This window comes from Methylobacterium sp. J-030 (genome assembly GCF_022829545.1).
Taxonomy (GTDB): Bacteria; Pseudomonadota; Alphaproteobacteria; order Rhizobiales; family Beijerinckiaceae; genus Methylobacterium.
In genome coordinates this window covers 1-56,889 of sequence record NZ_JAKSYM010000043.1, presented here as the reverse complement: position 1 = coordinate 56,889, position 56,889 = coordinate 1, and the positions used below count along the sequence as shown (strand labels likewise).

At 71.6% G+C, this 56,889-nt stretch carries 49 protein-coding genes; 23 read left to right on the top strand and 26 right to left on the bottom strand.

Going from position 1 to position 56,889, the window contains the following annotated elements:
- The first annotated feature begins 196 nt into the window (after positions 1 to 196).
- The 7 genes from MKK75_RS01820 (at position 197) to MKK75_RS01790 (ending at position 8,659) form a co-directional block, all read left to right on the top strand.
- Positions 197 to 1,117: a branched-chain amino acid ABC transporter permease gene (locus tag MKK75_RS01820; RefSeq protein ID WP_244040921.1), complete on the top strand. Its 921-nt coding sequence runs from the start codon at positions 197 to 199 to the stop codon at positions 1,115 to 1,117.
- Complete coding sequence (locus MKK75_RS01815) at positions 1,114 to 2,619, top strand: ATP-binding cassette domain-containing protein (RefSeq protein ID WP_244040920.1); 1,506 nt, start codon at positions 1,114 to 1,116, stop codon at positions 2,617 to 2,619. Before MKK75_RS01820 ends, MKK75_RS01815 begins: the two co-directional genes overlap by 4 nt.
- A gap of 288 nt (positions 2,620 to 2,907) precedes the next feature.
- Entirely contained in the window at positions 2,908 to 4,149 is a 1,242-nt protein-coding gene (locus MKK75_RS01810; RefSeq protein WP_244040919.1) for an acyl-CoA dehydrogenase family protein, read from the top strand.
- The gene (locus tag MKK75_RS01805; RefSeq protein WP_244040918.1) at positions 4,146 to 5,204 is read left to right on the top strand and encodes a phosphotransferase family protein; all 1,059 of its coding nucleotides are present in this window, start codon (positions 4,146 to 4,148) and stop codon (positions 5,202 to 5,204) included. Before MKK75_RS01810 ends, MKK75_RS01805 begins: the two co-directional genes overlap by 4 nt.
- A gap of 26 nt (positions 5,205 to 5,230) precedes the next feature.
- Positions 5,231 to 6,004, top strand: a complete 774-nt coding sequence (locus tag MKK75_RS01800; protein WP_244040928.1) for an SDR family NAD(P)-dependent oxidoreductase — start codon at positions 5,231 to 5,233, stop codon at positions 6,002 to 6,004.
- A 118-nt stretch (positions 6,005 to 6,122) separates the two neighbouring features.
- Positions 6,123 to 6,893, top strand: coding sequence for an SDR family NAD(P)-dependent oxidoreductase (locus MKK75_RS01795; protein ID WP_244040917.1), 771 nt, complete (start codon positions 6,123 to 6,125; stop codon positions 6,891 to 6,893).
- The gene (locus tag MKK75_RS01790; RefSeq protein WP_244040916.1) at positions 6,890 to 8,659 is read left to right on the top strand and encodes a class I adenylate-forming enzyme family protein; all 1,770 of its coding nucleotides are present in this window, start codon (positions 6,890 to 6,892) and stop codon (positions 8,657 to 8,659) included. The genes MKK75_RS01795 and MKK75_RS01790 overlap by 4 nt, the downstream gene beginning before the upstream one ends.
- Here MKK75_RS01790 and MKK75_RS01785 read toward each other — a convergent pair.
- On the bottom strand, positions 8,629 to 9,204 hold the full coding sequence (locus tag MKK75_RS01785; RefSeq protein ID WP_244040915.1) for a hypothetical protein: 576 nt from the start codon (positions 9,202 to 9,204) through the stop codon (positions 8,629 to 8,631). The two genes, MKK75_RS01790 and MKK75_RS01785, sit on opposite strands and share 31 nt — an antisense overlap.
- 180 nt (positions 9,205 to 9,384) lie before the next feature.
- Here MKK75_RS01785 and MKK75_RS01780 point away from each other — a divergent pair, with 180 nt between their 5' ends.
- From MKK75_RS01780 to MKK75_RS01770, 3 genes are all read left to right on the top strand, one after another.
- On the top strand, positions 9,385 to 9,630 hold the full coding sequence (locus MKK75_RS01780; RefSeq protein WP_244040914.1) for a ferredoxin: 246 nt from the start codon (positions 9,385 to 9,387) through the stop codon (positions 9,628 to 9,630).
- On the top strand, positions 9,630 to 10,898 hold the full coding sequence (locus MKK75_RS01775; protein WP_244040913.1) for an NAD(P)/FAD-dependent oxidoreductase: 1,269 nt from the start codon (positions 9,630 to 9,632) through the stop codon (positions 10,896 to 10,898). Before MKK75_RS01780 ends, MKK75_RS01775 begins: the two co-directional genes overlap by 1 nt.
- A 110-nt stretch (positions 10,899 to 11,008) precedes the next feature.
- Positions 11,009 to 12,262: a cytochrome P450 gene (locus MKK75_RS01770; RefSeq protein WP_244040912.1), complete on the top strand. Its 1,254-nt coding sequence runs from the start codon at positions 11,009 to 11,011 to the stop codon at positions 12,260 to 12,262.
- A gap of 7 nt (positions 12,263 to 12,269) precedes the next feature.
- Here MKK75_RS01770 and MKK75_RS01765 read toward each other — a convergent pair whose 3' ends face one another.
- The 6 genes from MKK75_RS01765 to bchO form a co-directional block, all read right to left on the bottom strand.
- Complete coding sequence (locus MKK75_RS01765; protein ID WP_244040911.1) at positions 12,270 to 12,500, bottom strand: DUF6429 family protein; 231 nt, start codon at positions 12,498 to 12,500, stop codon at positions 12,270 to 12,272.
- Between the two features lie 299 nt (positions 12,501 to 12,799).
- A complete protein-coding gene (locus tag MKK75_RS01760) occupies positions 12,800 to 14,539 on the bottom strand; it encodes a methyl-accepting chemotaxis protein (RefSeq protein WP_244040910.1) in 1,740 nt (579 codons plus the stop codon).
- 296 nt (positions 14,540 to 14,835) lie between these two features.
- Positions 14,836 to 15,432, bottom strand: coding sequence for a DUF1989 domain-containing protein (locus MKK75_RS01755; RefSeq protein ID WP_244040909.1), 597 nt, complete (start codon positions 15,430 to 15,432; stop codon positions 14,836 to 14,838).
- A gap of 97 nt (positions 15,433 to 15,529) precedes the next feature.
- Complete coding sequence (gene gntA / locus MKK75_RS01750) at positions 15,530 to 16,294, bottom strand: guanitoxin biosynthesis heme-dependent pre-guanitoxin N-hydroxylase GntA (RefSeq protein WP_244040927.1); 765 nt, start codon at positions 16,292 to 16,294, stop codon at positions 15,530 to 15,532.
- Between the two features lie 299 nt (positions 16,295 to 16,593).
- On the bottom strand, positions 16,594 to 17,379 hold the full coding sequence (locus MKK75_RS01745) for a gamma-glutamyl-gamma-aminobutyrate hydrolase family protein (protein WP_244040908.1): 786 nt from the start codon (positions 17,377 to 17,379) through the stop codon (positions 16,594 to 16,596).
- 274 nt (positions 17,380 to 17,653) lie between these two features.
- Entirely contained in the window at positions 17,654 to 18,586 is a 933-nt protein-coding gene (gene bchO, locus MKK75_RS01740; RefSeq protein WP_244040907.1) for an alpha/beta fold hydrolase BchO, read from the bottom strand.
- A gap of 210 nt (positions 18,587 to 18,796) precedes the next feature.
- On the opposite strand from bchO, the gene MKK75_RS01735 reads away from it, so the two are divergent.
- Positions 18,797 to 18,943: a hypothetical protein gene (locus MKK75_RS01735; RefSeq protein ID WP_244040906.1), complete on the top strand. Its 147-nt coding sequence runs from the start codon at positions 18,797 to 18,799 to the stop codon at positions 18,941 to 18,943.
- 19 nt (positions 18,944 to 18,962) lie between these two features.
- Here the strand turns inward: MKK75_RS01735 and MKK75_RS01730 are convergent, their stop codons facing one another.
- From MKK75_RS01730 to bchF, 16 genes are all read right to left on the bottom strand, one after another.
- The gene (locus tag MKK75_RS01730) at positions 18,963 to 20,753 is read right to left on the bottom strand and encodes a magnesium chelatase subunit D (RefSeq protein WP_313901825.1); all 1,791 of its coding nucleotides are present in this window, start codon (positions 20,751 to 20,753) and stop codon (positions 18,963 to 18,965) included.
- Positions 20,750 to 21,760, bottom strand: coding sequence for a magnesium chelatase ATPase subunit I (gene bchI, locus MKK75_RS01725; protein ID WP_244040905.1), 1,011 nt, complete (start codon positions 21,758 to 21,760; stop codon positions 20,750 to 20,752). The genes MKK75_RS01730 and bchI overlap by 4 nt, the downstream gene beginning before the upstream one ends.
- 139 nt (positions 21,761 to 21,899) lie before the next feature.
- A complete protein-coding gene (hemA, locus tag MKK75_RS01720) occupies positions 21,900 to 23,117 on the bottom strand; it encodes a 5-aminolevulinate synthase (protein WP_244040904.1) in 1,218 nt (405 codons plus the stop codon).
- A 208-nt stretch (positions 23,118 to 23,325) separates the two neighbouring features.
- Positions 23,326 to 24,120: a putative photosynthetic complex assembly protein PuhE gene (puhE, locus tag MKK75_RS01715; RefSeq protein WP_244040903.1), complete on the bottom strand. Its 795-nt coding sequence runs from the start codon at positions 24,118 to 24,120 to the stop codon at positions 23,326 to 23,328.
- A gap of 1 nt (position 24,121) precedes the next feature.
- On the bottom strand, positions 24,122 to 25,210 hold the full coding sequence (gene acsF / locus MKK75_RS01710) for a magnesium-protoporphyrin IX monomethyl ester (oxidative) cyclase (protein ID WP_244040902.1): 1,089 nt from the start codon (positions 25,208 to 25,210) through the stop codon (positions 24,122 to 24,124).
- Positions 25,207 to 25,503: a hypothetical protein gene (locus MKK75_RS01705; RefSeq protein ID WP_244040925.1), complete on the bottom strand. Its 297-nt coding sequence runs from the start codon at positions 25,501 to 25,503 to the stop codon at positions 25,207 to 25,209. Before MKK75_RS01705 ends, acsF begins: the two co-directional genes overlap by 4 nt.
- Positions 25,503 to 25,991, bottom strand: a complete 489-nt coding sequence (puhC, locus tag MKK75_RS01700) for a photosynthetic complex assembly protein PuhC (protein WP_244040901.1) — start codon at positions 25,989 to 25,991, stop codon at positions 25,503 to 25,505. Before puhC ends, MKK75_RS01705 begins: the two co-directional genes overlap by 1 nt.
- An 11-nt stretch (positions 25,992 to 26,002) precedes the next feature.
- On the bottom strand, positions 26,003 to 26,653 hold the full coding sequence (gene puhB / locus MKK75_RS01695; protein ID WP_244040900.1) for a photosynthetic complex putative assembly protein PuhB: 651 nt from the start codon (positions 26,651 to 26,653) through the stop codon (positions 26,003 to 26,005).
- Positions 26,650 to 27,429, bottom strand: a complete 780-nt coding sequence (gene puhA, locus MKK75_RS01690) for a photosynthetic reaction center subunit H (RefSeq protein ID WP_244040899.1) — start codon at positions 27,427 to 27,429, stop codon at positions 26,650 to 26,652. The genes puhB and puhA overlap by 4 nt, the downstream gene beginning before the upstream one ends.
- A gap of 18 nt (positions 27,430 to 27,447) precedes the next feature.
- Positions 27,448 to 28,878, bottom strand: coding sequence for a BCD family MFS transporter (locus MKK75_RS01685; protein WP_244040898.1), 1,431 nt, complete (start codon positions 28,876 to 28,878; stop codon positions 27,448 to 27,450).
- Positions 28,875 to 29,654, bottom strand: a complete 780-nt coding sequence (gene bchM / locus MKK75_RS01680) for a magnesium protoporphyrin IX methyltransferase (protein WP_244040897.1) — start codon at positions 29,652 to 29,654, stop codon at positions 28,875 to 28,877. Before bchM ends, MKK75_RS01685 begins: the two co-directional genes overlap by 4 nt.
- Entirely contained in the window at positions 29,654 to 30,547 is an 894-nt protein-coding gene (gene bchL, locus MKK75_RS01675; RefSeq protein ID WP_244040896.1) for a ferredoxin:protochlorophyllide reductase (ATP-dependent) iron-sulfur ATP-binding protein, read from the bottom strand. Before bchL ends, bchM begins: the two co-directional genes overlap by 1 nt.
- A complete protein-coding gene (locus tag MKK75_RS01670; RefSeq protein ID WP_244040895.1) occupies positions 30,544 to 34,248 on the bottom strand; it encodes a magnesium chelatase subunit H in 3,705 nt (1,234 codons plus the stop codon). Before MKK75_RS01670 ends, bchL begins: the two co-directional genes overlap by 4 nt.
- The gene (bchB, locus tag MKK75_RS01665; protein WP_244040894.1) at positions 34,223 to 35,812 is read right to left on the bottom strand and encodes a ferredoxin:protochlorophyllide reductase (ATP-dependent) subunit B; all 1,590 of its coding nucleotides are present in this window, start codon (positions 35,810 to 35,812) and stop codon (positions 34,223 to 34,225) included. The genes MKK75_RS01670 and bchB overlap by 26 nt, the downstream gene beginning before the upstream one ends.
- A gap of 4 nt (positions 35,813 to 35,816) precedes the next feature.
- Entirely contained in the window at positions 35,817 to 37,091 is a 1,275-nt protein-coding gene (locus MKK75_RS01660) for a ferredoxin:protochlorophyllide reductase (ATP-dependent) subunit N (RefSeq protein ID WP_244040893.1), read from the bottom strand.
- Positions 37,088 to 37,594, bottom strand: coding sequence for a 2-vinyl bacteriochlorophyllide hydratase (bchF, locus tag MKK75_RS01655; RefSeq protein ID WP_244040892.1), 507 nt, complete (start codon positions 37,592 to 37,594; stop codon positions 37,088 to 37,090). The genes MKK75_RS01660 and bchF overlap by 4 nt, the downstream gene beginning before the upstream one ends.
- Before the next feature lie 326 nt (positions 37,595 to 37,920).
- Here bchF and MKK75_RS01650 point away from each other — a divergent pair, with 326 nt between their 5' ends.
- From MKK75_RS01650 to MKK75_RS01605, 10 genes are all read left to right on the top strand, one after another.
- Entirely contained in the window at positions 37,921 to 38,808 is an 888-nt protein-coding gene (locus MKK75_RS01650) for a B12-binding domain-containing protein (protein WP_244040891.1), read from the top strand.
- A gap of 30 nt (positions 38,809 to 38,838) precedes the next feature.
- Positions 38,839 to 40,284 carry a transcriptional regulator PpsR gene (ppsR, locus tag MKK75_RS01645; RefSeq protein WP_244040890.1) on the top strand — a complete coding sequence of 482 codons (1,446 nt, stop codon included), beginning with the start codon at positions 38,839 to 38,841 and terminating at the stop codon, positions 40,282 to 40,284.
- 342 nt (positions 40,285 to 40,626) lie between these two features.
- On the top strand, positions 40,627 to 41,511 hold the full coding sequence (gene chlG / locus MKK75_RS01640; protein ID WP_244040889.1) for a chlorophyll synthase ChlG: 885 nt from the start codon (positions 40,627 to 40,629) through the stop codon (positions 41,509 to 41,511).
- On the top strand, positions 41,511 to 42,842 hold the full coding sequence (locus MKK75_RS01635; RefSeq protein WP_244040888.1) for a BCD family MFS transporter: 1,332 nt from the start codon (positions 41,511 to 41,513) through the stop codon (positions 42,840 to 42,842). The genes chlG and MKK75_RS01635 overlap by 1 nt, the downstream gene beginning before the upstream one ends.
- Before the next feature lie 4 nt (positions 42,843 to 42,846).
- Positions 42,847 to 44,073 carry a geranylgeranyl diphosphate reductase gene (locus MKK75_RS01630; protein WP_244040887.1) on the top strand — a complete coding sequence of 409 codons (1,227 nt, stop codon included), beginning with the start codon at positions 42,847 to 42,849 and terminating at the stop codon, positions 44,071 to 44,073.
- Positions 44,073 to 44,573 (top strand): TspO/MBR family protein, encoded by a 501-nt coding sequence (locus tag MKK75_RS01625; RefSeq protein WP_244040924.1) that lies wholly within the window; start codon positions 44,073 to 44,075, stop codon positions 44,571 to 44,573. The genes MKK75_RS01630 and MKK75_RS01625 overlap by 1 nt, the downstream gene beginning before the upstream one ends.
- Positions 44,573 to 44,929 (top strand): hypothetical protein, encoded by a 357-nt coding sequence (locus tag MKK75_RS01620; RefSeq protein WP_244040886.1) that lies wholly within the window; start codon positions 44,573 to 44,575, stop codon positions 44,927 to 44,929. The genes MKK75_RS01625 and MKK75_RS01620 overlap by 1 nt, the downstream gene beginning before the upstream one ends.
- 37 nt (positions 44,930 to 44,966) lie before the next feature.
- Entirely contained in the window at positions 44,967 to 46,559 is a 1,593-nt protein-coding gene (locus tag MKK75_RS01615; protein ID WP_244040885.1) for a c-type cytochrome, read from the top strand.
- A 1,029-nt stretch (positions 46,560 to 47,588) separates the two neighbouring features.
- Positions 47,589 to 47,762, top strand: coding sequence for a YqaE/Pmp3 family membrane protein (locus tag MKK75_RS01610; RefSeq protein ID WP_244040884.1), 174 nt, complete (start codon positions 47,589 to 47,591; stop codon positions 47,760 to 47,762).
- A gap of 185 nt (positions 47,763 to 47,947) precedes the next feature.
- Positions 47,948 to 48,691: a dienelactone hydrolase family protein gene (locus MKK75_RS01605; protein ID WP_244040883.1), complete on the top strand. Its 744-nt coding sequence runs from the start codon at positions 47,948 to 47,950 to the stop codon at positions 48,689 to 48,691.
- Positions 48,692 to 48,727: 36 nt separating this feature from the next.
- Here MKK75_RS01605 and MKK75_RS01600 read toward each other — a convergent pair whose 3' ends face one another.
- Positions 48,728 to 50,248: a murein L,D-transpeptidase family protein gene (locus MKK75_RS01600; RefSeq protein ID WP_244040882.1), complete on the bottom strand. Its 1,521-nt coding sequence runs from the start codon at positions 50,246 to 50,248 to the stop codon at positions 48,728 to 48,730.
- A 141-nt stretch (positions 50,249 to 50,389) separates the two neighbouring features.
- Between MKK75_RS01600 and MKK75_RS01595 the strand changes: the two genes are divergently transcribed.
- A complete protein-coding gene (locus MKK75_RS01595) occupies positions 50,390 to 51,286 on the top strand; it encodes a LysR family transcriptional regulator (RefSeq protein ID WP_244040881.1) in 897 nt (298 codons plus the stop codon).
- 374 nt (positions 51,287 to 51,660) lie between these two features.
- On the opposite strand, the gene MKK75_RS01590 is transcribed toward MKK75_RS01595, so the two are convergent.
- The gene (locus MKK75_RS01590; protein WP_244040880.1) at positions 51,661 to 52,392 is read right to left on the bottom strand and encodes a DUF1796 family putative cysteine peptidase; all 732 of its coding nucleotides are present in this window, start codon (positions 52,390 to 52,392) and stop codon (positions 51,661 to 51,663) included.
- Positions 52,389 to 53,351 (bottom strand): acetyl-CoA carboxylase carboxyltransferase subunit alpha, encoded by a 963-nt coding sequence (locus tag MKK75_RS01585; RefSeq protein ID WP_244040879.1) that lies wholly within the window; start codon positions 53,349 to 53,351, stop codon positions 52,389 to 52,391. The genes MKK75_RS01590 and MKK75_RS01585 overlap by 4 nt, the downstream gene beginning before the upstream one ends.
- 460 nt (positions 53,352 to 53,811) lie before the next feature.
- Between MKK75_RS01585 and MKK75_RS01580 the strand changes: the two genes are divergently transcribed.
- Positions 53,812 to 56,889 (top strand): beta strand repeat-containing protein (locus tag MKK75_RS01580; protein ID WP_244040878.1); only part of this gene is annotated, 3,078 nt, incomplete at its 3' end.

Sequence of the window (56,889 nt, the reverse complement as noted above, 5' to 3'; positions counted from 1 at the left end):
CACCACGGGTCCCCGACCCGCGCCCTCATCCTGAGGCGCCCGCGTCAGCGGGCCTCGAAGGAGCCCTCCAGCCAGCCGCGCGATCCCTGGAGGCCTCCTTCGAGGCCGCTGGCGCGGCACCTCAGGATGAGGGGAATGGTTGGGAAAGGCCTCTGCGCCGAACGAGCCTGATCGTTATCCTGCGCGAGGCCACCCCATGAAGCTCCTCACCACCCCCGGCTTCTGGATCGCAATCCTCGCCGTCGCGGCGGCCGCAACCCTCCCGTGGTACGTCTCCGGCTACATCCTCGGCCTCCTGACCATCGCCTATTATTTCGGCGTGTTCGCCATGGCCTGGGACCTGCTCTTCGGCTTCGCCGGCGAGGTCAATTTCGGGCCGACCTTCCTGATCGGCCTCGGGGCCTACGGCGCCGGCATCCTCAACAACCGCTACGAAGTGCCGATCCCCTGGTGCCTCGCGGCCGGAACCCTCCTCGCGGTGGTCGGCGGCCTCGCCCTGGCGCTGCCGGCGCTGAAGGTGCGGGGCCCCTATTTCGGGCTGATCACCCTGGTGGCGGTGCTGCTCCTCCAGAACATGATCGTGGTGTTCTCCGACCTCACCGGCGGCGAGATCGGCCTCACCGTCCCCGACGTCATCTCGATCGACGCCGACACCAATTACTGGCTGGCGCTCGGCTTCATGGCTGTCTCCGGCCTGATCCTCACCGCCCTCGCGCGCTCGCCCGTGGGCCTGATCCTCCAGGCCGCCGGGCAGGATCCGGTGGTGACCGGAGCGCTCGGCTTCAACGTCGCCAAGCACAAGCTCGCGGCCTTCGCGGTCAGCGCCGCCTTCTCGGGGCTGGCGGGCGGATTGGTCGTCTTCTACATGGGCACCGCCTCGGTCGGCACGCTGATCGACACGGCGGTCGGCGTGCAGGTGATCATCGCGGCGGTTCTGGGCGGACGGCGCACCATCGTGGGCGCGGCTTTGGGCGCGGTGTTCCTGATCGCGGCGGGCGAGCTGCTGCGTCCCCTCGGGGCGCTCTCGACCTTCGTGGTCTCGGCGGTGGCGCTGCTCGTGATCCTGTTCGTGCCCTCGGGGCTGCTCGGCCTCGCCTCCTTCAGGAGAGCCCGATGACCGTCGCCGTGGCGCCCCCGCGGGCCGTGTCTCCCGTCCTGGCCGAACCCTGCCTCACCGTGCGCGGCCTGACCAAGCGCTTCGGCGGCCTCGTCGCCGTCAAGGAGATCGACCTCGACCTGCGGCCCGGGGAGATTTTGGGGCTGATCGGCCCGAACGGCTCGGGCAAGTCCACCGTGATGAAGCTGATCATGGGCCTGGAGCGCCCGAGCGCCGGCTCGATCCGCCTCGACGGTCGCGAGATCGGCGGGATGCCGGCCCATCGGGTGGCGCGTTCCGGGATCGGCCTCGTGTTCCAGCACGCGCGGCCCCTGCAGCGGCAGACCGTGCTGGAGAACATCAGCCTCGCGCTCCTGCCCGACAGCCTGATCCGGCTCGCCGCGGATCCCCACGTCGCGCGCCGTGCCCAAGAGATCGCAGAGCGCGTCGGCCTCGGCGCGGTCGCCGACCGGCGCCCCGGCACCCTGCCGTTCGCCGACCTGCGCCGTCTGGAACTCGCCAAGGCGATCGCCCGCGACCCGCGCGTGGTGCTGGTCGACGAGCCCTTTGCGGGCTTGACCGGCGGCGAGGTCGCGGCCTTCTCGGAGCTGATCCGCGGCTTCCGCGACGAGGGCAAGGCCGTGCTCCTCGTCGACCACAACGTGAAGAGCGTCTCGGCCCTCGTGGACCGGGTGTTCGCCATGTATCTCGGCGAGCGCATCGCCGAGGGCTCGGCCGAATCGGTGATGGCCGACCCGACCGTGCGCCGGGTCTATCTCGGGGGCAGCATCGAGACGGCGGCCCGGCCCGAGGCGGCGTTCAAGCCGGACTCGCTGCTCACCGTCGAGGGCGTCGACGTGCTCTACGGCAAGGCGCAGGCCCTGCGCTCCGCCTCGATCCACGTCCACGAGGGCGAGTTCGTCTCGGTGGTCGGCCTGAACGGGGCGGGCAAGACCACCCTGTTTAACGCCATCTCAGGGATCGTGCCGCATACCGGCACGATCCGGTTCGACGGCCAGGACCTGACCCGGATGAAGCCCGCCGCCATCGCGCGCGCCGGTATCGTCCAGGTGCCGGAGACCCGCGAGCTGTTCGGCGACCTCAACGTGCGCGAGAACCTCGATCTCGGCGGCCAGCACTTCCCGAAGGCCGAGAGCGCGAAGCAGCGGGAGTGGCTCTACGAGCTGTTCCCGATCCTCAAGGCGCGCGAGGGCCAGAGCGCCCGCACCCTCTCGGGGGGCGAGCAGCAGATGCTGACCATCGCCCGCGCGCTGATGATGCGCCCGCGCCTGCTGATCCTCGACGAGCCGACGCTCGGCCTCGCCCCGGTGATCCTGGAGCTGCTGTCGAAGGCGCTGGAGAAGCTGCGCCAGACCACGCCGATCACGGTGCTGCTCGGCGAGCAGAACGTCACCTTCGCGCTGCCGCATGCCGACCGGGTCTACGTGCTGGAGCAGGCGCGGATCGTCTGGGAGGGCCCGCCGCAGCGCTTCGCCAGTGAGATGGGGGCGGCGTATCTGTGAGGCGGCGCTGCCATCTCCGCGGCTCCCCCTCCCCCCTCTGCGGGGGAGGGTGGCTCCCGAAGCAGGTCGGGTCGGGACGAAGGCCCGCGAGAGGGGAACCCGGTGTCCGGACGGGGCGCGACCTACGCGCACCGCAGAGCTTTGTTCTGCACCGTCGCTCCCCTCTCCCGACCCCTGCTGACGGAGGGGCCACCCTCCCCCGCAACGGGGAGAGGGAGACGCAAGGACCCCAGCCCGGCGCAAGCTTCGCGCCGGCATGATGCAGAAAATCCCGAGGGAGCGGACGCCGTGGACTTCAACCTCTCCCAATCCCAGACGCGCTGGCTCGAGCGCGTGCGCGCCTTCATCGCGACCGAGATCCTGCCCGCGGCGGCGGCCGTAGCGGCCGAGCGTGCCGCGAGCCGCGAACCCGCCCCCACGATGGAACGCCTCAAGGACAGGGCGCGGGCCGAAGGCCTGTGGAACCTGTTCCTGCCGCCCGCCTCCGAGCACGACACGGACGCGTATCGCGGCGCCGGCCTGACCAACCTCGATTACGCGCTCTGCGCCGAGGAGATGGGCCGGGTCGGGATCGCCTCGGAGGTGTTCAACTGCGCCGCGCCCGACACCGGCAACATGGAGGTGCTGCACCGCTACGGTACCGCGGCCCAGAAGGAGCGGTGGCTGACGCCCCTGATGGCGGGCGAGATCCGCTCCGCCTTCCTGATGACCGAGCCGGAGGTCGCCTCCTCGGACGCCACCAACATCGCGACGTCGATCCGCCGCGACGGCGACCACTACGTCATCGACGGCCGCAAATGGTGGTCGACCGGCGTCGGCGATCCGCGCTGCCGCCTCGCGATCCTGATGGGCAAGACCGACCCGGAGGCGCCCCGCCACCGCCAGCAATCGCAGATCCTGGTGCCGATGGACTCGGCCGGACTGCGCGTCGAGCGCCTGCTCCCGGTCTTCGGCTACGAGGACGCGCCCAAGGGCCACGGCGAGGTGGTGCTGGAGAACGTGCGCGTCCCGGCCGAGAACCTGATCCTCGGCGAGGGACGCGGCTTCGAGATCGCCCAGGGGCGCCTCGGTCCGGGCCGCATCCACCACTGCATGCGCACCATCGGGGCGGCGGAAGTCGCGCTGGAGGCGATGGCTCGCCGGCTGGTCTCCCGCGTCGCCTTCGGCAAGCGGATCAGCGAGCAGTCGGTCTGGGAGCAGCGGGTCGCGGAGGCGCGGATCGACATCGAGATGACCCGCCTCCTCTGCCTGAAGGCCGCCGACATGATGGACAAGGTCGGCAACAAGGGCGCCAAGCTCGAGATCGCCATGATCAAGGTCGCGGCGCCGCGGGTGGCGCTGAAGGTGATCGACGACGCGATCCAGGCCCATGGCGGGGCCGGCGTGTCGGAGGATTTCGGGCTCGCCAAGATGTACGCGCACATCCGCACCCTGCGGCTCGCCGACGGGCCCGACGAGGTCCACAACCGCTCGATCGCCCGGCTGGAATTCGGGCGCTACACGAACAGCCGCGAGTCGGATCGCGCATGAGCGAGGCCGATGTCTTCTCCGGCGTGAAGCCGGTCGAGCCGCGCCACCGGGTCGACGAGGCGAAGCTCGCCGCCTGGATGGGCGGGCACGTCCGCGGCTACGCCGGCCCGCTCACCGTGCAGCAGTTCCGCGGCGGCCAGTCGAACCCGACCTACCGGCTCGATACGCCGGGCCAGGTCTACGTGCTGCGGCGAAAGCCCTTCGGCCAGCTCCTGCCCTCCGCCCACGCGGTGGAGCGCGAGTTCCGGGTGATCGGCGCCCTCTACGGCGAGGGGTTTCCGGTTCCGAGGCCTTTCGCCCTCTGTGAGGACGAAAACATCATCGGCGCGGCCTTCTACGTGATGGAGGCGGTGGGCGGTACCGTGCACTGGGACGGCGCCCTGCCGGGCCTCGATCCCCATGCCCGCCACCGGCACTATGCCGGCATGATCGCGACGCTGGCGCGGCTCCACGCCATCGACCCGGAGGCGGCCGGGCTCTCCGATTACGGCCGGCCCGGCAACTACTTCGCCCGGCAGGTCGACCGCTGGACCCGCCAGTACCGCGCCGCCGAGGACGGGCGCCTGGAGGATGTCGAACGGCTGATCGCGTGGCTGCCCCGGACCGTGCCGGAGCAGCAGGGTGCCTGCGTGGTCCACGGCGATTACCGCCTCGACAACCTGATCTTTTCCCGCGACGGCGGCGTCAGCGCGGTGCTCGACTGGGAATTGTCGACCCTCGGCGATCCGCTCGCCGATTTCAGCTACCTGCTGATGCAGTGGGAGCTGCCGGCCGACGGGCGCAGCGGGCTCGGCGGGCTCGACCTGCCGACGCTCGGCATCCCCACAAGGGACGAGGCGGTGGCGCTCTACTGCCGGGCGGCGGACCGCACAAACCTGCCCGAGCTCGACTGGTACTTCGCCTACAACCTGTTCCGGCTGGTCGGCATCCTCCAGGGCGTGGCCGCGCGCGCGAAGGCCGGCAACGCCGCGAGCGAGCACGCCGCCGCCATGGCGGCGCGGGTGCCGAAGCTCGCCGCCGCGGCCTGGGCGTTCGCCGAGCGGGCGGGAGCCTGAGCATGGACCTTGGCATCGACCCTGGCGTGGACCTCGCCGGCCGCGTCGCCGCCGTCACCGGAGCCGCCCGGGGCATCGGATCGGCGCTCGCCGAGGCCGCGCAGGCGCGGGGCGCGACGATCGTGGCCCTCGACCGGGACGGGGCCGGGGCGGAGGCCGTGGCCACCCGGCTCGGCGGGCGGGCCTTCGCGCTCGACGTGGCGGATCCGGACGCGGTCGCCGTGGTCCTGGGGCGGATCGAGGCCGAGATCGGCCCGATCGCGCTGTACTGCTCCAATGCCGGCATCCTGGAGCGCGATCCCGATCCGGAGCTGGCCACCTCGGCGGATCTCGAAAGCTGGGCGCGGTCCTGGTCGGTGAACGTGATGGGCCACGTCCACGCGGCGCGGGTGCTGGTCCCGCTCTGGCGCGCCCGGGGCGGGGGCGCGTTCCTCGGCACGGTCTCGGCGGCGGGGCTGCTCAGCCAGATCGGCAGCGCCACCTATTCGGCCACCAAGCACGCGGCGCTCGCCTTCCTGGAGCATATCGCCATCGCGCATGCCGAGGACGGGATCCGGGTCGCGGCCCTGTGCCCGCAGGGCGTCGACACCGCCATGCTGGGGGCCGCCAGCGCCGCCTCGCGCGACGGTGTGCTGGCGCCCGAGGCGGTGGCCGAGGCGGCCCTCGACGGGTTGGCGTCGGGCCGCTTCCTGATCCTGCCGCACCCGCAGGTGGCGGAGTACGCCCGCCGCCGGGTCGAGGATCCCGAGCGCTGGCTCGCCGGCATGGCGCGCCTGCGCCGGTCGATGCGGGAGGCATGAGGATGGGCGGGTATCAGATCAATCACGACGCCGGCCGGACCCGCGCTTCCCCCTCCCCCCTCCGCGGGGGAGGGGGGAGGGAGAGCGCGCACTCATTCAACCACAGCACGTTGTTGCCATGTCGCTGTTCGATCTGACCGGCAAGGTCGCCCTCATCACCGGCTCGTCCCGGGGCATCGGCCGGGCGATCGCCCTGCGGATGGCCGAGCACGGCGCCCGGGTGGTGATTTCCTCGCGCAAGCGGGCGGCCTGCGACGCGGTGGTCGCCGAGATCGAGGCCGCCCACGGCGCCGGCCGGGCGGTGGCGATTCCGGCGAGCATCTCGGTGAAGGACGAACTGGAAACCCTGGTCGCCGAGACCGAAAGGCAGCTCGGTCCCGTGGACGTGCTGGTCTGCAACGCCGCCAGCAATCCCTATTACGGGCCGCTGGCCGACATCTCCGACGCCCAATTCAAAAAGATCCTCGAGAACAACGTCCTGTCGAACCACTGGCTGATCCAGATGGTCGCCCCCGGCATGGTCGCGCGGCGGGACGGCGCGATCGTCATCGTCTCCTCGATCGGAGCGCTCAAGGGGTCGCCGGTGATCGGCGCCTACAACGTCTCGAAGGCCGCCGACCTCCAACTCGCCCGCAACTACGCGGTGGAGTACGGCCCCGCCAATGTCCGGGTGAACAGCCTATGCCCGGGCCTGATCCGCACCGATTTCGCCCGGGCCCTGTGGGAGGATTCCGCGATGCTGGCCGCCACCACGGAGGCCGCGCCGCTCCGCCGGATCGGCGAGCCCGACGAGATCGCGGGCGCGGCGGTGTTCCTGGCCTCGGCGGCCGGCCGGTTCGTGACCGGTCAGGCCCTCGTCATCGACGGCGGCGTGACGATTGCCCGATGAGCCCCGACCGCCGCATCCCCGCCGGCTGGCCGGCGATTGCCTTCCGCGAGGCCGAGGCGCGCCTCACCGCCCCGGGGGGGGCCTTCGCGATCACCACGGTGCCGATCCGGGGCGTGCCGACCCGGATCTGGGAGAAGGCCCCGCCGACGCTGCGCGAGCTGTTCGGGATCGCCCGCGGCCACGCCGACAAGACCTTCGTGGTCTACCAGGACGAGCGCGTGACCTTCACGGGCTTCGCCCGGGCGGCGACCACCCTGGCGCGGGCGCTGGCGGATGCGGGAATCCGCAAGGGCGACCGCGTCGCCGTCGCGATGCGCAACCTGCCCGAATGGCCGGTGAGCTATTTCGGCGCCCTGCTCGCCGGCGCCATCGCCACGCCGCTCAACGCGTGGTGGACCGGGCCCGAACTCGCCTACGGACTGCAGCATTCCGGCGCGCGCGTGCTGATCGCCGACGGCGACCGCTTCGGCCGGCTCGCCCCGCACCTGCCCGAATGCCCGGCCCTGGAGCGGGTCTACACCACCCGGATGGCGCCCGATCCCCGGGCGACGCCGCTCACCGATATCCTCGGCCCGGTGACGGATTGGGCCGCCCTCCCCGATTCAGCCCTGCCCGACATCGCCCTCGATCCGGAGGACGACGCAACCCTGTTCTACACGTCGGGGACCACCGGCAAGCCCAAGGGGGCGGTCGGCACCCACCGGGCGGCCGCCACCACGGTGATGGCCTATCCCTACTCGGCGGCGCGCAGCTTCCTGCGCCGGGGCGAGAGCCCGCCGAAGCCCGACCCGGCCGCGCCGCAGCGGGTGGCGCTGCTGGTGATTCCCCTGTTCCATGTCACTGGCTGTCACGCGAGCCTCGGGGCGGCGCTCTACGGCGGCCATCGCCTCGTGATGATGCACCGCTGGGACGCGAACGCGGCCCTCGACCTGATCGAGCGCGAGGGCTGCACCAGCGCGGGCGGCGTGCCGACCATCGCGTGGCAGCTCGCCACCGCGGCCCGGGAGGCCGGGCGGACGCTGCCGAGCCTCGATGCCGTCACCTACGGCGGCGCGCCGGCCGCCGGCGACCTCGTGCGGACGCTGGGCGAGATCCTGCCGAAGGTCGTCCCCGGCACCGGCTGGGGCATGACCGAGACCTCGGCAACCTTCACCCATCACCAGGGCGAGGATTATTGGGCGCACCCCGATTCCTGCGGGCCGCCGCTGCCGGTCTGCGAGGTGCGGATCCTCGATCCCCTCGGGAACGACCTAGCCCCCGGCAGCGTCGGCGAGCTCTGCGTGAAGGGCCCGAACGTGGTCCGCGGTTACTGGGACGACCCGCAGGCGACCGCCGAGGTCTTGTCCGAGGGCTGGTTGCGCACGGGCGACCTCGCCCGGGTGGACGACGAGGGCTTCCTGACCATCGTCGACCGGATCAAGGACATGCTGATCCGCGGCGGCGAGAACATCTATTGCTGCGAGGTCGAGAATGTCCTCTGCGCGCACCCGGACGTGATCGACGCCGTGGTGCTGCCCGTGCCCCATCCGACGCTCGGCCAGGAGCCCGGCGCCATCGTGGTGCTGGAAGAGGGAGCCGAGGCGAGCCCGGAGACGATCCGGGCCTTCGCGGCGAAGCGGCTGGCGGCCTTCAAGGTGCCGGTGCGGATCGTGATCTGGGACGGGCTCCTGCCCCGCAACCCGGCCGGAAAGATTTTACGCGCGCCGCTGCGGGCGGTGTTCGCGCCCGCCCCGGATCAGAACGGCTCGCCGTCGTCCGGCCGGTAGACGCGCAGCGTCCGGCCGTCGGGGAACATCACCGTCCGGCGGTGCACCACGAGATAGCCCGCGGCCTCGGCGCTGCTCAGGCGGTCGAGGCGCTCGTCGGCGTAGCCGGGGCCGTAGCCCGGGCCGTAGCCGTAGGGCCTGTAGCGCGCGTAGCCATAGCGTCCCGGCGGCGGGGGCGGCGCCCCTGGGGCGACGCGCGGACCGGCGATCACCGGGGGCGGTGCCGCAGCGAAGTGCGACCGATGGGCCGTGGCGGCGACGCGCTTGGGCGCCGCGCGCCGCGCGGCGGTTCGGACCGGGGCGCGCCGCGCGGTGGCCCTGCGTACGGCGGGGACGGGCCGGGCTTCCTCGGCGACGGCGGCGGGTGTCGAAGGGGCCGACGGCGTCGATGCGGGCGCCGCCGCCTTCCGGTCCGGCGCCTCGGCGGAGGGCTTGTGGGCCGGTGGATCCGTCCAGGTCGTGCCCGGAGCGGGCTCGGCGGTGGCGCTGCCGATGCCGAGCAGCAGGATGAGGGCGGTGAGGCGCGTGCGTGCACCGTGCGGCATGGTGCCCTCCTGAGCCGCGGCGCATCGGAGGCCCGCGGGGCAGCGCAACATTAGGGCGAATCGGGGACCAAGGGAATTGCGGCTGCCCCGATCCATGGGGAAGGTCGCGGACAGTTCGACGGGTCCGACGCAGCGATCCCGCAGCGTGGAACCCGGGACGTTCCGCGCGGTTGCTCCGCCATGTCGACCCGCGCCGATGCGTCACCCGGATCCCCGCCCGGCCTCCGGGTGAGCGTCGATCTCAACCTGTGTCAGGCCTATGCCCAGTGCTGCTACGCGGCGCCGCGGCATTTCCGCATCGAGGGGCACGAGGCGCTGTTCTACGATCCGGCCCCGGCCGCGCAGGATCGCGACGACATCGAGCGGGCGCGCGTCGCCTGTCCGGTCCAGGCGATCCGGGTCGAGGATCGGGGGCGGGGGGCCTGATGGCGGCCCTCGAACGCGCGGTGATCGTCGGCGCGGGCCTCGCGGGCCTGCGCGGCGCCGAGGCCCTGCGGGAGGCGGGCTTCTCCGGATCCCTGACGATCGTCGGGGCCGAGCCCCATTTCCCCTATGACCGTCCGCCCCTGTCCAAGCACGTCCTCGCCGGCGCGATCCCCGCGGAATCCACCGCCCTGCCGCACGGCCTCGACGCGGATGTGGACTGGCAGCTCGGCACCCCGGCCGCCGGCCTCGACCGGCGGGCCGGCACGGTGCGGCTCGCGGACGGGCGCGCCCTGCCCTACGACCGCCTGCTGATCGCCACCGGCACCCGGGCCCGCCCCTGGCCGAACCCGCACGAGGGCCGGCTTGCCGGCGTCTTCACCCTGCGCGGGCGGGACGATGCCGCGGCCCTGCGGCGGGCGCTGGCCGCCGGCCCGCGGCGCGTTCTGGTGATCGGGGGCGGCTTCATCGGCTGCGAGGTCGCGAGCCTGTGCCGCAAGCTCGACCTGCCCGTGACCCTGGTGGACCCCGGGCCGACCCCTCTGGCCCGGGTCCTGGGCCGTACCATCGGCGCGTTCATCGGGGCGATCCATGCGGGCCACGGCGTCGATCTGCGCTGCGGCACCGAGATCGAGTGGCTGGAGGGTGCGGGCGGCCGGCTGGTCCGCGCGCATTGCGTCGGCGGCGGCCGGATCGAGGCCGACATCGCGGTCGTCGCGCTCGGCGCCGTCCGCAACACCGAGTGGCTCGACGGGGCCGGCCTGTCGGTCGATCCGGGCGGGGTCGATTGCGACGGCGCCGGCCACGTTCTCGACGCGGAGGGCCAGTCCGATCCGCAGATCGCGGCGGCCGGCGACGTGGCGCGCTTTCCCCACCCGCTCTACGACGGACGGCGGGTCGCCCTTGAGCATTGGAGCCATGCCGTGGCCCAGGCCGCCCATGCCGGGCGGCTGCTCGCCGGCGCGCCGCCCGACGCGGCCTACGGCGCCATGCCGACCTTCTGGTCGACGCAAGGCGACCTCGTGGTGAAGTCCGCCGGCCTGACCCAGGGTGCCGACGCGGTGGTGATCGCGCAGGGGAACCCCGCGACCGGCCGCTTCATCGCCCTCTACGGCCGGGCGGGGCGCTGCATCGCGGCCGTCTCGGTGGATTCCGCCCGGTGGCTGCCGGCCCATGCCGAGTTGGTCGCGGCCGGTGCGCCCTTTCCGCCGGCCGGGGCCGCCACCGACCGGCCGAAGGGCGTCGCGATCCTCGACCCGGGCTTTTCTTAGGGCCATGGCCGATCGCGCCGCGGTCGGGAATGGCCCTAAGTCTTTAGTCTGACGCGCTCCCTGACGCCGAACCGGCAACCACTTCGGCGGAGAGCGCTTTGAGGATCTCGATGCCCGACTCCAGCCTCCTCGATCAGGTCAAGGATTTCGCCAACCGGCCGAACCCCTACCCGGTCTACGCCAAGCTGCGCCAGAACCCCGTCTCGCGCCAGGACGACGGCACCGCCGAGGGCACCTGGGTGGCGGCGACCCACGGCACCATCGCGCGCCTGCTGCAGGACCCGCGGGTGAGTTCCGACACGCTGCCCCCCGCCGACCGCCCGCGCACCGGCAACCCGCTCACCGACCTGATCGTGAAACCGCTCAAGGACTGGATGATGGACCGCCACCGGGTCTTCATCTTCCGCGATCCGCCGGACCACGATGCCCTGCGCTCGGCCGTGATGCACCAGTTCTCCTGCGCGCGCGTCCAGGCGATGCGCGCCCGCTCCGACGCGCTGGTGACCGACCTCCTGGAGGAGAAGCGCGAGGCCCGGGAGATCGACGCCGTCGATGACCTCGCCTACCCGCTGCCCGTGACGGTGATCTGCGAATTGTTCGGGGTGCCCCGGGAGGACGAGCCGAAATTTCATGGCTGGGCGACGCAGCTCGCCACCGCGCTCGAACCCGACAGCCTGTCCAACACCGAGATCCGAGCCAAGAACAGCCGGACCTTCGATGCGATCGGCGGCTACATGGGGGACCTGATCCGGGAGAAGCGCCGGCATCCGCGGGACGACATGCTGTCGGGGCTCGCCAACCACGCGACCCCGGCCGGCGTGAAGATGGGCGATTACGACCTGATCGCCACCTCGATCCTGATGCTGGTGGCGGGCCACGAGACCACCGTGAATTTGATCACCAACGGCCTTCTCACCTTGCTGCGCCATCCCGACGAGCTGGAGCGCCTGCGCCAGGACCCGACGCGGGCTCCGCGGCTGATCGAGGAACTGCTGCGCTACGAGCCGCCGGTGCAGTTCCGAACCCGCAGGACGCTCTCGGCCATCGACATCGCGGGGGTGACGGTCCCCGAGGGCGCCGACCTCGTGCTGCTGCTCGCCGCCGGCAACCGCGACGAGTCCGTGTTCCCGGACCCGGACCGCTTCGACCCGGACCGGACCGGCACCCGCCATCTCGGCTTCGGCGGCAGCCTGCATTACTGCGTCGGCGCGCCGCTCGCCCGGTTCGAGGCCGAGGCGGCGCTCACCGCCCTCGCCCGCCGGCTGAAGGCGCCGCGCCTGATCGCGGATCCGCCGCCCTACCGGCAGGGCGCGGCGCTCCGCGGGCCGGAGCACCTGCGGGTGGCGATCGACGGGATCGCGTGAGGGGTGCTCAGTCGGGCCGGGTGAACAGGGTCTGGAACAAGGCCTCCGCGCGACTCAGGCCTTCCTCGGTGAACGCCACGGATCTGGTGCGTCCGACCGGATCGTGGATCATCCCCTTGGCGTGCAGGCGGCCGAGCACGTCCCAATCGAAGCCCTTCCAGGCCCAGTTACCGTCATGGAGGGTCGGCCACAGCAGAGCCAGGGCCGCGTCGTCGATCCGCTCTTCGTCGTCGCGCATGCGTGACGGTTATCACGGCGCCCGCGTCTGAAAAGCGGGTCGCGCCCCGCCAACCGTTTCCCGTCACGGACCTTGGCGTTGCCGTCTCTGCGAGCGCAGCGAAGGAGCCCGGTGTCGCGTAGAAATTCGCCCGCCAGATCGCGGCGGCGGCGTCGAGGTCCCGCGTCCACAGGGCCACAGGGGCGAAGCGCATCGATCGATCCCGCACGCGGGCGGGGCTGCCGGCCCCGGCCCGGAATTGTCCGGTTCGAATCGTCTGCGCTCGACCCTGCGCCGTCCACCCCCGGGTTGAGGTGGCCTCAAGCGGCCTTCACGGCGGCGAGGAAGGTCGACACCTCCTGCCCCAGGCTCGCCGAGTAGCGCGCCAGCTCCTGCGCGGCGCTCAGCACCTGTCCGGAGGCCGCCCCGGTCTCGCCGGCGGCCGCGTGCACGTCCGCGATGTCGGCGCTCACCGCCTGGGTGCCCTGGGCGGCCTGCGAGACGTTCCGGACGATCTCGCTGGTCGCCGCCCCCTGCTCCTCCATGGCGGCGGCCACGCTCAGCGCGACCGTGCGCATCGCGTCGATCGAGCTGCCGATCGCCCGCATCGACTCGACCGCGTGCCGGGTCTCGCCCTGGATCGCGGCGATCTGGCCGGCGATCGTCTCGGTGGCCTTGGCGGTCTGGCTGGCCAGCGCCTTCACCTCGCCCGCCACCACGGCGAAGCCCTTGCCGGCCTCGCCGGCGCGAGCCGCCTCGATGGTCGCATTGAGGGCGAGCAGGTTGGTCTGCCCGGCGATCCCGGCGATCAGCCCCATCACCTCGCTGATCTGCTCCGTCCCCCGGGACAGGACCTGCATCAGCGCATTGGCCCGGGCGACGTCGGTGCTGGCCCGGTCGGCCATCGACGACGACTGGGCGACCCGGGCCGCGATCTCCTGGATCGAGGCCGACATCTCCTCGCTGGCGGCCGCCACGGTCTGGACGTTGCTCGACGTCTGCTCGGAGGCCGCGCTCACGCGGACCGACTGCTCGGTGGTGCGCGCGGCGGTGCGCGTCATCTCCCGGGCGGTGGCCTCCATCTCCACCGCGGCCGAGGCCAGGCCCTGCGTCAGGGCGCTGACCTGCGCGTCGAACCGGGCCGTGACCGCGTCGAGCAGCTCCGCGCGGCGCATCTTGGCCGCGTTCTCCTCCACGGCGGCGGCGTCGGCCGCGCGCTTGGCGATCAGCGCGTCCTTGAACACCTGGACGGCCCGGGCCATCGCGCCGACCTCGTCGCCGCGCCGCTGATCCGCCACCGGGGCGGCGAGGTCGCCCTCCGCGAGGCCGCGCATCGCGGCGGTCAGGCGGGTGATCGGGCGCGACAGGCTGTTGCCGATCAGCAGGAGCAGGGCCACGACCGGGAGCGCAAGGCCGACAGACCAGAGCGCGATCGTGGTCGCCCGGCTGCGCACGTCCGCGTACACGTCGTCGCGGTAGAGGCCGGTGGCGACGATCCAGCCCCAGGGCTTGAACATCTGCACGCTGGCGATCTTCTCGACCGGCTCGGTCCCGCCGGGCCGCGGCTTCATGTAGTTCACGACGCCCGAGCCGTCGCGCAGGGCGGTCTCGACCATCTCGGCGAAGTAGCGCTTGCCGCCGGGCATGTCGGTCTGATCCAGGACCTGCTTGCCGACGTTCTTGGCGTTGAAGGCGTTGGCGATCAGCCGTCCGTCGGCGGAGAGGACGAAGAAGTAATCCTCGTTGCCGAAGCGCAGGGCGCTGATCGCGGTCAGCGCCGCCTGCTGGGCCGCCTCGGTCGACATCTGGCCCGCTTTCGCCAGCGCCTCGTAATGGACGACGAGGCTCCGGGCCACCTCGGAGAGGCGGCGCGTCATGAGTTCCCGATCCTCCAGCGCCGAGGACCGGATGTCGAGGACGCCGAGGGTGCTCAGTGCGCCCATCGCCACGACCACCAGGGCCATCACCGCCGCGAGCTTGTGGCGCAGCTTGAGCGTCGCGACGCCCCGCCAGGGCACAAAGCCGTCGGCGGAGGTCTGGTCTGTCTGCGTGGGGGTCATCCGGGCACCGAAACGAGGACGGCGATGGCCGCCGAGACGCCTGCACCGGATCGGGACGGGCCGCCGGTGCGCTGGGCCGGCGCAGAATCGTCTGTTCAGGTTAGTAAATGGCAAATTTCGAAGCGAGTCGACGGCGGACGACGATCGCACAACGGTGCGACGATCCATCGATACGGCTGCGCGCGATGTACTGCCTCAAGGCTGGGCGATTAACCTGGATTAAATATCGGTCCAATAGGCTGCGTGTGCGCGTCGTCAGCCCGGCGCGGACTGATCACCTATCCCCTCCCGGCCCGTCAGCCCTCGACCCGATAGTCGATCGGCTTGAAGCTGCCGTTGTTCGATTGCAGGGCCGAGCAGGCGGTCAGGCCGATGATCAGGTCGGTCTCGGCCACGAACGCGATGCGGTCCCCGGCCCGGCTGAGCGGCGGTTCGACGGTCAGCGCCCCTGTCGTGCCGTCGATCGGCACGTTCATGAAGCAGTTGAACGCCACCGGGATCGCGTCCGGCGCGATGCCGTAGGGGGCGAGCGCCGCCGCGAGGTTGCCGAAACAGCCGCGATGCGGGTCGGTGTCGCCGTAGATGATCCGGAACGTGTCGGCCGAACACGGCGTCAGCAGGAAGTCGTGGCGGCCCACCGTGTCCTCGACGATCCGCAGCAGCACGTTGGAGCGGTTGGAATAGAGCGGGTCGCCGGTGGTGAGGTAGATCCGGCTCGCGTAATCGAGGGTCCGGCCGGACGAGATCACCTCGCCGATGTCGTGCCGGTTATAGGCCACGAGATCGGCCACCTGCTCACCGTTCGGGTCGATCACCGTGAGGCGCTGGCCCCGATCCAGGGTGAAGGCGACGCCCGTGCGCGGCGCGATCCGCTGCACCGCCGGTCGATCCATGCTGGCTCCGCTCACGCCGTGATCTCCCGCGCACCTGTCCCCGAAACAATCGCCCGCGCCCAGGGCTTGCGCCAATTGCCCACAGCGAGCACCCGCCTTATGCCCCGGTTCCCGGCAGGGACCGGTCGAAGGGCAGGGCCGGCGGATGCCAAACCGTGTTGGGTTTTCCGGCGTCGGACGTCTGCTCCGGACGGGCCTGGAGCGGGCAGCGCCAGTCCGACCCGACTACGCGGCCGCTGTACTGGCGCGCCTCCGAGGCATCGCCGTGGCGCGCCAGCATCGGGTTCAGGCTTCCGGCGAACGCTTGGTCGCGCTCCAGGATCGAGGCGCGGAGCTTCTCGTAGCGGCCCTCCGCGCGCAGCCGCTCGAACTGCGCGTGCAGGTTGAAGACCAGCACCGGCGAGGAGAAGCGCCGGGCCGGGCGGCTCGCGTTCGGGTGGAGGCCGACCACGAAGAACGCCTCCCCGCCGAAGCTCAGGGAGAAGTGCGGGTTGTCGGGATCGTCCGCCACCCGGGTGTCGTGGGGCTGGCCGAGCCAGACATCCTTGTCGGTGAGCGACTGCGCGCGCGCCCAGAGATTGCGCTCGAACCCTTCCTCGGAGAGGTCGCCAGGGCCCTCGAACACCACCGCGAAGCTCTGGAACAGGTCCGGCTCAAGGCGGTAACGCGCCACGAAGGCGAGAAGCGCCGGGTAGATCCGCATGTCGTCCCAGCCCGAGGCGATGTCCCGGGCGACCACGATGGTCATGCGCCCGCGCGACAGCGCCGATTTGGCGCCGACGCAGGGGAAGGGCGGGTTGCGGATGAAATCGCGGAAGGCCTCGGCACGAGGGTGCTCTCGGTCGTCGCGGGGAAACTGCATGCGGTCGGTGCCTGTGTTGTGCGCAGCCCTGCCCTGGAAGGAGGCAGCCTGGATGCGGGACTCGGGCAACCCGATCTCCGCCGCGCTGTTCCGAGCTGCGACAGGTCGTCCACAGGATAAGGGGGTTCCGGCCATGCGCGCACAAGAATTGATCGCAGGGCGGAAAAGGTCTGTCCGGTTCTGAGCGGGCAGACAAATGTATGTTATGCCGGAGCCGAACATATGTTGTTCTCGTCGGTGCGCGGCAGTACTGCGGCGCTGGACGAGAAAATCGGGCCGATGCGCCCGAATGCCGGCGTTCAGACGCGGACCGAATCCCGCGCCCGGCGGCACGCCGCCGCCGCATCCCCGAAGGCCATGAACAGCGCCCGGTTGATCGGGTTGGTCGCGGGGTCGTGCTCGGCGTGCCACTGCACCCCGAGGGCGAAGCCCGCCGCGTCGCGGATCCGGATCGCCTCGATCGTCCCGTCCTCGGCCACGCCCTCGATCACCACCCGCGCGCCGGGCTCCAGGATGCCCTGTCCGTGCAGGGAATTCACCCGGATCGTCTCGCGCTCCAGAAGCTGCGTGAAGGCGCCGCCGGGCGTCAGGCGGACCTCGTGGCGGTCGGCGAAGATCACGTCCAGATCCGGGTGGATCTCGCCATTCTCCAGCCGCGGCATCCGGTGGTTGAGGCGGCCGGGCAGATCGCGGATCTCGGGGTGCAGGCTGCCGCCGAAGGCGACGTTCATCTCCTGGAAGCCGCGGCAGATGCCGAACAGCGGCACGCCGCGGGCCACGCAGGCCTCGATCAGCGGCAGCGCCACGGCATCGCGGGGCTCGTCGTAGGGCTCGTGCGCGGCGCAGGGCTCGGCCCCGAACCGGGTCGGGTGGACGTTGGCCCGGCCGCCCGTGAGCAGGATCCCGTCCACCGTGTCGAGGAGGTCGCCGAGATCGGTGATCGCCGGGGCGGCGGCGAACATCAGCGGCAGGGCACCCGCCACCGTGGCGAGCGCGCGCATGTTCTTCTCGCCGACGATCTGCGCCGGGAACCGGTTGTCGAGCAGGCGGGCATTGCCGATGACGCCGATCACGGGTCTCGCCATCGTTCCGGCTGCTCCTCAGGTTCTGGTTTCGCGGCAGGCTCTACGACCCAGGCAAGGCCGGCGCCAGTCCCGCTGTCCGGACCAAGATACCCTTGATCCGGGTTTCGAGGGGGAGAGCCCTTTCGTGGGTCCCGGGCAGCGCCCTGGTGCCGGACGTTGTCCGGTGCCGGACGTTGTCCGGTGTCGGGCGAAGCCGGAGTCTCAGGGGCTCCGCCCCCGAACCCCTGCCCAAAGGCTCGCCCGTGGGAAACCCCGGATTTCGGTTCCGACAGACTCAAGACGATGTCTGTAGATTGGGTGGACTCTCGGACACGAGGCCCATGGCCCGCGCTTCCGCGCGCAACACCTCCGCCACGCGCTCCGGGGCCTCCTCGTGGGCGAGGTGGCCGAGGCCGCGGATCAGCGCCACCCGGGCGTCGGGCAGGCGGTCGCGCACCCCGAAGGCGGTGTCGGGCCGGATCGCCCGGTCGTCGCCGCCGACGATGAGGAGGGTGCGGGTCGTCAGGCCCGGCAGGGCCCGGTGCAGGCCCTCGAGGTCCCAGTTCGCCATCATGCCCAGCGCCCCGCGGACATGGCCGGCCCGGGCGAACAGCCGCCGGTAGAGCTCGACACCCTGCGGATCGAGGCGCGAGCCCGTCCCCTCGATCAGCCGCTTGGCCGCCGACCGGTCGGCCGTCCAGGCGAAGATCTTGGGGGTGAACGGGTTGAGGAACAGCATCCGCGCCATGCCGGGGAACAGGAAGCTCGCCGCCCCCGGCAGGGGCGCCAGGGCGCCGTTGAAGGCTGCGAGCAGCCGGGGCGCGATGGCGCCGTCGAGGCACATCCGCGCCAGCACGGCCGCCCCCGCGGAGTGGCCGGCCGCGAGCACCGGCGGCCGGCCGAGCGCCGCCACCAGACCCGCCACCGCCCGCGCCATGCCGGGCAGCGACAGGTCGGAATCGGGCAGCGGGTCCGTGAAGCCGTGGCCCGGCAGGTCCGGCGCGGTCACGTGGAAATCCGCGGCCAGAAGCGGCGCCAGCCCGCGCCAGGAATGGGTCGCGGCCCCGGTCCCGTGCAGCAGCAGCAGCTCCGGCGCGTCGGGCCGGCCGAATTCCTGCACGTGCCAGCGCAGGCCCGCCGCCTCGACGAAGCAGCTCGCTGCCCGGTGCGGCCAGTCCCGACCTTCGGTCTCCCAGTCCGGACGGTCCGCGTCGAAGGGGTTCAGCACGCCCATGTCTCCCGCACTGCACCAAAACACATCGATGGCGGCCGGCTGCGCGCGCTATCGTGCAGCCGCAGAACTATTTCGTAAGGCATTGGAATTCCATGCGGTCGCCGCATGCCACGGCTGATCGGAACGCGTTTGTTGCACTGCGGGAGAGTCGGCATAATCCGGTCGAACAAGAACAACACACACACCCCGACTTTGGAGCAGGCCATGATCCTCTTCACCTCCTCGACCCAGAACATCGCGGCCCCGGCGTCCGGCGGCTGGAGCGTCCGCGCCATCGTCCGCGACATGCTGAACGCGTGGCTCGCCCACCACCAGCGCGTGGCCGATATCGGCGGCGCCGGCCACCTCTGAGCCAAGTCGGCCGCGGCGCTCAGAGCGCCGCCCGCACCGCCGCGCTGAGCTGTCCGGCTTCGGCGCGCGGCAACTTCAGATAGCGGGCGCCCATCGCGTCCGCGACCGCCCGGGCCTCCTCGCCCCGGCTCCCGGTATCGACCACGAGGGTCGGCAGACCGGCTGCCCGCAAGGCCCGGGCCGCCTGCAGGGCCTCCGCCCCGGCCCGGGCACGGCCGCCCTCCCCCGAGCGCGCGACGTTGGCGCGCCCGTCGGTCAGCAGCACGATCGCCGGCCGGCTGCCGCCCCGGCGCACGCCGACCGCCACCGCGACCGCGGCGTCGATCCCGGCGGCCAGCGGCGTCCCGCCCCCGCCCGGCAACCCGGAGAGCCCGCGCTTGGCACGGGTGAGCGAGCGCGTCGGCGGCAGGACCAGCTCGGCGCCCGTGCCGCGGAACGCCACCAGCGCCACCCGGTCGCGCCGCACATAGGCCTCGGCCAGCAGCAGCTCGACCGCGCCCTTGGCCTCGGCCAGCCGCTCCAGCGCCGCCGAGCCCGAGGCGTCGACGCAGAACACCGTGGTGGTCTCGGTCCGCTGCCGCAGGATCCGGATCCGCAGGTCGTCGCGCCGGACGACGATGCGGTGGGTCTCCCCCTCTGTTTGGCGAACGGCCTGCCAGGGCGCCGCCGCCCGCAGGGTGCCGAGCAGATCGAGGCGCCCCCGCCGCGGATCGCCCCGCCGGCTGCCGATCGGCCGCCCGGTCCGGGACGCCGCCGCCTGACCGACCCGGCCCGCCTTCGCCCCCGCAAGCGGGTGTCGGCCAGCCAGCAACTGGTCGAGCAGGTTCGGCGGGATCGCCGCCCGCACCGCCTCCAGCACGATCTCCTCGGGCCTGTCTGCGGCGGCGGGTTCGGCCGCATCGTCGGGCGGCGGCTCCGCGCGTGGTTCCTCCGGCGGCGTCGCGTTCTCCGGGGCCGGTTCCTCCCGGGCGGGCTCTTGCGGAGCGGGCAGACGCGTGGCGCGGGGCGCCAGGACGAGGCGCGCGGCCGTGACGATGTCCTGCCGGCCGATCGGCCTGTCCCCCGCGAGCCCGCGCGCCACGCGCGTCGCCAGGATCGGGCCGCGCAGCGACGCCACGCCAAAAGCCTCGGCGAGGGCGCAGAGGTCGCCGACCGGATCGGCGGCCGCGGCGCCGGGCTCGGGATCCGGGGAATCGGCCCACGTCTCCGCGAGCCCGATCCCGCTCAGGTCGATCCGGAAGGCGAGGCGATCGGCCAGGGTCTCGGCGACCGCCTCGTCCCCGTCGCCCTCGTCGAGGAGGATCAGGCCGAACCGGGCCGGCCGGTCCGACGCGGTGCCGGTGTCGAGGGCGGCCGCGAGGCGCGACGCGGTGCCGGGGGGCAGGCGCTCGGCCATCGGCACGACGACGATCCCGCCATCGGCCCCCGCCAGCAGGCCGGCCCGGGCGACTGCGCGGCCGGCCGCCAGGGTCGCGGCGAGGTCGAGGCCGCCGAGCAGGGCATCGTCGCCGATGCCGGGCGGCAGGCGGCGCCAGGGTGTGTCGGGCGGGAGCGCGGCACGTAAGGTGTCGAGCCAGCGCTCGCGGACCGGGCCGGGCGGGGCTCGGACGACCGCGCCGCCGTAGGCGATCGGGTCGGCGGCAATGAGATGGGCGGCGCGATGGGCATCAGCCCAGAGATTGGGCGCCTCTCCCTCCCCCGCAGAGGGGGGAGGGAGAGGCGTGTGTGTCCGGCCTTTGCCCGCATCCGGACGCGATGTGTGACCATCGCAGTCCACAGAGGGGGGCGGGACAGGCGGCGCGCCCGTCACAAAAACACCTCCGTCAGCGCCCGCTCCACCCGGGCGGTGGAGCCGGATTCGTCCAGCGGGTTGCGCCGCAGGCGATGGCGCAGGGCGGCCGGCGCGATGCGGCGGAGGTGATCGTCGGTGACCGTCTCGGCGCCGTCGAGGGCGGCGAGCGCCCGGGCGGTGCGCATCAGCGTCAGCTCGCCGCGCAGGCCATCCGTCCCGAGGGCGAGGCAGAGCCGCGCCGTGCGCTCCAGGGCGGCATCCGGCACGGTCACGGACGGCAGTCGCTCCCGCGCCAGCAGGATTCTTTTCTGGATCTTCCGCTCCTCGCCGGATCGTGCGGCGCAAAAACCCTCCGGGTCGCGCTCGTAGGCGTCGCGGGCGCGCACCACCGCGATGCGGGTCGGGATGTCCTTCGGGGTCACGACCTCGCAGGCGAGCCCGAACCGGTCGAGCAGCTGCGGGCGCAACTCCCCCTCCTCCGGGTTGCCGGAGCCGACCAGCACGAACCGCGCCGGGTGGCGCAGCGACAGCCCTTCGCGCTCCACGGTGTTGACGCCGGAGGCTGCCACGTCGAGCAGGAGATCCACGAGGTGGTCCTCCAGGAGATTCACTTCGTCGATATACAAAAAACCGCGGTTGGCCCGGGCGAGCAACCCCGGCTCGAACGCCTTCACGCCGGCGCCGAGCGCCCGTTCCAGATCGAGGGTGCCGACCACCCGGTCCTCGGTGGCGCCGAGCGGCAGATCCACCACCGGCACCGCTTTCTTGTGACTCTTGCGCGGGCCGCCCGCCGCGCAGTGCGGGCAGGAGTCTGCCGGGCTGTCGGGGTCGCAATTGTATGGGCAGCCGACGACGGCCCGCATCGGCGGCAGCAGGGCGGCGAGCGCCCGGATCGCCGTGGACTTGCCGGTGCCGCGGTCGCCGAACACCAGCACGCCGCCGACCGCCGGGTCCACCGCCGCGATCAGCAGCGCTTGGCGCATCTCGTCCTGGCCGACGATGGCCGAGAAGGGGAAGGTGGGCACGCAGAACTCGCACTGTGCCCCCTCTCCTCCCCCTTGCGGGGAGGAGTCGGAGGTGGGGGTGGCGCAGGATGGGTCGAAGCGGTGCCATCTGCACCACTCCCACCCCTACCCCTCCCCGCACGGGGGAGGGAAGAGCGCCCTACTCCGCCGCCTTCTGCCGGAGACCGATCCGCCCCCAGATGGTGCTGAGCGCCTCGACCAGATGCGCGATGTCGGCATCCGTGTGCAGCGGTGACGGGGTGATCCGCAGGCGCTCGGTGCCGCGGGCCACCGTCGGGTAGTTGATCGGCTGCACGTAGATGCCGAACTCGTCGAGCAGGGTGTCGGAGATGCCCTTGCACAGCACCGGATCGCAGACCATCACCGGCACGATGTGGCTGTCGTTCGGCATGGTCGGGATGTCGGCGGCCTCCAGCGCCTGCCGGACCTTGGCGACGCGCTCCTGATGCCGGGCGCGCTCGGTGCCGCTCGCCTTCAGGTGGCGGATCGAGGCCGCCGCGCCCGCCGCCACCGCGGGCGGCAGCGAGGTGGTGAAGATGAAGCCCGAGGCGAAGCTGCGCACGAAGTCGCACAGCTTCTCGGAGGCCGTGATGTAGCCGCCATGCACCGCGAACGCCTTGCCGAGCGTCCCCTCGATCACGTCGAGCCGGTGGGCGACGCCGTCCCGCTCCGAGATGCCGCCGCCGCGGGCGCCGTAGAGGCCGACCGCGTGAACCTCGTCGAGGTAGGTCAGCGCCCCATGGGCCTCGGCCACGTCGCAGATCTCGGCGATGGGGGCGATGTCGCCGTCCATCGAGTAGACCGACTCGAAGGCCACCAGCTTCGGCCGGGCCGGATCGACCAAGCCGAGCTTGCGGTTCAGGTCCTCCGGGTCGTTGTGGCGGAAGATGTGGCGCTCGGCGCGGGAGAACCGGATGCCCTCGATCATCGAGGCGTGGTTCTCGGAATCCGAGAAGACCGCGCAGTTCGGCAGGCGCGACGCCAGGGTGCCGAGCGCCGCCCAGTTCGACACGTAGCCGGAGGTGAACAGCAGGGCCGACTCCTTGCCGTGGAGGTCGGCGAGTTCCTGCTCCAGCAGCACGTGGTAGTGGTTGGTGCCCGAGATGTTGCGGGTGCCGCCCGCGCCCGCGCCGCAGCGGTCGATCGCCTCGTGCATCGCCCCGGTGACGGTGGGGTGCTGGCCCATCCCGAGATAGTCGTTGGAGCACCAGACGGTCACGGGCCGCGTGCCGCCCGTGTGGTGGTGGGTGGCGTGCGGGAAGTTGCCGGCGTGGCGCTCAAGGTCGGTGAAGACCCGGTAGCGGCCTTCGCGGTGGAGACCGGCGATCTCAGCCCCGAAGAACTTTTCGTAGTCCATGTCGCCTCTCCCCGAATTCCCGCTGCGGGTTGATCCCGCCTGTGACACCCGACTTCGCACAAGACCAGTTCCAGATTGGTGGACGTGCGTCGCCCGGCTGTGATCTCCGGGGGCGTCACTCCGCAGGCCGGAACGACGCTCCCTGTCCTTGTCCCCGCATCATCCTGGTCCGAAAGCCGGAGGCCATCGTTCGGGATGAGGCGCGGTCCTACACCCGATCCCGCGGACGGACCGTCTCCCCGGGTGCCCGGGTCGGCAGGCTCCAGCGCCACAGCTCCGCCGACGGCAGCGGCAGCATCAGGAACCAGTGCTCCAGGGTGGCGAGCGCGGTCAGCGTCGCCAGCACCGTGAAGCCGATCAGCTCGTGTTCCAGCAAGTCGGCGCCGAGGGCCGCGCGCCCGAGCAGGGCCGCCGCGATGGTCCCGAGGCTCACCGAGACCGGGAACAGCAGGTTCATCGGCTTCCGCGAGAGGTAGCAGGCGAGATAGCCGAGATGGTCCGGCAGGAACTCGGCGTGCAGGTTGCGCACCCCGAGGAACAGGTTGAGCCGCGCCGAGAGGTTCATCACCACCAGGGCGCCGTAGGTCCACAGGGCGAAACGGTTGGGGCTGCCCCAGACGAGCGCCAGGATCGCCAGGCCCCCGATCACGATGGCGAATTCGTGCCACAGGCTGGTGGCGAGCGCCGCGAAGAACCGATCGACCCCCCGCACGCCCGGCGCACAGGCGACCGGCCGCGGGCCCGACAGGAAGCCCATGTAGTAGCTCATCTCCTGCCAGCCCCACACGACGAGCGCCGCCGTGAAGGCCGTGTAGGCCCCCGTGGCGCTCGTGTCCCCGGCGCTGGAGCGAATCGCCACCAGGGCGCCGGCCAGCAGCAGCGTCGCCCCGGCCATGCTCCACGGATGGGTCCGCCGCGGAGCGTGGTCGAGCAGCAGGATCAGCCCGGTGGAGAACCACCAGAGCAGGACCGCGTAGAGCACCGGGGCGGCGTAGATGGCCATGCTACCAGACCGGCTGGAGGCGGATATCGGCCGGCAGGGTGTTGGCCTTGACGGGCAGGCAGTAGAGCCGGGCGAAGGTCGCGGCCGCGCGCAGCACCTGCACGCCGTGCTGCGCCTTGCCGACGAGCCCACCCCGCGCCCTGGCGTCGGCGATCGCCCGGGAGCAGGCGAGCAGCCGGTCGAGCCCCGCCTTGAACGCCGGGTTGTCGAGGTCGAGTTCCAGCGGGAAGGTCTGCCGGGAGATCTCAGAGGTGATCCGGAAGACCTTGAAGTCGTAGTCGCTCGGGTCGACCCCGAGCGCCGCGTGGAAGGCCGGGCGGTGATGGTCGCGCACGTACATGGTGGCGAAGACCGCGAGCAGGAAGAACCGGATCCAGTAGCGGTTCACGCCGCTCGTCAGCTTCGGGTTCGCCCGCATCAGCAGCGCGAACGCCTCGCCGTGGCGGAACTCGTCGTTGCACCACAGCTCGAACCACTTGAAGATCGGGTGGATGCGCCGCTCCGGGTGCCGCTCCAGCTCGCGGAAGATCGTGATGTAGCGGGCGTAGCCGATCTTCTCGGACAGATAGGTCGCGTAGAAGATGAATTTCGGCCGGAAGAACGTGTATTTTTTGGACTTCGTGAGAAAGCCCAAATCCACGCCGATGCCGAAATCCTTCAGCGTGTCGTTGATGAAGCCGGCATGGCGCGCCTCGTCGCGGCTCATGAAGCCGAACAGTTCCTTGATGTCCTTGTTCTTCGCCCGCTTGCGCATCTCGGCGTAGAGCACGCAGCCGGAGAATTCGGCGGTGATCGAGGACACCAGGAAATCCAGAAACTCCTTGCGCAGCTCGGGCTCCATCCGCGACAGGTCGCAGTCGAACTCCGCATTGCGGGTGAAGTGACGCTTGTTCGGATCGGCGCGCAGCTCGGCGATGAGCAGGTCCCAGTCGCGCCGCACCGGCTCGACGTTCGTGCGGTCGAGCTCTTCGAAATCCGTGGTGTAGAAGCGCGGGCTGAGGAAGGTCGTCTCCTGGGCGGCCTTGGTCGATTCGTTCACCGGGACCTTCGGGAGCGGCTGGCCGGCGGGGGGCGCGACGGGAGCGTTCACAGCTTCCTCCTCTCGGAAAAGCTGACCTCGTAGAGTTCGGTCAGCTCGAGATGGGCGATGAGCTTGGTCCAGAGCCGCTCCAGCGGCCCGGCCCGGGTGACGGTGGCGGTGCGCCGCACGGTGAGGCGCTCGCCGTAGGGCACGGAGGTCGGCGCGTCGTGGACCCGGACTTCGTCGCCGGGCGCGATGTCGAAGCCGGCCTCCAGAGTGACGTGCGCGTGCAGGCTCTCGGGCGTCTGCTCGATCTCGACCGTGCAGGGCACGGTGACGGTGCGGCTGCCGAACAGGCCCATCACCGGGTCTCCGGGACGGGCGTGCCCGGGGCGGCGGGCATCAGGCGGGCGAAGGCCCCGGCATTGGTCGGCCCGAAGGCTTCGAGCGGCACCCGGCGGCCGGTGGCCTCGTCGGCGAGGGCGAGGCGGCCGTCGTCGTAGCGGGTCAGGCTGAAGGGTTTTTCCGGCCCGAGGCCGTCGCGCTGGCGAGCCTGGGCGAGGCCCCGCAGGGTCCCGCGCAGAAAACCATCCTCGCCGGGGCGGATCCAGGCGAGGATCTTCTGGTCGGCGACGTTGCGCAGGGCGATCGAGCCGTCGACCTGATCCTCGGCGCGGAATTCGAGTTGCGCCACGGGCTTGGCAGGCGGCAGGGCGACCAGGCCCACGCCCTCGCTCCGGCCGATCAGGACCGCCAGCATGGAGAAGCCCATCAGCGCTCCGGCGCCGATCATCAGCAGCGCCGGTGCCGGTCCGGCCGTTCGGCCGGCGTTGACCGCCCGCTCGCCCATCGTTCCCTCCCCTATTCGGCTGCCACGAGGCGGCCGGAATTCGCGTTCGCCGGACCCAGACGGGCCACCCGGACCGACGGCGTGGCGCCGTCGGCATGGGCGGCGAGTGCCTGCCCCAGCAGAGCCGCCACCCCGTCGGCGTCCGGCACGGAGCGCAGCATGGGCTCGGTCCGCGAAAGATGCCAGGGCCGGGCATGCGGCCAGAGCTGAAGGTAGGCGATGCGTAGGCCCGGCCGCAACTGCAGGGGCAGGTCGCCGGTGCCATCCGTGAAGGCGCGCAACGCCGCAGTGTCGATCTGCGCGAAGGGCAGGTTGTGGGTCACCGGCAGGGCGATGCCGGCCTGCAGCACGATCCGGCGGTTGGTGACCGTGTAGAGCGTGGTGCGATGGGTCAGCCACGCGAGTAGCCAGAGCAGGGCCACGCCGCCCCCGCCGATCACCAGGGTCGGCACCACCACCGTCAGCGCCGCGCCGGATGAACCCGCCGCGAGGCCGAAGGCCAGGGCGCAGACCCCGAACCACGCGATCACCAGGCGGGCGTGGAACACACGGACCAGCAGGCCCGTGGTCGTCGGCGCGCCCTGCCACAGGATGCGCTCGCCCGCTGGCAGCGGGCCGGGCAGCCCCCGCGGGGTGCCCTCGGGGAGGAAATCGCCGCTCATATCAGGGGCTCCGTCCGGGCGGGCGTGGCGTAGAGCGTGCCGGCGCCGAAATACGACATGATCCGCTCCTCCTCCAGGAAGGTGACGCTGTCGGGATCGCGGGTGGTGGGGATGTCGGCGAACTGGCTGGCGAGCAGCGCCTCGGACTTGACCGTCTTGGTGAAGCCGCCGGCCCGGCAGAAGGTGGTCGGCATCAGCCGGCGGCCGCCCGTGGACAATTCCACCTCGTAGTAGCGGATCAGCGACTCGCCGCGATCCACCCAGACGTCGCTGACGACGCCCGCAACGGCGTTGTCGGTGCCGAACACCGTCATGCCGATCGGGTTCGGGCCGGCCTCGTGGACGACGAAGTTCGTCGCCACCCGCAGGGGCACGATCCGGATCTCGTTGTCCCAGGTCCGGTCGTGCACGTCGTGCCGGAGCACCCAGGAGCCGGGGCCGACGCCGGCCTGGAGCGAGGTCTCGGTGCGCTCATAGGGCGCGCCCGGCCAGGGCTCGACCTTGCGGGCCGGGATGCCGGTCTCGACGTCGTCGCGGCCGTGCACGGCCTGCGGCGCGTAGGTGGTCTCGCCGCCCGGCAGGTGGAACGCCTTGGAGCGGGGGATCAGGAACGGATCGACCGTCTTGCGGCGCCCGACCGCCTCGTTCTCCAGGGGATAGCCCTCGCGCCGGTCCTCCCGGCGCAGCCAGAACACGAGCCCGGCGAAGAACAGGAAGAACGCGTAGAGCACGACCTGGGCGACGTCGACGTAACCTGTAAGTGCGCCGTGTGGCATGGCTGACCTCCCCGTCTCTCAGGCCGGCCGGCCGGCGAGATTGCCGCCGAGCCGGTGTTGCGTCTGCGCGCGCGCGTCCTCCCGCACCAGCGGCCCCAGGGCGAGGAGGGCCGCGAACAGCAGGGCGATCTCGATGTGGTAGACGATCAGGTAGCCGATGGCGGGCTCGTTCATGCCCTCGCCGAGCACCCCCGACTGGGCGATGGCGCCGCCGACGTCGCGCACGAGGCCGCTCGCCGCGATCGACAGGCCGGCCGCGGTCGCCTGCACGGCGCCCCAGGCGCCGAGCGCCAGCCCGGTATCCTCGGGGCCGGCGCGGTTCATCGAGGCGGTCAGCGTGCCGTGGGCGAACAGGCCGCCGCCGAGGCCGATCAGGCTGACGCCCGCCGCGAACAGGTCGGCCGAGGCGAGCGGGGCGGCAAACACCACCGCCGAGAAGGCGAGGATCCCGATCCCGACGCCGACCGCCGACACCCGGAACGGATCGCCCCCGCGCCCGAGCCAGCGGGCCGCGATCAGCAGGCCGAGCCCGCCGCCGGCGGCCAGCAGCGCGGTGAGGGCTGTGGTCGCACCGACGGAGAGGTGCAGGATCTGGCCGCCATAGGGTTCGAGCAGGATGTCCTGCATGGAGAAGCCGGCCGTACCGAGCCCGATCGCCACGAGGCGCCGCCGGGCGGTGCCCGCCCCCGCATAGGCCCGCCAGGAGGCGCGGAAATCGCGGGCCGGCGCCGCGCGGGTGCGGTTCGGGTCGCGCGGCTCCTGCTTCCACAGGGCGAAGCCGTTGAGGATGATGGTGACCAGCGCCGCGCCCTGGATCACCTGGATCAGCCGCACCGGGGAGAAGTGGGCGAGGAACAGGCCGAACAGCACGGCGCTCGCCATCATGCCGAACAGCAGCGCGGCGCAGAGCAAAGCCACGACCTTCGGGCGGGCGTGCGCGGGGGCGAGGTCGGTGGCGAGCGCGAGCCCCACGGTCTGGGTGGTGTGGAGCCCCGCGCCGACCAGCAGGAAGGCGAGCGCGGCGGCGAGGTCGCCGACCCAGAGCGGACCGGTGGTGTCGCCCGACAGGATCAGCAGGGCGAACGGCATGATCGCCAGCCCGCCGAACTGGAGCAGCGTGCCGAACCAGATGTAGGGCACCCGCCGCCAGCCCAGCACCGAGCGGTGCGTGTCCGAGCGGAAGCCGACCAGCGCCCGCAGGGGGGCGAAGACCAGCGGCAGGGCCAGCATCATGGCGACGATCCAGGCCGGCACGGCGAGTTCGACGATCATCACCCGGTTGAGCGTGCCGATCAGCAGCACCGCGGCCATGCCGACGGTGACCTGGAACAGGGCGAGCCGGAGCAGGCGTCCCAGCGGCAGCTCGACGGTGGCGGCATCCGCGAAGGGCAGGATCGCCGGGCCGAGGCGCATCAGGGCGCGGGTGAGGTTTTGGGATGCGGTACTCATGTGCGCATCCCGGGCGCCGCTGCACCCCCTCCGCCCCCGCTGCGCAGGGTAGCCTCCCCCGCAGAGGGGGGTGGGAGCGTGCGCGTCAGCGCCACCGCGTTCGACAGGTAGAACCCGCTGTTGATCCGGCGGCTCTGCGCCCACGCGAAACCGTCTAGAGCCTTCTCCGAGGAGATCCGCCGCCGCAGCCCGCCCTCGGTCACCGGCACGATCGCCGGCGAGCGGTCGCCGCGGGGAAAGAACTGTCCGGCCGCGTGCATCAGCGTCAGCAAAGCCGTGCGCGGCGCCACCGTGAACAGCACCGACCCGTCGGTCCGCGCACCCAGCACCGCCAGCGCCCGGGCGATGTCGGCGGCGCGGTAGTGGATCAGCGAATCCATCGCCACCACGTGGTTGAACCGGCCGAGCGCCGGGTCGAGCATGTCGCCGACGCGGAACTCGATGCGCCCTGCGCCGGAGATCGTCGGAAGCCGCTCCCGCGCCAGGCCGATCAGCGTCGGCGAGACGTCGATCGCCACCACCTCGGCCCCGCGCCGCGCCGCCTCGACGCTGAGCGCCCCGGTACCGCAGCCGGCATCGAGCAGGCGCATTCCCGTCATGTCGGCGGGCAGCCAGCTGAGCAGCGTCGCCCGCATGGCGTTGCGTCCGGCCCGCACCGTGGCGCGGATCCGGCTCACCGGGGCGTCCGAGGTCAGGCGCGACCACGCCTCGACCGCGGTGCGGTCGAAATAGGTGGTGAGCTCGCCCCGGCGGGCGTCGTAGCTGCCGCTGGCCATCAATCGAATCCCAGAAACTCGAACAGGTCGCGGTCCTTCATGGGGATCGCCTCGCAGGGCTCGGCCCCGGACCAGAGCGTCTCGGCGAGCCGCATGTACTCCGCGGTCACGGCGTCGAGCTCCGGCGAGGACTCCATCTCGAACAGGGTGGACTTCTTGAGCCGCGAGCGGCGGACGATGTCGAGGTCGGGGAAATGCGCCAGCCGCTTGAGGCCGACCGCGTCGTTGAACCGGTCGATCTCGTCGGTCTTGGCCGAGCGGTTGGCGATGACGCCGCCCAGCCGCACGCCGTAATTCTTCGATTTGGCGTGGATCGCCGCCACGATCCGGTTCATGGCGAAGATCGAATCGAAGTCGTTGGCGGTGACGATCAGCGCCCGGTCGGCGTGCTGGAGCGGCGAGGCGAAGCCGCCGCAGACCACGTCGCCCAGCACGTCGAACACGACGACGTCGGTGTCCTCCAGGAGGTGGTGCTCCTTCAGGAGCTTCACGGTCTGGCCGACCACGTAGCCGCCGCAGCCGGTGCCGGCGGGCGGGCCGCCGGCCTCGACGCACATCACGCCGTTGTAGCCCTCGACCACGAAATCCTCGACGCGCAGCTCCTCCGAATGGAAGTTCACCGCCTCGAGCGCGTCGATCACCGTGGGGGCGAGGCGCTTGGTGAGGGTGAAGGTCGAGTCGTGCTTCGGGTCGCAGCCGATCTGCAGCACCCGCTTGCCGAGCTTGGAGAAGGCCACCGACAGGTTCGACGAGGTGGTCGACTTGCCGATGCCGCCCTTGCCGTAGACCGCGAATACCTTGGCGGTCTCGATCTTGAGGTCCGGGTCGAGGGCGACTTGGAGGCTGCCCTCCTCCCTCCGGGCCACGACGGGATTGCGGATCGCGATGTTCATGCGGCGACTCCTGTGGTGACGCCTTCCAGACGGTCTTCCAGTTCCTCCTCGGCCCGGTCGAGGGCGTCGCGCATCTCTGCGTCGGGGGTCCAGAAGCCGCGGCGGTGCGCCTCGATCAGCCGTTGGGCGACCTTGGCGGAGGCGGTGGGGTTCAAGGCGGCCATGCGCTCGCGCATCGCCTTGTCAAGCACGTAGGTCTCGGTGATCCGCTCGTAGATCCAGGGCTGGACCGCGTTGGCGGTGGCCGACCAGCCGACCGTGTTGGTGAGGTGCGTCTCGATCTGGCGGACGCCCTCGTAGCCGTGGCCGAGCAGGCCCTCGTACCATTTCGGATTGAGCATCCGGGTGCGCGTCTCCAGCGCAACCTGCTCCTCCAGGGAGCGGACGCGCCCCTCCCCGCGGGTCTGGTCGCTGATGTAGATCGGCACCGATTCGCCCTTGGCCCGGGCCACCGCCCGGCCCATGCCGCCGAGCCCATCGAAGTAATGGTCGACCGAGGTGACGCCGACCTCGACCGAATCGAGGTTCTGGTAGGCCATGTCGACGGAGGCGAGCACCGCCTGCATCAGGGCGCGCTGCGGCGCCGGGCGGCCGGTGCGGCCATACGCGAAACTCTTGCGGCGCGAGAAGGTCTCGCAGAGTTCGGCCTCGTCGTCCCAGTTCCCCGAATCGACGAGGTGGTTGACGTTCGCCCCGTAGGCGCCCTCGGCGTTGGAGAAGACCCGGAGCGCCGCCGTCTCCAGGTCGCAGCCCTGCTCGGCCTGGATCGCCAAAGCGTGCTTGCGGACGTAGTTCTGCTCGACCGGCTCGTCCGCGCTCGCGGCCAGGAAGGACGCCTCGGCGAGGAGCTTCGTCTGAAGCGGCAGCAGATCGCGAAAGATCCCCGAGAGGGTGACCACCGCGTCGATGCGCGGGCGGCCGAGGGTTTCCAGCGGGATCAGCTCGGCGCCGCTGAGCCGGCCATAGCCGTCGAAGCGGGGCGCGGCGCCGATCAGCGCCAGCGCCTGGGCGATCGGGCCGCCCTCGCTCTTGAGGTTGTCGGTGCCCCACAGGACCAGGGCGACGCTCTCCGGGCAGGCCTTTCCGTCCGCGGCGAAGCGTTCGAGGATGCGGGCGACCTGCCGGGCGCCGTCGGCAACCGCGAAGGCCGAGGGCAGGCGGTAGGGGTCGAAGCCGTGGAGGTTGCGGCCGGTCGGCAGGATCGCGGGGTTGCGCAGCAGGTCGCCGCCCGCCACCGGCGGCACGAAGCGGCCGTCGAGCGCCCGCAGCAGCGCCGGGACCTCGTGGTCCCGGGCGAGCAGGCTTTCGGAGCTGGCCAGCGCCGTGAAGGCGGCGCGGGTCTCGGGGTCCGTGGGCAGCCCGGAGGCCGCGAGCGCCGCTTCGACCCCCGCCCCGGCGACGAGCGCGGCGATGCCGGCCCGGTCCGGCTTCAGCCCGTGCGAGGCCTCGGCCAGCGCGATCAGCAGATCGACCCGCTCTTCGGCCGACACGCCCTCCCCGACCACGTGCAGCCCATGCGGGATCAGGGTCTGCTCCAGCTCCTGAAGGGCGGTCCAGAGGCCGGAAACGCGGGCCTCCAGATCGCCGCTCCAGGCGGGCTCGGCGGCCACGAGATCGACCGCGGCGCCCTGCTGCTGGATCAGCTCGGCAAGGCTGCCGCGCTCGGGGCCCGCCTCGGGGCCGAGGCCGCGCCAACGCTCGATCGAGCTCTTCAGGTCGAGCAGCCCGCGGTAGAGTCCCGCCGCCGCGAGGCTCGGGGTCAGGTAGCTCACCAGCGTCGCGGCCGAGCGGCGCTTGGCGAGCGTTCCCTCCGAGGGGTTGTTGGCGGCGTAGAGGTAGACGTTCGGCAGCGCCCCGATCAGCCGCTCCGGCCAGCAGGCCTCCGACAGGCCGGTCTGCTTGCCGGGCATGAATTCGAGCGCCCCGTGGGTGCCGAAATGCAGCACGGCGTCGGCGGAAAAGTCCTCGCGTAGGTAGCGGTAGAAGGCCGAGAACGCGTGGGTCGGCGCGAAGCCGCGCTCGAACAGCAGCCGCATCGGGTCGCCCTCGTAGCCGAAGGCCGGCTGGATCCCGACGAAGACGTTGCCGAACTGCGCGCCCAGCACGAAGATTTCGGCGCCGTTGGTCTGGTGGCGGCCCGGCGCCGGGCCCCATTGCGCCTCGATCTCGGCGAGGTAGCGCTCGCGCCGGAGGTGGTCCTCGGCGGGGATGCGGGCGTGGACGTTGGCCTGAGTGCCGTAACGCTTGGCGCTGCCCTCCAGGATCGCCGTGCGCAGCGCGTCGACGCTCTCCGGAACCTCCACGGCGTAGCCGTCCGCCGCGAGGCCCGTCAGGGTGTTGAGGAGCGAGGCGTAGACCGACAGGAACGCCGCCGTGCCGGTGGCCCCGGCATTGGGCGGGAAGTTGAACAGCACCACGGCGAGCTTGCGCGCGGCCTTCGGGGTCCGGCGCAGCGACACCAGCCGCGCGACCCGCTCGGCGAGGCGCGCGGCGCGCTCGGGGTGGACCCGCATGTCCCGGGCGTTGTCGCTGCCCGACGCCGAGGAGCGGCCGCCGAACACCATCGGGGCGGTGGCGCCGTCGAGTTCGGGGATCGCGACCATCATGGTCGCCTCGACCGGCGACAGGCCGCGCTCGCCGGCTTCCCACTGCTCGATCGTCTGGAACTCCAGTGCCTGGGCGGCGAGGTAGGGCACGTCGAGACGGGCCAGCATCGCCTCGGCGGCGGCGGCGTCGTTGTAGGCGGGGCCGCCAACCAGCGAGAAGCCGGTGAGCGACACCAGCGCGTCGATGCAGGCGCGCCCGTCCTTCATAAAAAAGGAATCCACCGCCGGGCGGTTGTCGAGGCCGCTGGCGAAGGCCGGCACCACGTCGAGGCCCTGCGCCTCCAGGGCCGCGATGACGCCGTCGTAATGGGCGGTGTTGCCGGCGAGCACGTAGCTGCGCATCACCAGCAGGCCGACCCGGCCCTTCGCGCCCGGAAGGCGCGGCAGCCGCGACGGGTCGGCGCCGATCCGGCCGGGCAGGCGCGGGTGGTAGAGGCCGGTCTCGGGGTAGTCGAGGGGCGCGGGCGCCGCCGGCCCCTCGCGCCAGGACGCCCGCTCGCCCGCCGCGTAACGGTGTACGAGGAAGCGCACCAGGGCGGCGACGTTCTCGTCCGAGCCCGCGAGCCAGTATTGCAGCGTGAGGAAATAGGCGCGCACGTCCTGGGCCGAGCCCGGGATGAAGCGCAGGATCTTCGGCAGCTTGCGCACCAGGGCCATCTGCCGGCCGGCATTGCCCTGCTGGCCCGGCTTGCCGCGCAGTTTCTTGAGGAAATCGAGGGCGCTGCGCTTGGTGCCGCTCATGTCGAATCGGCCGAGCTTCGTGGTCTTCACCACCTCGCCGGCCGAGAGGCAGCCGACCATCGCGTCGCAGGCCTCGCGCCGCGCCGCCAGCGCCGGCAGGATCGCCCGGACGTGCTCGTCCATGAACAGCATGGCCGAGAGCACGATGTCGGCCTGCGCGATGTCGGCGCGGCAGGCCTCGAGCGTCGCGGGATCGTTGTCCCACTCGGCCGCCGCGTGGAAGCCCAGCACCAGCCCGGGCATCTCGGCCCGGAGACGCAGGCGCGCCCGTTCCACCGCGCTCGCCAAGTGATTGTCGAGCGTTACGATGACGACGCGGATCGTGGGCCTAGCGGCCGTAATGCGCTTTGGCATCGTAGAGGGTCTCGACGGTGATGAGCGGCAGGTGGCGCTCCCGGGCGAAGGTCTCGGTGTTGGTGCGGGCCTTCCCGCGCACGAAGAACGGGATCTTTCTCAGCTCCTTCTCGGCCTCCGGCGACCAGGCCGCGTGGTCCAAGAGAATCGGAACGGGCGCCGGCGTCGGAGGGGGGTCGGCCGGCGCCCGTTCCGCGGCCTCGAACGCCCCGTCCGCCGGAGTCCCGTAGGACTTGCCGCCGAGATGCGAGGGGCCGACGCCGTCGTGGAATTCGGGATCCTCCCGGAACATGCCGAGGAGGTGCTCTTCGAGGCCCATCATCAGCGGATGGACCAGGGTGTCGAACAGGACGTTGGCGCCCTCGAAGCCCATCTGCGGGGCGTAGCGGGCCGGAAAATCCTGGACGTGGACCGGCGCCGAGATCACCGCGCAGGGGATGCCGAGCCGTTTGGCGACGTGGCGCTCCATCTGGGTGCCGAGCACCAGTTCCGGCGCGGCCGCGCGGATCGCAGCCTCGACGTCGAGGTAGTCGTCGGTGATCAGCGCCTCGATGCCGTGCTCGGCCGCCTCGGCGCGGACCTCCCGGGCGAATTCGCGGCCGTAGGTGCCGAGCCCGACCACGGTGAAGCCGAGTTCCTTCGCGGCGACCCGGGCGATGCCGATCGCGTGCGTGGCGTCGCCGAACACGAAGACGCGCTTGGCCGTGAGATACGTCGAATCGACCGAGCGGGAGTACCAGGGCAGGCGCGAGCCGGGGCCGTCGAGCACCGCCGCCGGATCGATCCCGGCGAGGCCCGCCACCTCCGTGACGAAGCGGCGGGTGCCGGCGACGCCGATCGGCAGCTCTTTCGTGAACGGCTGCCCAAAACTCTTCTTCAGGTACTCCGCGGCCGTTCGGGCCGTCTCAGGGTAGAGCACGACGTTGAAGTCGGCCTCCCGGAGCCGGCCCAGTTCGGCGGGCGTGGCCCCCAGCGGCGCCACGACGTTGACGGCGATGCCGAGCCCGTCGAGCAGCCGGCGGATCTCGATCAGGTCGTCCCGGTGGCGGAAGCCCAGAGCCGTGGGCCCGAGGATGTTGCAGAGCGGGCGCTGTCCGGGCTCGCGCGCGGGGCGCTGGCCAGGGGCACCGGCGAGCGCCCGGACGAGCCGGTAGAAGGTCTCCGACGCGCCCCAGTTCTCCTTCTTCTGATAGGCGGGCAGCTCCAGTGGGATCACCGGGATCGGCAGGTCCAGCGCCTTGGCGAGGCCGCCCGGATCGTCCTGGATCAGCTCAGCGGTGCAGGAGGCGCCGACGATCATCGCCTGCGGCTGGAACCGCGCGTGGGCGGCGGCGACCGCCTGCTTGAACAGCTCGGCGGTGTCGCGGCCGAGATCCTGGGCGCGGAAGGTCGTGTAGGTCACGGGCGGGCGCGCATCCCGCCGCTCGATCATGGTGAACAGCAGGTCGGCGTAGGTGTCGCCCTGGGGCGCGTGCAGCACGTAGTGCAGGCCGGACATCGCGGTGGCGACGCGCATCGCGCCGATGTGGGGCGGGCCCTCGTAGGTCCAGAGGGTGAGCTGCATGGCGCTACACCTCCAGCAGGGCGCGGCGCCGGAGCGGGCGCACGAACAGCTCGGCGAGGTCGCCGGCCTGCTCGTAGCCCTGCACGGGCGTGAACAGCAGCTCGATCGACCACTTGGTCGACAGCCCCTCCGCCTCCAGCGGGTTGGCGAGCCCGAGGCCGCACACCGTCAGGTCCGGCCGGGCGGCCCGGCAGCGGTCCATCTGGTCGTCGAGACTCTGGCCCTCGGTCACCCGCGTGCCCGCGGGGAGCCACTCGATCTCGGCGGCGAGATGCCCCCGGTGCAGGTAGGGCGTCCCGACCTCCACCAGCTCCGCGCCGAGTTCCCGGGCCAGGAAGCGGGCGAGCGGCACCTCGAGCTGCGAATCGGGGAAGAAGAACACGCGCTTGCCGCCGAGCTTTTCCCGGTGGGGCGCCAGCGCGGTCTCGGCGCGGGCGCGGCCCGGGGCGGTCGCGGCGTCGAAAGCTTCGTCCGAGATGCCGAACGCCTCGGCGGCGGACCGCAGCCAGCCGGTCGTGCCCTCGGCGCCGAGCGGGAACGGGGCGGGCAGACGGCGGGCGCCGCGCTCGTCGAGGGCGCGGGCCGTGTCGGTCAGGAAGGGTTGGGCCAGGAGGTATCGCGTGCCGCGGCCGATGGCCGGCATCGCGCCGGCCCGGCGGGCGGGCAGGAACCGGACATCCGCGATCCCCATCGCGGCGAACATCCGCAGGAACTGGTCCTCGACCACGTCGGCCAGCGCGCCGACCACGAGGAGCGACGGCGCAGCCGCCTCCGCCTCACGGGGCAGGTCCGGCACCAGGGCGGCGAGGCAGGCATCCTCGCCCTGGGTGAAGGTCGTCTCGATGCCGGAGCCCGAATAGTTCAGCACCCGCACCGGGGCGAGGCGGCCCGACAGGCGCTGCGCCGCCCGGGACAGGTCGAGCTTGATCACCTCCGACGGGCAGGAGCCCACGAGGAACAGCAGCTTGATGTCCGGCCGGCGCTCGATCAGCCGGGTCACAACCCGGTCGAGTTCCTCGTTGGCGTCGGCGATCCCCGCGAGGTCGCGCTCGTCGATGATCGCGGTGGCGAAGCGCGGCTCGGCGAAGATCATCACCCCGGCGGCCGACTGGATTAGGTGCGCGCAGGTGCGCGAGCCGACCACGAGGAAGAACGCGTCCTGGATCTTCCGGTGCAGCCAGACGATGCCGGTCAGCCCGCAGAACACGGCCCGCTGGCCCTGCTCCTGATGCAGGTCGATCCCGCCGCAGCCGGGCGGATGGGCGAGCGGCGCATTCATGACAGCGCCTCCGCGAAGCGCGGGGCGGCCGGCTCGGATCCCTGAAGGCGGGCGGCCCGCAGCTTCAGCACGAACTGGCCGGCATTCACCACGTAGGTCGCGTAGGCGGCCAGCGCGAGGCACAGCAGCGCCTCTCCGCCGAGGGCGCCGGTGGCCAGCGCGGCGAGGTAGGCCGTGTGGAGCGCCAGCACCAGCATGCTGACCACGTCCTCCCAGAAGAAGGCCGGTGCGAACAGCCAGCGGCCGAACACCGCCTTCTCCCAGACCGAGCCGGTGACCATGATGGCGTAGAGCGCGAGCGTCTTCACCACGACCGAGATCTCGGCGGCGGCGAAACCCCCGCCCGTCGCCAGGGCGCGCAGCACCAGGACGAGGCTTGCCAGGAAGATCGCGAATTGCAGCGGGGCCAGCACGCCCTGCACCAGGGTCCAGGGCGACGCGTCGCGCCGGCTCCGTTCGGCCTGCGTGTAGAGCGGTCGTGCCGGCCGGTCCGCGGGACCCATGCATCCGCTCCCCTGATCTCGGCGATGCCCAGGGCCGCGCCGTTGTCAGAGGCTAGGTCGCCACTCCCGGAAGTGTCAAGTGCGCTTGACGCTTTTGGGGCCTGACACTGACACGTGACGTTTTTCTTGGTCTTAGATCATTGCCAAGATCGTCAAGATGCGTATCGTCAGGCTCGTTGACAGACGGTCGGTGACAGGCCGGTGACTTGGCATATTGCGTGCCGCGCCAGTCAAAGCCGAAGAATAGACGGGCGAGTAATCCCGCACCCGCAGGCGCGAGCGGAGCCACCGGTTCCTCGAACCGGGGCCGTTTCAGGAGGGTGCCGATGGGACACTGGAGGCATTTCGGCGAGCGTCTGGAACTGGCTACGGCCGGGTGTGGCGCGGTGAGCGATGTCGCGCCGGTGTTCAGCGACCGGCCGATGACGTGGTCCGACACGCCGCGCCCACTGCCCGACACCCTGTCCCGCGTGATCGAGGGCGAGATTCTGCCCCGGCTGATGCTGGCCCATCGCCCCGACGCCGGGCGCCGGGCACCGGCCGACCGGGCTGTGACGCCGCCGGAGATCGCCGCCTTCAGCGCCCTTCTCCTCGCGCCCGGGCCGGTGGATCTCGACGGCGAGATCGCGGCCCTGCGGGACGGCGGCCTGCCGCTGGCGCGACTGCTCCTCGATCTCCTCGCCCCGGCGGCCCGGCACCTCGGGGCCCTGTGGGAGGAGGATGCCTGCGATTTCCTGGCCGTCACCGAGGCCCTCGGGCGGCTGCAGGCGATCAGCCGGCGGCTCTGCCTGGAGCTGGAGAGCGAATCGGCGCCGATCGGCGGGCGCAGCGTGCTGCTGCTGCCCTGCCCCGGGGAGACGCATCGGTTCGGCCTCTCGATCGTGGCGAGCTTCTTCCGGGAGGCCGGCTGGGACGTGACCACGGCGGTGCCGGCGCCCGGGCTCGATCCCCTCGCCCTGCTGGCGTCCGACTGGTTCGAGGTGGTCGGCCTGTCGCTCTCCGCCGACGTCCTCCTGCCCGTCCTCTCGGAGACGGTGGCGGAGGTGCGGCGCGCCTCCCGCAATCCGGGGGTCCGGGTGCTGGTCGGCGGCCCCTATTTCGCGCGCCACGGCGGCGAGGCAGGCATCGTGGGCGCGGATGCCTGCGCGCTCGACGCCTGTCTGGCCCCCGCCGCGGCGGAAGCTTTGCTGGACAGACGGGCATTGGCCTGTTGAAAGGGTTGTCATCCACCTTATCACATCACGGTGATCGTGACGCTTCAGCCGCACCTTACCCCCCCGGGCCCGCCCGCGGTGCTGGACCAGGTAGCCGGCCACCTCGACGGCGAGGCGGTCGGGCGCATCGTCGCGGCGTCCGCCGATGTCTCGCTGGTGATCGACGCTGACGGCGTGATCCGCGACGCGTCGATCGGGACCGACCTCGAGGCGGAGAATATCCCCGGCTGGCTCGGCCGGCGCTGGGTCGACACCGTGACGGTCGAGAGCCGGCCCAAGGTCGACGCCCTGCTGCGCGACGCCGGCCCCGAGGGCATCACCCGCTGGCGCCAGGTCAACCACCCCTCCCCCAGCGGCATCGACCTGCCGATCCGCTACGCCTCGATCCGCCCGGCCAAGGGCGGCCCGATCCTCGTGCTCGGGCGCGACATGCGGGCGGTGGCCGGCCTCCAGCGCCGCCTGCTGGAGACCCAGCAGGCGCTGGAGCGGGACTACGAGCGCCTGCGCACCGTCGAGACCCGCTACCGGCTCCTGTTCCAGATCTCCGGCGAGCCGGTTCTGGTGGTCGATGCCGGGACCCGGCGGGTGGCCGAGGCGAACCCGGCCGCCGCGCGGCTGCTCGGGCGCCCGGCCAAGCGGGTCGCCGGTCAGGACGTGGTCGAGCTGTTCGACGCCAGCAGTACCCGGGCCCTGGAGGCGCAGTTCGCCGCCCTGCGGGCGACCGGGCAGGCCGGGGAGGTCCGGGCCGTCCTGCCGCACGGGCGGGGCGAGGTCACCGTCTCGGTCTCGCTATTCCGTGGGGAGGGGGGCGCCAGCGCCCTGATGCGGCTCGTGGCCGATCCGGCGGGCGCCGAGGCCGGTTCCGGCCAGGAGGCGCCCACGCAGGCGGTGATCGAGGCGATGCCCGAGGGGTTCGTCGTCACCGATTCGAACCGGCGGGTCCTGACCGCCAACGCCGCCTTCCTGGAACTGGCCCAACTCGCCACCGAGGGGCAGGTCCGCGGCCGCTCCGTGGATCATTGGCTCGGCCGCGACGAGACCGAGGCGCAGGCCCTGTTCGCGACGCTCGGCGATCACGGCGCGGTGCGGCGCTTCGCGACGGTCGTCCGCGGCGCCTATGGCGGGCTGGAGGACGTGGAGGTCGCCGCCGTCTCGGTGGCGGGCACCCGCCCCTGCCTGGGCTTCGCGATCCGCCCCGCCCCGCGCCGGATCCCCGAAGGCCGATTCGCCGGCGGGCGCGAGGTGCCGCGCTCGGTGGAGCAGATGGCGGAGCTGGTCGGCCGGGTCTCGATGAAGACCCTGGTGCGCGAGACCACCGACCTGATCGAGAAATTGTGTATCGAGGCGGCCCTGCGCATCACCCGGGACAACCGGGCCTCGGCCGCGGAGATGCTGGGGCTGAGCCGGCAGGGGCTCTACGCCAAGATGCGCCGCTACGGCGTCGGCGATCTGGACGGGCCGATCGAGGCGGAGTGATGGGTTCGCGGGGCGGGCTCGCTTCCGCGCGGGTCGGCGGATTCGCAAATCCAGCTTCAGACCATTCGGTCGGCAGGTCCGGCGGTCGGGAGGTCCCTGGCGCCTTCCTTCCCCCGCGAAGGGGGCGGGAGGCGCGCGGATCCGGCCTGGTCCCGGTGCGCCACCAGCCCGCGTCAGGACGACCGCCAAGCGCGCAACACCCCCCGGCGAAAAAGACCTCGCCCCATCTGCATTTTGTATTTTCAACCCGCGGATGTATTCGCCCAACAAACCGTTCGGACATTCCGCCGCCATCTGTAAATCTGGCTTGACACTCCGGCGGCGCCCGGTAGCCTCCCCCGCATGGCCGCCACGCCCGCCCCGAGCGCAGTCATCGAGCTGCTGAAGCCGATCACGTGGTTCGCGCCGATGTGGGCGTTCGCCTGCGGCGTGATCTCGTCGGGTCAGCCGGCGCACGGCCAGTGGCCCGTGATCGCCGCCGGGGTGCTGCTCGCCGGGCCGCTGGTCTGCGCCACCAGCCAGGCTGCCAACGACTGGTTCGACCGGCACGTCGACGCGATCAACGAGCCGAACCGGCCGATCCCCTCCGGGCGCATCCCCGGCCGCTGGGGCCTCTACCTCGCCTTCGCCTGGACGGCGCTGTCGCTGGCCGTGGCCGCCGCACTGGGGCCCTGGATCCTCGGGGCCGCCCTGTTCGGGCTGGTGCTCGCCTGGATCTACTCGGCGCCACCGGTGCGGCTGAAGCGGAACGGCTGGTGGGGCAACGCCGCGGTGGCGCTCTGCTACGAGGGCCTGCCCTGGTTCACCGGCGCCGCCGTGATGGCCGCCGCCCTGCCGGACCGGCGGGTGCTCCTCGTCGCCCTGCTCTACGCGGCCGGCGCCCACGGCATCATGACGCTCAACGACTTCAAGTCGGTGGAGGGCGACCGGCGCATGGGCCTGCTGTCCCTGCCGGTGCAGATGGGCTCGCAGCGCGCCGCGCGCTTCGCCTGCCTGGTCATGGCCTTGCCGCAGGTGGCGGTGATCGGCCTGCTCGCCGGCTGGGAGCGCTACTGGCACGCCGGCCTCGTGGCGGCCCTGCTCGCCGGTCAGGTCGCCCTGATGGTCCGGTTCCTCGAGAACCCCCGGGAACGGGCGGCGTGGTACAACGGAACCGGCACCACCCTCTACGTCCTCGGCATGCTGGTCGCCGCCTTCGCGCTGCGGCCGCTGGTGGGAGGGGCGTGATGGCGTCGGATCCGGCGAGCGGCCTCTCCTGGCCCCAGATCGTCCGCCTCGGCTTCGTCCAGACCGCGCTCGGCAGCGTCGTCGTGCTGATGACCGCCACCCTCAACCGCGTGATGGTGGTGGAGCTGGCGCTGCCCGCCTTCGTGCCCGGCCTGCTGGTCGCCCTGCACTACGCCGTGCAGGTGCTGCGCCCCCGCTGGGGCTACGGCTCCGACCGGAGCGGCCGGCGCACCGCCTGGATCCTCGGCGGCATGGCGGCCCTCTGCCTCGGCGGCTTCGGAGCCGCCTGCGGCACCGCCCTCGCGGCCACGCACCTCGCCCTGGGGCTGGCGCTCGCCGCCCTGTCCTTCCTGTGCGTCGGGATGGGCGTCGGGGCGGCCGGCACCTCGCTGCTCGTGCTGCTGGCCGGCGGCGTCGCCCCGGCCCGACGGGGGGCGGCCGCCACCGTGGTCTGGGTGATGATGATCGTCGGCTTCGCCGTCACGGCGCCGCTCGCCGGCCACTTCCTGGACCCGTTCACGGGACTGCGGCTCGTCGCGGTGTCGGGTACGGTCTCGCTCGTCGCCTTCTGCGTCGCCGCCCTCGCGGTCGCCGGGGTGGAGCGGCGCCTGCCGACCCGGGCTCCCGAGCCGGCGGAAGCGCGGCGGCCGTTCCTCGCCGTGCTCCGCCATGTCCTGGCCGATCCCGTGGCCCGGACCTTCACGGTCTTCGTCTTCGTCTCGATGCTGGCCTACAGCGCGCAGGAATTGATCCTGGAGCCCTATGCCGGCCTCGTCTTCGCGATGAGCCCCGGCGCCACCACGAAGCTCGCTGGGCTCCAGCACGGCGGGGTGCTGGCCGGCATGCTGCTGGTGGCGGGCGTCACGCTCGCGGCCCGCGGCACCGCCCTCGCCTCGCTGAGATTGTGGATCGGCCTCGGCTGCGCCGGCTCGGCGGCGGCTTTGTTCACCCTGGCGAGCGGTGCGGCCGCCGGCTCGGACTCATCCTTACGCGCGACGGTCTGCGCCCTCGGGGTCGCCAACGGCGCCTACGCGGTCGCCGCGATCGGCTCGATGATGGCGCTCGCCGGACGCGGCGACGCGCGGGAGCGCGGCACCCGGATGGGCGTCTGGGGCGCCGCTCAGGGCATCGCCTTCGGGACCGGCGGCTTCCTCGGGGCGGTCGCGGTCGATGCGGTGCGGCTCGTGACGGCCGAGCCGGTCCAGGCCTACGCAGCGGTGTTCGCCGCGGAAGGGCTGCTGTTCCTCGTCGCGGTCGCCCTGGCGGCGCGACTTGAATCCGCTCCGGCACCGGGCCCGGTATCGCTCGATCCTGCCTTCAGCACGAGGTGAGGCCATGGCTCGGTTGGATGATGGCTGCAATGCCGCGCAGACCTACGACGTCGTGGTGGTCGGCGGCGGCCCCGCCGGCGCCACGGCGGCGACCGATCTCGCCCGGGCCGGCCATACGGTCCTGCTCCTCGACAAGCCCGGCCGGATCAAGCCCTGCGGCGGCGCGATCCCGCCGCGGCTGATCCGCGATTTCGCGATCCCGGATTCCCTGCTGGTGGCGAAGATCCGCTCCGCCCGGATGGTGGCCCCGAGCGGCAAGGCCGTCGACATGCCGGTGGGCGAGGGTTTTGTCGGCATGGTCGACCGCGAGCACTTCGACCCCTGGCTGCGCGCCCGCGCCGAGGAGGCCGGCGCCGACCTGCGCGAGGCCGCCTTCGAGACCATCAGCCGGCCGGACGACGGGCCGGCGCTGGTCCATTTCAGCACCGGCGCCGGAGAGGCGCTCGTCCGCCACGCCGTCCGGGCGCGCCTCGTGATCGGCGCCGACGGCGCCTGCTCGCCGGTCGGCCGGGCCGAGGTGCCGGGCCACGCCAGGATGCGGCAGGTCTTCGCCTATCACGAGATCCTGCGCGTGCCGGAGGCCGGCGCCGCCGGGTCCGAGGCGGTCGAGGCGACGCGCTGCGACGTCTACTACCAGGGCCGCCACTCGCCCGACTTCTACAGCTGGATCTTTCCGCACGGGGACACGCTGAGCATCGGCACCGGCAGCGCGAAGAAGGGGTTTTCGCTGCGCTCGTCGATCCGCGCCCTGCGCGCCGCCACCGGCCTCGATCACGCCGAGACCGTCCGCCGCGAGGGCGCGCCCCTGCCGCTGAAGCCGCTGAAGCGCTGGGACAACGGCCGCGACGTGCTGCTGGCGGGCGATGCCGCCGGCGTCGTGGCGCCGGCCTCCGGCGAGGGCATCTACTACGCGATGTTGGGCGGGCGCCTGTCCGCCGAGGCCGCGACGGCCTTCCTGGCGACCGGCGACGTCCGGGCCCTCGCGCGGGCGCGCAAAAGCTTCATGAAGCTGCACGGGCGCGTGTTCTGGATCCTCGGGATGATGCAGTGGGTCTGGTACCGCAGCGACGGCCTGCGCGAGCGCTTCGTCTCGATCTGCCGGGACAAGGACGTGCAGCAGCTCACCTGGGACAGCTACATGAACAAGGAGCTGGTCCGGGCCAAGCCCGCCGCCCACGCGCGGATCTTCTTCAAGGACCTCGCCCACCTGTTCCGCTGGGTCTCCCCGTGATCGTTTCGAACTTCGACGCCGGCTGGGGGCCGCCCGCGGTGGCGGCCTCCGTCGCCCTGCTGGTGGCCGTAGCCGGCGGGGTCGCGACCCGGACGGATGGCTGGTATCGGCGCCTGCGCGTCCCGGCCTGGAAGCCGCCGGACTGGGCGTTCGGGCCGGTCTGGACCGTCATCTTCCTGCTCACCACCATCGCCGCCGTGATGGTCTGGAACGCCGATCCCGACCCGGCCGCACGGGGCGTGCTGCTCGCCGCCTACGCGGTGAACGGACTGCTCAACATCGCCTGGAGCGTGCTGTTCTTCCGGTTCCGCCGGCCCGACTGGGCGCTCGCCGAGGTCGCCGCCCTGTGGCTGTCGATCGCCGTGCTGGTGCTGGTCACCGGCCGCGTCGCCACCGCGGCCGGGCTCCTCAACCTGCCCTACCTCGCCTGGGTCAGCGTCGCCGCCTGTCTGAACCTGCGGATCGTGCGCCTGAACGCCCCCTTCGGGGAGCCCGCGTGATGGAGGGCGGGCTCTCGTCGACGTTCGCGTCCTGGTTCGCCTCCGGGCGGATCGTCGACGGGATCCTGCTGCTCGTCGCCGCGGAGGCGCTCGTCCTCGCGTGGCTCAGCCGCCGGGGCGGACCTCCGCTGGCGACGCTCCTGGCGAACCTCGCCTCCGGCGCCGCGCTGATGCTGGCCCTGCGCGCCGCCCTCACGGGGGCCGGGTGGTTCGCGGTCGCCGGGTGGATGCTCGCCGGGCTCGTCGCCCATTCGGCCGACCTCGGCCTGCGGTTCCGGGCGGCCACGGCACAACGCCGCAGCCGGGCTTCGCCAGGAACTCCGCCGCAAAGGCCCGCGTTCACGCGCGTCACCTGATTGAAAACACTCTAAAGAATCCCCGGGAGAGGTAGCCATGAAGCGCATGAACGCCCTCCCCTCCGGTTGGGCCTCCGCCCCGATGCTGGCCGCGCTCGTGCTGGCCGGTCCGGCGCAGGCGCAGCAGGGCGGCTCGGATCAGATCGAGCGCGGCAAGTACCTCGTCACGATGGGCGATTGCGCGGCCTGCCACACGGCGCCGGGCGGGAAGTACCTCGCCGGCAATTACGCGCTCAACATGCCCTTCGGCGTGATCATGACGCCCAACCTCACCCCCGACAAGGAGACCGGGCTGGGCAACTGGAGCTACGACGATTTCGACAAGGCGTTCCGGCACGGCTACAGCAAGAACGTCGGCTATCTCTATCCCGCCTTCCCGTTCGGCTGGTTCACCAAGGTCACCGACGACGACACCAAGGCGATCTGGGCCTATCTCCAGTCGGTCCCGGCCGTGAACGAGAAGCGCCAGGAGAGCCAGATCCCGTTCCCGTTCAGCGTCCGCACGGCGCTGGTGACGTGGCGGACCGCCTTCTTCACCGAGGAGCGCTTCAAGCCCGACCCGAGCGCCAGCGCCGAGGTGAACCGCGGCGCCTACCTCGTCGAGGGTCTCGGCCACTGCGCGATGTGCCACAACGAGAACAAGCTCGTGGGCAATTCGAGCTTCGCCGGCCGCTTCGGCGGCGGCGTGATCGACGGCTGGTACGCCCCCAACATCACGCCCGACGGTCACCAGGGCATCGGCGCCTGGACCGACGAGCAGGTGGTGACCTACCTCAAGACCGGCACCGCCCCGGGCGACCGGCCCGGCGTCGCGGCGGGCCCAATGCGCCAGACCATCATGGAATCCCTTTCCAAGGTGAAGGAGGAGGATCTGAAGGCGATGGTCGCCTACCTGCGCACGGTCCCGGCCAAGCAGACCTACAAGCCGAAGGACCTCGCGGTGTTCGACACGGCGGGCGCGCCCGGCGCCTCGACCTACCTGACCTACTGCTCCTCCTGCCATCAGCCCGACGGCAAGGGCATCGAGGGGGCGGTTCCTGCCCTCGCCGGCAACACCTCGGTGATGTCGGACGGGCCCGAGACGGTGCTGCGGGTGATCTATGGCGGCCTCGCGGCCCAGAGCGGGCTCGCTCCGATGGTGGCGATCGGCCAGCAGATGACCGATGTCGAGGTGAAGAACGTCACCGACTACATCCGCAATTCCTGGGGCAACAAGGCCCCGCCGGTGACCGGCGACAAGGCCTCCGCGGCGCGCGCCGACACCAAGACCATGCTGGCTGGCACCGCCCCCTGCGCGGAGATCGAGCAGGACAAGCTGAAGGCCGCCTTCGATCAACTCGGCGTGCAGAACACCCTCAAGGGCGTGAAGCAACAGGATTTCGTGCCGACGCTGGTCCGGCTGGTGCCGCAGATCAAGGGCGCCTCCACGGGCGCCACGGATGACGACTTGGTCAACGCCCTCACGACCGCCTTCTGCAAGGTCGGCCGCGACGATCCGCAATACGGCAAGCCGAGCTGGCCCGCCGTGATCGGGACCTTCTCCAACGTCGCCTACAGCCAAGTGAAGAACCCGGAGAAGCAGGCGGCAAACGTGCCCTCGGCCACGACGCCGCCGGCCAGCAAGCAGTAGACTCTGTTTCCGACTCGGGTGCCGCGTTGCGGTTGCCCGAGTCCGTCACGAGCACGCTTGCGCGAACGCACCTGTCCCGCGATTGTCCGGGCTCCTCCAGGCGAATCGGGCGCGACGTCCTGGTTCACGCGGCCCCCCGGGGGGCGAATCTGACGTACATGACACGTCGGGCGTGATCCCGCAGATGACAGCCGCCCGGTGCGAGGAACGCGCCCTGCCCGGCGCCGGATCGTCGTTCCCGGAGCCAGGGGCCGGCGGCAGACCGTGTGCGGATGCAATGCGCGGCGCTCCCGCTCGCCCCTGCCATGCTCCAACCTGAGATATTGAATTGATGACGTCAGGTTTGTGCATGTGTTTGCACGCCAAGACAAAGGCAGGGCCTCGCCAGATCGAGTATTCGCCGTTTCAGCGCGGCTTTATGTGAGCTGCCGGCGCGCTTCGTGCGGTGTCGATCATTTATGGACGCTTGAAAGATGCTTGACGGACCCCCTGCGGTTCCGCAAAAGCTCCCGACGTTCGGATGCGGTCGGTCATTGTTTCAGGCAAGGTTCATAAAACGGTTTATCAGGCAATAATATTGTCCAGAACGCGGCAGCGAGCCGACTCGTGCGAGCAAGACGGAGGTTTGTCGTGGCTGAACCCAGCTCTACACTGGCACTTCTTCGAACGATCGCCGCGGCGAATGGAACGAGCATCGACGCGTTCCTGACGCCAAGCCGGAGGGCCGAGCCCGCTGCCCGCGTCCGACCCCGGGGACCGTGTCGTCATGCGGCGCTGTTGCCGCGGCTGTTCAAGGCGTATTTCGCCCTGCCGAGCGTGGAGAGCCGACTCCGCGCGCTCAGGATGATGGAGGGGATGGCCGCTCGGGCGAAGGGTGTCGGCGGCGACGCCGCGTCGTGAAACCGCAGCCCGACGCAATGCATGATCGTCCGGCCGAACCGCCGGCGCGGCCGACCGGCCCATGGGAACGGACACGGCCGCGCTTCGTTTGAGCGTCGATCCATCGTGGTTTCCAGCCCGGGAGTGCCTGTGTCCAGCCTGATCCGCATCCTGCTCGCCATCTTCATCCCGCCGATTGCGGTCCTCGTCACCACGGGCTTCGGGCTGCAGTTCCTGCTGAACATCGTGCTCTGGATCCTCGGTTGGCTCCCCGGCACCGTCCACGCCCTGTGGCTGATGAATCGCGAGCGCCCGCTGCTCTGAAGCGTCCCGCAGCCTCGGCTGGCCGTCCCGGTGGCAGCGATCCGGTGCGGCCCCTGGGCTTCCCGCCTGCGACCACAGGGAATCGGCAAGGCATGGGCGACGCGATGTGTCTTTGCGGTTGATCCGCTCGGGGTCGTAGGGAGGTCTCCGCGGACAATCGCGGATGTCCGGCCCAGGAGCACCCGATGCCGACCGAACACGTGACGATCCGGATGCGCGACGGCGATTGCCGGTCGCATGTGGCTATGCCGGCCGGCGAAGGGCCGTGGCCCGCGGTGATCCTCTACATGGATGCCGGCGGCATCCGGCCGGCGCTGCGCGACATGGCCGAGCAGCTTGCCGCGGCCGGCTACCTCGTCCTGCTGCCGGACCTCTTCTACCGCTACGGTCCCTACGGACCCTTCGTACCCAAAGAGGTGTTCAAGGGCGACTTCCGCGCCATCCTCGGCCCCCTGATGGCGACGACGGGACCCGACAAGGCCGCCGCGGACACGGAAGCGTTCCTCGCCTATCTCGACGCTCGCGACGACATCGCGGGCCGCCGCATCGGCGCCGTGGGCTTCTGCATGGGCGGCGGCATGGCCCTGGCTTCGGCCGGTGCCTACCCCGATCGATTCGCGGCGGCCGCAAGCTTCCACGGGGGCAACCTCGCGACCGATGCGTCGACGAGCCCACACCTGTCCGCGCCGCGGCTGAAGGCGGAGGTCTATATCGGTGCGGCGGAGAACGACGGCAGCTACCCGCCCGCGATGGCCGAGCGGCTGGAGCGGTCCCTGACGGAGGCCGGCGTGCGGTTCAGCGCCGAGACCTATCCCGCCGCGCACGGCTGGATGATGCCGGACTTCCCCGTCCATGACCCGGCCGCGGCCGCGCGGGGCTGGCGCGCGATGCGCGACCTGTTTCGCCGGACCCTGCACATCGAGTCGTGACGTCGGGCCGCGGCACGAGCCGGGGCGCGCGCTCGTTCAGGGCTTGGCCTTGTCGGCCTCGCCCTTCTTGAGCGCAGGCTTGGCCCCCGCCTTGCCGTCACTCTTGCCGTCACCTTTCTCTTCGACCTTGGCGGTCTTCACCGTATGCGCCTTGGCGGCGGATTTCGGCGCCACCTTCTCGGCGGCGTGCGCGAGCTTGACGGGCTCCGGCACGACGACGGCGTCGACCGCCGGGGTCGCCGGGGCGGGCTGGGCGGCCGGTTCGTCCTTGGCGAACAGTTTGCCGAACAGCTTCTGATAGCTGCTCGGATCCCCGTCCGCGTCCGCCACGGCGATCCGCGCGGGTTTTTCGGGGAGCGCCGCGGTCGTCTCGACCTTGGCGTCGGGCTCGGCCCGGTTCGCCATGAGGGTCGCGACGGCCGGCTTGGCCGGCTCCCTGTCCTTGCTGGGGGGCCGCCCCGCCTTGGCGGCCTTGGCCGGCGCCGCCGGCTCGGCGCCGGCCAGCATCACCGGCTGGCCCTTCGGGCCGACCTCGATCTCCTGCGGCCCGGCCGCGAGGGTCTCCGGCCGGCTCACGTCGCCGAGATTGTGCCGGCCGTATTCCTTGGCGTCGTAGGGCAGCACCGTCTCGGTACCGCCGAGGCTCGCGAAGGCGCTCGTGTTGGCCGGCGGGCGGAAGACCGGGTTCTGGCCGCCATCCTGGTAGACCACCCGCACCGCCGGGGTGCCCTTGGCGACGAGCTCGGCGACCGCGCGGGCGTCGCGCGCGGTCTTCTCCGCCACCTCCGGCTCGACCTTCGGCCGGCACGAGCCGGCGGCCGCGTCGGCGCCGCCGAACACGTACTTCGTCCCGCACTGCCCGATCTTCGGCTCCTCGCGCAGGGCCTCGAAATAGTCCGAGCCCTCCTTGAGGTTCTGCCAGAAGGCGATGTTCGGATCGTTGCGGAACTTGGCCATGTTCTCGGCCGTCATCCGGAACGGGTAGGACTGGAACTGGAAGCTGCGCTGCCCGCCGATGAACGCGTCGCGGGCGATGGCGTAGATCTCCGCGATGGTCGCGTCGGTCATGGCGAAGCAGCCCGCCGACGAGCAGGTGCCGTGCACCATCAGGTAGCGGCCGGAGCGCCCGGCGGCCCGGTCGACGGCGTTCGGAAAGCCCGTGTCGAAGGAGAGATAGTACGAGGAATTCGGGTTCATCAGGCCCGGGGTGATCGTGTAGAACCCCTCCGGGGCCTGCCGGTCGCCCTCGCGGGTCTTGGGGCCGAGCTGGCCGGACCAGCGGCAGATCGGGTAGATCTTCAGGAGGGCGTAGCGGCCGTCGCTGCCCTTCTTCCAGACCTCCATCTCCGCCTCCTTCTTGAAGGCACGGATCAGGATCGGGTCGGATTGCTGCATCCCCTTGGACTGCATCAGCGCGACCGTCTGCGGCGCGATCGGCGCGAGGCTGCGCGCGCTCGGGCCGTTGATCCCGGACCCGTCCTGGCAGGCGGCGAGGGAGAGGGCCAGCAGGGAAGCGGCCGCCAGCATCCGCGCGGTCGTCGCGAGACGCGCCGTCATGGGGAACCTCAATCGTCCTACGCGCACCCGCGGCCCTTATCGGCAACCGTCGCGTGCCACTCCCCAACCCAATAGGCTCGTTAAGCTTGCACCTTCCTTACCGCAAGCACCCGGGTGCAACACTGCCCCGCGGAGTCACAGATGCAGCACGACAGGGCCGGCGCGATGGCGGTGTTCGTGGCGGTGGCGGAGGCCGGCAGCCTCTCGGGCGCCGCGCGCCGGCTCGGCTTGATGCCCTCGGCGGTCAGCCGGATCGTCGCCCGGATCGAGGCTCGGCTCGGGGTGCGGCTCCTCGTGCGGACCACCCGGACCCTGCGGCTCACCGCCGAGGGCGAGACCTACGGCCGCGCCGCGCGGCGCATCCTGGCGGATCTCGACGAGACCGAAGCCGCGCTCGCCGACCGGGGCTGCCCGCGCGGGCGGGTCCGGGTCAGCGCCGCCACGGCGCATGGGCGCCTCGTGATCGTGCCGCTGCTGGCCGACTTCGTCGCGCATCATCCCGGCATCACCGTGGAGATCGATCTCAGCGACGAGCTGGCCGACGTGCGGGGCGGCCGGGCCGACGTGGCGATCCGGTTCGGGCCGCTCGCCGACGACCCGCTCACCGCGCGGCGGCTTGGCGAGACTGGCCGGACCGTGGTGGTGGCGCCGGCCTATCTCGCCCGGGCCGGCACGCCGCGCCGGCCGATCTGGCGCAGCACAACTGCCTGGATTTCACCTTCCGCCGGGTCGAGCCGGGCTGGCCGTTCCGGGAGGACGGGCCGCGATGTCGTCCTGCCGGTCACCGGCGCCATCGCGGCCAACAACGGCGAGACCCTGGTGCAGCTTGTGGCGCGGGGCGTCAGCCTCACGCGGGTCGGCAACTTCCACATCGCGGAGGATCTCGCCGCCGGCCGGCTGGTGCCGCTCCTCGAGCCGTTCAACCCGCAGGACCGGGAGGCGGTCCACGCGATGTTCGTGGGCGGCCCCGCCATGCCGGCCCGGGTGCGGGTGGATTACCTGGTGGAACGGATGCGCGGAGGCGGTGCAGGGGCGTGAGTCAGTCGCCTTCGATGGGCGAAGGCGCCACCTGATCGACGGTCACCGACGGGGATTGGCTGAACGAAGCCCTGCTCGGGACGTCGACGCCATCCATCCCTGACGGCTCTCTCGCTCCATACCCATGCACGCGCGCGCAGGCTCAAGGCCACGGGTCTGTCCGAGGATCAGGCCGAGGCGATCACCACCGCGATCCGGGAGGGGCGCGATGCCGACCTCACGAGGCTCGTGACGAAATCGGATCCGGCCGAGGCCAAGTTCGACATCATGAAGCGGGTAATCGCTCGATCGGCTTTTAAACCATCGTCATCGTCGGCGCGATGGTCGCCCTGTCGCGCGCCACGCACTGAAGACGAATCGCCGAGCCGCCCCCGTCAGCCGAACAGGCCCGGCCGCCGCTCCGCCTCTGCGCGGATGATCTCCACGAGCCGGGCATCGTCGGCCGGATCGGCCAGCCGCAGGCCGACCGGCTCCGAGGGGGTCTGCACCGTGAGCCAGCGCAGCGTCGGCCGCAGGTCCGCGGCCTCCACCACCGCCATCCGCGGATGTCCCGGCTCGAGCTGCAGGAAGGTCAGGTGGTTGCGGCTCGCCCGCCGGCCCAGGAGATCGTCGACCGCCTCGATCACGTCCCGGGGCGCGTGGAGATGGCTCATCATCCACACTCGGTTGTCGGTGCCCGGCGTGTCCAGGGCCGTCCGGATCCGGCGCACGCCCTCACTGAGGAAGGCGTAATCCGCCGCGTTCGCCGCCGGGTCGTGGTGGTTGAACACGCATTCGAGCCCGTGCCGCTCCCGGTACAGCCGATGGCGGCCGCGCCAGATCTCGGGCCCGCGCCGCTCCGCCTCCGGGATGCTCTCCAGCTGGTCCCGGTCGAGGAGGGCGGAAAAATCGTCCGCGAGGCAGTCCCGGGCCATGCCGGGCATCGAGAAGATCCAGTCGAGCGGGCCCGACCACTGGCGCAGGTCCAGCGTCTTGAGCACGTGCGCCATCTGGCAGTTGCAGCCCAGGGAGATGTGGTTGAACCGGCCGGGCTCGCGCCCGTCGCGCCGGCCGAGCAGCCGCCCGATCGCGCCGAACAGGCCCCCCGTCGCCCCGGGATCGCTCACAGGGTCCGGCCGATGGCGAGGAACTTGTCCGCGCGCCGGTCGCGGATCTCGTCCGGGCCGAGGCCCTCGAATTGGCCGAGCGCCTCGGCGACCGCGTCGCCCGCCGCGCGGATCGCCGCCTCGCGGTCGCGATGCGCGCCGCCGGTGGCCTCCGGGATGATCGCGTCGATGACGCCCAGCCGCAGCAGATCCTGGGCGGTGATCTTCATCGCGGTGGCGGCGTCGGCGGCGCGGCCCTGGTCGCGCCACAGGATCGAGGCGGCGCCCTCGGGGGAGATCACCCCGTAGATCGCGTGCTCCAGCATCAGCACCCGGTTGGCGGTGGCCAACGCGATCGCGCCGCCCGAGCCGCCCTCCCCGATCACCACGGCGACGTTGGGCACGCCCAGCGCGAGGCAGGCCTCGGTGGAGCGGGCGATGGCCTCGGCCTGTCCGCGCTCCTCCGCCTCGATGCCCGGATAGGCGCCGGCCGTGTCCACGAAGGCGATGACCGGCAGGCCGAATCGATCCGCGGTCTCCATCAGCCGGACCGCCTTGCGGTAGCCCTCGGGCCGGGCCATGCCGAAATTGTGCCGGAGCCGCGCCTCGGTGGTGGCGCCCTTCTCCTGGCCGAGCACCAGCACCGGGCGGCCCCGGAACCGGCCGAAGCCACCGAGGATCGCCTCGTCCTCGCCGAAGCTGCGGTCGCCCGCCAGCGGCGTGAATTCGGTGATCAGCCCGCCGCAATAATCCACGAAGTGCGGTCGCTGCGGATGGCGGGCCACCTGGGTCTTCTGCCAGGGGGTGAGGCTGGCGTAAATTTCGGCCAGCGCCTGTCCGGCCTTGGCCTCCAGCCGGCCGACCTCCTCGGCGATCGAGACCGCGCCGTCGCGCGCGCTCACGGCGCGCAGTTCCTCGAGCTTGGCCTCCAGCTCGGCCACGGGCTTCTCGAAGTCGAGGTAGGTGCGCGTCACCGCCATCGTGTCACAGGTCTTCCCGGGTCCGCCGCAGCGAGGCGGCGGGCGCGAGGTGTTGGCGATGGCGGGGGTGGTGTCAACCGGAGGCCGCCGGTGCGGCGCCCCGGCGCGCGTTCGGACGGGCCGGCGCTGTTGCCGGTCCGCAACATGGGGCTGGCAATCCACGGCAGCCGATATCATTAGCATGGGTAAATAAGCCGCATTCGCGCGTCTGCATAAACCGACGTTGCGGCTCACATCCGGTCGATGTCACGTTCAGTTCCAAATGTATTAGTCGAAGATACGCAAGTATAGTACATATAAGAGCTTAAAATTTCTTGAAAATATTTCTGACTGTGTCCCATAGCGTCCCGGAAGATCCATGATGATCTGGAGAGGCGCGGTGTTTCGAAACCGATGGATTGGCGCGCGCGCATGGTTCGTCTGGGTCGCGGCTGTCTCCTGCGGATGTCCTGCGGCCGCGATGGACTACACGGTGGACGCCGGCCGGACCGATAAGACTGCCAAGACCGTATCTGGCACGGATACGGTAACCGTGGCGGCTAACGGCAAGCTATCCGTCAAGAACGGCCCGGCGATCAACTGGAACGATGCATCGACAAATCTGAAGATTACCAATTCCGGAACGATCGAGGCGACAAAGTCGAAACAGAACGCGATCGCGGCCGGCGGGAATTCGAACGTCCGCACCCTCACGCTGGAGAACAAGAAGGACGCGTTGATCCGATCCGATAGCGATGCCGTCCTCGTCGGGGTCGATCCGACCGGCGGCACGATCACGGTGAACAACAACGGGACGATCCAGTCGGACTCGAAGCGCGCCCTGAACTTCGAGGCCGCGACCAGCGGTACGGCGACGATCGCGATCAACAACGGTGCCACGGGCCTGATCCAATCGACGGGCGACAAGGATGCGATCCGGCTCGGTCAGGGGGGGACGGTGACCAATTCCGGGTCGATCTATGCCAGCGGTTCGGGCGACACGAGCAACGGCGGGGTCGTCTGGAAAAGCAGCACCGTCGGCAGGGTGGACAACCAATCCGGCGGTACGATCTCCGGGGCGCGCCACGGGGTGGATCTCGGCGGCGACAACCCCGACGCCGCACGCCCCAACGGCACGCTCACCGTGACCAACGCGTCGAACGCCACCATCACGGGCCGCAACGGCTCGGGCGTCGGTTCCAAGGCCGACGGCATCGTGACGAATTACGGCACGATCACCGGCGCTTACGCCGGCGACGCCAACAACCCGCTGAGCGGCGACGGCGACGGCGTCGACATCAACTTCACCGCCACCATCAAGAATTACGGGCTCATCCAGGGCACCGGCGCCGGCGGCTTCGACAAGGGCGGCCGCGCCAATGTCAGTGAAGGCGTCTCGATGGGCGGCGGCAGCGTGCAGAACTTCGGCACGATCACCAGCGTCGGGGCCGGCATCGTCGTCAACAACGACAGCAATCCCGACAACAGCCGCAGCGGAAACGCCGCGAGCACCATCACCAACGAAGTGGGTGGGACGATCGAAGGCAAGGGCAGCTACGCGATCCGCCTGGAGAACAAGACCGGAACGGCGGCGGACAACGACACGATCGTCAACAGGGGCACGATCATCGGCGCCGGCTCGATCCCCGATCCGAACGGCATCGTCCGTCTCCAGGACGGCACCACCCCGGATCCCGGCTCGAAGGGCACCCTCGACGGCGTGACCTACACCGGCACCGGCTCGACGCGGTTCATCCGCGGCGACGGCGCCGCGATCCAGATGGGCCAGGGTGACGACGTCCTGACCAATCACGGCACGATCACCGGCAAGAACGGCCGGGCGATCAGCCTGGAGGGTGGCAACGACACCCTCAACCTCTACACCGGCTCGACGATCAACGGCCGGATCGACGGCGGCAGCGGCACCGACACGATCAACCTCGACAGGGACAGCACCGGCCCCGCCACCGGCACGCTGGCGAACGTCGTCAATTTCGAGGGACTGAACGTCCGGGGCGGTACCTGGAAGATCCTGGACGACCAGAGCTACACGAATGGCGCGGTGATCGCCGCCGGCGCCACGCTCCGGATCGGCGCCGGCGGCGCGGCCGGGTCGATCACCGCCGACATCGCCAATAACGGGGCGCTGGTCTTCGACCGGTCGGACGCGAACAGCCATGCCGGCGCGATATCCGGCCGCGGCAGCCTGACCAAGGCGAATACCGGCCTCCTGACCCTGTCGCGCGCCCATACCTACACGGGCGCGACCACGATCTCGGGCGGCACCCTGGCGCTGGCGGGCGCCGGCGCGATCGGCGCGTCGAGCGGCGTGGCGCTGGCCACCGGCGGCGCCTTCGACATTTCGGGGGTGACTGGGGCCGGTAGCGCGATCACCGGTCTCGCCGACACCGCCGCCGGCCAGGCCGGCACCGTCAGGCTGGGCGCGAAGATTCTGACGCTGACCGGCGCCGGCGGCGGCTTCGGCGGCACGATCGGCGGCACCGGCGGCCTGATCCTGACGGCTGGCACCCAGACCTTCACCGGCGCCCACACCTATACCGGCGCGACCACGATCTCGGGCGGCACCCTGGCGCTGGCGGGCGCCGGTGCGATCGGCGCGTCGAGCGGCGTGGCGCTGGCCACCGGCGGCGCGTTCGACATCTCGGCGGTGACCGGGGCCGGTAGCGCGATCACCGGCCTCGCCGACACCGCCGCTGGCCAGGCCGGCACCGTCAGGCTGGGCGCGAAGACCCTGACGCTGACCGGCGCTGGCGGCAGCTTCGGCGGCACGATCGGCGGCACCGGCGGCCTGATCCTGGCGGCTGGCACCGAGACCTTCACCGGCGCCCACAGCTATACCGGCGCGACCACGATCTCGGGCGGCACCCTGGCGCTGGCGGGTGCCGGCGCGATCGGCGCGTCGAGCGGCGTGGCGCTGGCCACCGGTGGCACCTTCGACATTTCGGGGGTGACCGGGGCCGGTAGCGCGATCACCGGCCTCGCCGACACCGCCGCCGGCCAGGCCGGCACCGTCAGGCTGGGCGCGAAGATTCTGACGCTGACCGGCGCCGGCGGCGGCTTCGGCGGCACGATCGGCGGCACCGGCGGCCTGATCCTGACGGCTGGCACCCAGGCCTTCACCGGCGCCAACACCTATTCGGGCGCGACCACGATCTCGGGCGGCGCCCTGGCGCTGGCGGGCGCCGGTGCGATCGGCGCGTCGAGCGGCGTGGCGCTGGCCACCGGCGGCGCCTTCGACATCTCGGCGGTGACCGGGGCCGGTAGCGCGATCACCGGCCTCGCCGACACCGCCGCCGGCCAGGCCGGCACCGTCAGGCTGGGTGCGAAGATTCTGACGCTGACCGGTGCCGGCGGCAGCTTCGGCGGCACGATCGGCGGCACCGGCGGCCTGATCCTGACGGCTGGCACCGAGACCTTCACCGGCGCCAACACCTATTCGGGCGGCACGGCGCTCAACGGCGGTACGCTCCGGGTCTCCGCCGACGCCAATCTCGGCGCCGCCGCCGGCAGGCTGTCCTTCTCCGGCGGTACGCTCGCC

Coding starts and splice junctions, on each gene's coding strand:
- MKK75_RS01820 (WP_244040921.1), top strand. CDS start 197: ATGAAGCTCCTCACCACCCCCGGCTTCTGGATCGCAATCCTCGCCGTC.
- MKK75_RS01815 (WP_244040920.1), top strand. CDS start 1,114: ATGACCGTCGCCGTGGCGCCCCCGCGGGCCGTGTCTCCCGTCCTGGCC.
- MKK75_RS01805 (WP_244040918.1), top strand. CDS start 4,146: ATGAGCGAGGCCGATGTCTTCTCCGGCGTGAAGCCGGTCGAGCCGCGC.
- MKK75_RS01795 (WP_244040917.1), top strand. CDS start 6,123: ATGTCGCTGTTCGATCTGACCGGCAAGGTCGCCCTCATCACCGGCTCG.
- MKK75_RS01790 (WP_244040916.1), top strand. CDS start 6,890: ATGAGCCCCGACCGCCGCATCCCCGCCGGCTGGCCGGCGATTGCCTTC.
- MKK75_RS01785 (WP_244040915.1), bottom strand. CDS start 9,204: ATGCCGCACGGTGCACGCACGCGCCTCACCGCCCTCATCCTGCTGCTC.
- MKK75_RS01780 (WP_244040914.1), top strand. CDS start 9,385: ATGTCGACCCGCGCCGATGCGTCACCCGGATCCCCGCCCGGCCTCCGG.
- MKK75_RS01775 (WP_244040913.1), top strand. CDS start 9,630: ATGGCGGCCCTCGAACGCGCGGTGATCGTCGGCGCGGGCCTCGCGGGC.
- MKK75_RS01770 (WP_244040912.1), top strand. CDS start 11,009: ATGCCCGACTCCAGCCTCCTCGATCAGGTCAAGGATTTCGCCAACCGG.
- MKK75_RS01765 (WP_244040911.1), bottom strand. CDS start 12,500: ATGCGCGACGACGAAGAGCGGATCGACGACGCGGCCCTGGCTCTGCTG.
- MKK75_RS01760 (WP_244040910.1), bottom strand. CDS start 14,539: ATGACCCCCACGCAGACAGACCAGACCTCCGCCGACGGCTTTGTGCCC.
- MKK75_RS01755 (WP_244040909.1), bottom strand. CDS start 15,432: ATGGATCGACCGGCGGTGCAGCGGATCGCGCCGCGCACGGGCGTCGCC.
- gntA (WP_244040927.1), bottom strand. CDS start 16,294: ATGCAGTTTCCCCGCGACGACCGAGAGCACCCTCGTGCCGAGGCCTTC.
- MKK75_RS01745 (WP_244040908.1), bottom strand. CDS start 17,379: ATGGCGAGACCCGTGATCGGCGTCATCGGCAATGCCCGCCTGCTCGAC.
- MKK75_RS01735 (WP_244040906.1), top strand. CDS start 18,797: ATGATCCTCTTCACCTCCTCGACCCAGAACATCGCGGCCCCGGCGTCC.
- hemA (WP_244040904.1), bottom strand. CDS start 23,117: ATGGACTACGAAAAGTTCTTCGGGGCTGAGATCGCCGGTCTCCACCGC.
- puhE (WP_244040903.1), bottom strand. CDS start 24,120: ATGGCCATCTACGCCGCCCCGGTGCTCTACGCGGTCCTGCTCTGGTGG.
- MKK75_RS01705 (WP_244040925.1), bottom strand. CDS start 25,503: ATGGGCCTGTTCGGCAGCCGCACCGTCACCGTGCCCTGCACGGTCGAG.
- puhC (WP_244040901.1), bottom strand. CDS start 25,991: ATGGGCGAGCGGGCGGTCAACGCCGGCCGAACGGCCGGACCGGCACCG.
- puhB (WP_244040900.1), bottom strand. CDS start 26,653: ATGAGCGGCGATTTCCTCCCCGAGGGCACCCCGCGGGGGCTGCCCGGC.
- puhA (WP_244040899.1), bottom strand. CDS start 27,429: ATGCCACACGGCGCACTTACAGGTTACGTCGACGTCGCCCAGGTCGTG.
- MKK75_RS01685 (WP_244040898.1), bottom strand. CDS start 28,878: ATGAGTACCGCATCCCAAAACCTCACCCGCGCCCTGATGCGCCTCGGC.
- bchM (WP_244040897.1), bottom strand. CDS start 29,654: ATGGCCAGCGGCAGCTACGACGCCCGCCGGGGCGAGCTCACCACCTAT.
- bchL (WP_244040896.1), bottom strand. CDS start 30,547: ATGAACATCGCGATCCGCAATCCCGTCGTGGCCCGGAGGGAGGAGGGC.
- MKK75_RS01670 (WP_244040895.1), bottom strand. CDS start 34,248: ATGCCAAAGCGCATTACGGCCGCTAGGCCCACGATCCGCGTCGTCATC.
- bchB (WP_244040894.1), bottom strand. CDS start 35,812: ATGCAGCTCACCCTCTGGACCTACGAGGGCCCGCCCCACATCGGCGCG.
- MKK75_RS01660 (WP_244040893.1), bottom strand. CDS start 37,091: ATGAATGCGCCGCTCGCCCATCCGCCCGGCTGCGGCGGGATCGACCTG.
- bchF (WP_244040892.1), bottom strand. CDS start 37,594: ATGGGTCCCGCGGACCGGCCGGCACGACCGCTCTACACGCAGGCCGAA.
- MKK75_RS01650 (WP_244040891.1), top strand. CDS start 37,921: ATGGGACACTGGAGGCATTTCGGCGAGCGTCTGGAACTGGCTACGGCC.
- chlG (WP_244040889.1), top strand. CDS start 40,627: ATGGCCGCCACGCCCGCCCCGAGCGCAGTCATCGAGCTGCTGAAGCCG.
- MKK75_RS01635 (WP_244040888.1), top strand. CDS start 41,511: ATGGCGTCGGATCCGGCGAGCGGCCTCTCCTGGCCCCAGATCGTCCGC.
- MKK75_RS01630 (WP_244040887.1), top strand. CDS start 42,847: ATGGCTCGGTTGGATGATGGCTGCAATGCCGCGCAGACCTACGACGTC.
- MKK75_RS01620 (WP_244040886.1), top strand. CDS start 44,573: ATGGAGGGCGGGCTCTCGTCGACGTTCGCGTCCTGGTTCGCCTCCGGG.
- MKK75_RS01615 (WP_244040885.1), top strand. CDS start 44,967: ATGAAGCGCATGAACGCCCTCCCCTCCGGTTGGGCCTCCGCCCCGATG.
- MKK75_RS01605 (WP_244040883.1), top strand. CDS start 47,948: ATGCCGACCGAACACGTGACGATCCGGATGCGCGACGGCGATTGCCGG.
- MKK75_RS01600 (WP_244040882.1), bottom strand. CDS start 50,248: ATGACGGCGCGTCTCGCGACGACCGCGCGGATGCTGGCGGCCGCTTCC.
- MKK75_RS01595 (WP_244040881.1), top strand. CDS start 50,390: ATGCAGCACGACAGGGCCGGCGCGATGGCGGTGTTCGTGGCGGTGGCG.
- MKK75_RS01585 (WP_244040879.1), bottom strand. CDS start 53,351: ATGGCGGTGACGCGCACCTACCTCGACTTCGAGAAGCCCGTGGCCGAG.